Origin of the sequence: Polaromonas glacialis (assembly GCF_000709345.1) — a bacterium.
Lineage (GTDB): Bacteria > Pseudomonadota > Gammaproteobacteria > Burkholderiales > Burkholderiaceae_C > Polaromonas > Polaromonas glacialis.
In genome coordinates this window covers 1,733,830-1,789,608 of sequence record NZ_KL448323.1, presented here as the reverse complement: position 1 = coordinate 1,789,608, position 55,779 = coordinate 1,733,830, and the positions used below count along the sequence as shown (strand labels likewise).

The window sequence follows — 55,779 nt, the reverse complement described above, 5'->3', positions numbered from 1 at the left end:
GGCTTGCTGGAGTTCTTGCTGTTCTTGGACGCCTGCCCTTTGAGCTCCTTGATACGCAAACGCAGTCTTTCAACTTCGTTTGTCAGAACCTCAACTTGCCCTTGCAGTGCTTTGGCTTTCTCGTCCATGGCCTGGAACGTCAGGTCGGCGGTGGCGTTGGGGTTTTGCACGGGTTCGAGTTTGACATAACCCCTCATGTCCTGAAATTCAGGAGATCTGAAAAGTCACAAAAAAAAGTTTCTCGAAAGCTATTTTTCTTATAGCTAAGAAACCTTGCTCTATAAGCGCAAGCCTGATTTTTTATCAATATTTCAAAGCTGTCTGCGATGTCAGCCTTCGGGGTCTTGCCGCAGCATAAATATCCGCTGGCAGCATGCCGTGCGGTTCATTCCCGAGGCCGTGCAGCCGTGCCGGTTTGGGCTTGCCCGGTTGTCATCCGAAAGCTTACAGGGACAGGGCTTGGCGGCCTATAAACCGCTGGGCTGGCGTGCTGGAAGATCAAGGCAGTGAATAAATCAACCCCGGAATGAAGGCAGGCCAACCATGAACAAGTCGCTTTCAGCTGTTTCAGTTCCAGTCGGCCAGCCCGCAAGCCTGGCGGCCGAACGCAAAAAACCCTTTCAAGGCGGTCAGACAGCCAAGCGCGAGGAGCAGAGGATTCCCGGCTTCCGCGTACGTCAGTCCGGAAAACTGCACTCCAGATTTGCCGGCTACATGGCTTTTGGCGCGGCTGTATTCGTCTCGATGATTGCTGCGGCGACCGTTGCCAGCCATGACGTTCCCCTGATGCTTGGAGGTTTTTAAAATGAATGTTTCCGCAGACGCCCGTGACCCCAAGGCAATACAAGCCGACGCTTCGCCTGCCAATCCGAACATGGCCGGCCACGCCGCCACGGTGCTTGACCAACAAGCCAGTTCCGGCGCTGAACCATTGGCCCCACGCCACAAGCCGGGCGGCGAGGAGCCTGGTATGGCACTGGAACCCGACCTGCCTTCAGACGGCCGCGACGCAGTTGGCGAGGCCATGATCCGCGACTTGCCGCAACGTCCCGAGTTGAGCGAGCCGCCCAGTCAACCCCATCCGTCCAACCAGGCAAGCTGAAAGCAATATATGGCCACCAACCCTAACGTCCCTCCGCCCGAACCGGTCCAGCCCTTGTCCACGCCGCCGGAACCCGGCGAAGTCCAGCCAACGCCGATGCCGATGATTCTCCCGGCGGGCATGGGCTGCCACTGAGCGCAAAACCGGACCTTCGCGACCTCCAGAAATTCTGTAGTGAAAAGGTCCCATGCGTCTTGAGCGCCGTGGCTGAAGGTGTGGCGTTTTAAGAATTTTCCTAGGTCAATAGCAAGAACTTCCTACAAGGCAGATCAGTGGCGTTGCTTAGAGTCAATCCAAGACATGGAACGCTGTTGCTGGCTGTTTTTCACGGTCAGAGAGTTGCCCGCCATGCAAGGACGCCATCATGAAAGACTACAAGCCCGGCAGCGAGCGTGAGGCAAAACCCTCCAGAAGCCATCCGGAGCGCCCGGACAACGGCTCCAGGGGCTGGAAAGAACAGGGGCCAAACTCCGGGCCCTGGAAAGACAATCCGCACAAACGGCAAAGCTTGGCACGTCACGCGTGGTTAATCAACTGAGCGGTTCTGCTTGCTCTGGAAAACAGGGCGAATGGTCGCCCGGACAGGTTGATTGGTGTACAAGTTCCAGCGGCCAGAGTCGATGGTTGGAACCTGGAACTTAAAACAAAAAAGGCGCCTGAAACGTCCTTTTTGCTGGGTCAAACTGGCCTTTAGCGCTGCTTGCTGCTCGCCTGGCCACCCTTGCGACCCGCCGCGCGCGCTTCTTCGGACGTGAATTCATGGGCGTTTCCGCTCTGGTGCGCGGCCCTTCCACCTTCCCTGGCAATTTCACGCTGACGTTCAGGGTTCATGGCCGCAAAGCCACGTTCGGATTTTCCACCCTGCTTGCCAGCGGCTTTGCTGTCTTGTTTGCTAGTTGCCATTTCAATATCTCCTTTGGGGGTACGCCTTGAAAACCTGCAATCCATGCAAGCGCTTCATGGATGAAAGTGACTCGCCGCCATAGCTTGTCACATTTTTATTTTTTCTGCTATTTTTGGCAATTTTGTCAGTATTAACTCGACTATTTATGTAGGACAAGAGGAAGTAAAGGCTTCAGTTTTGTCTTCATCCTTGCCCGTGGCTGGTCCCCGGCCAAGGGGGCAACGCGAAAAATCCCTACATTTCATGAGGCATGTGTCTCATGCCCCATTTTGAAGGCCAGCAGCTAAATTGACCTTTGGCTGACAGTCAGCCGCTCTCACCTTTCAAAGGAAAACTGATATGAACGCATCGACACTGAAAACTGGAACCGCTGCGGCGCTTGCGCTGGCCGCTGCGCTGGCACTAGCTGGCTGCAACAAGAAGGCAGACAATGCAACCCCTGCGACGCCGGGATCTTCTTCAACCAGCCCCTCCACCGGTACAGGATCGATGGGCAACGGCTCTGCCATGCCACCAGCCAGCGCCGCCAGCGGCAGCGGCGGTTAAGCCCTTAAAAAACCCGGCGACACGCACTTCGAGAAAAAGCCCCATGCGCAGCAGGCGCTTGGGGCTTTTTTCGATGAAGCCGCTGCCTTGGCGCGTCAGCCCTGCGCCATGGGCCGGTTCGGGTCCTTGCACCAGTCGCTCCAGCTGCCGGCATACAGCGCGGTGCGTCCCAGGCCGGCAAGTTCCATCGCAATCAGGTTGGGCAGTGCGCTGACGCCGCTGCCGCAATGGTGGACCACGGTAGCCGGGTCGCGCTGCCCCAGCAAGGCGGTGAATTCAGCCTTTAGCTGCTCGGCGGGCTTGAATTTTCCGTCGGGCGTCAGGTTCAGTGTGAAAGGGCGATTGAGCGCGCCCGGGATATGGCCGGCGACCGGGTCGAGCGGCTCGACCTCGCCTTTGAAGCGCGGCGTGGATCGCGCATCGATCAGGGTCTGGGCGGGGCGTCCGAGCTGGCTGGCAACGGTTTGAGCGTCCACCAGCCGGGCGTGCTCAGGGCCGGTCAGGAAGTTCGTCTGGAAATGGGCGGGTTCTTCGCCGCTGTTAACCGGGTAGCCTGCTGCCTGCCAGGCCTGCAGCCCGCCATCGAGCACGGCGACGTTTTCATGGCCGGCCCATTTGAGCATCCACCACAGGCGGCCGCAGTAATTGGCGCCATTGCGGTCATAGACGACCGCCTGCATTTCATTGCCCATGCCGACGCTGGACAGCCAGGTGGCGAATTTTTCGCGGTTGGGCAGCGGATGGCGTCCGCCCGAGGCCGGCGCGTCGGCGCCTGAGGCGGTGATCAGCCCATGCGCGCCGGGCACACCGTGGCGGGCAGTGAGGGCGGTTTCCAGATCGGCGTAGATGGCGCCGGGAATATGCGACTTGAGGTAGTTCTGCTCGCCCGCGTGCGGCTGCGTCAAATCAAAACTGCAGTCGAAGGTGCGCAGGGGCTGGCCGCTTTTCATCAGTGACTGCAGTTGCTCGGCCGAGATCAGGGTGGTGTGGTTGGTCATCAGGGTTCCTTGGGTAGCGGACTCAATGTTCTTCGGCCGGCGCATCGGGCGCCGCGCGGGACCGCAGCATCGTGGCGGCGACGGCGCTGACGATGATGAGCGCCATGCCGGCCCAGCCCGTCAGGGGAATATTGTCACCAAAAAGGACCAGGCTGTAGAGCGCGGCGAACACAATTCCCGAATATTGCAGGTTGGCGACCATCAGGGTGCTGCCATGGTTTTTCGACATCGAATAGGCCTTGGTCATGGCCAGTTGCCCGAGCGACGCCAGGATGCCGATGGGCGGCAGCCATAGTGCTTGCTGCCAGCTCCAGGCCGATGTGCCGGTCAGCGCCATGCCCAGTGCGCCCGCGACCGCCGTGCCGACGCCGAAATAAAACACCGTGCGGATTTCGGGCTCGCCCAGCCGCGAGATCGCCATGACCTGCATGTAGGCAAAGGCCGCACCCAGTCCAGACAGCAGCCCGACCAGGCCGGCAAAGCTCTGGTTCTGGTCCATGGCGGGGCGCAGCAGCATGACCACGCCCGCGAAGCTTGCCAGGATCGCCAGCACCAGCGGACCCTGGTTCGGGCCTTTCCTGCCCGGCTTGCCCAGCATCAGCGCGCCGCCCACCAGAAAGGCGGCAATCCATACGCTGCTCATGTAGTTCAGCGTCATGGCGGTGGCCAGCGGCAGGTGGGCAATGGCGTAGAACCAGGCCGACAGCGACATCACGCCGATCACGCTGCGCCAGGCATGCATGGCCGGGTAGGCGGTGCGCAGGGAGGTGCCATGCACCCGCGCATACAGCGACATGAACGCAATGCTGACCACGCCCCGGTAAAACACCAGCTCGGCGCTGTTGAAATGCTCGGCGGCAAACTTGACGCACACGCCCATGGAGGCGATCAGGAATGCGGACAGGACCATCCAGACGGCTTGCATCGCTTGATTTTCGGATTTTATGGGTTAAAAAGGTCTTTTGCGCATGCCCGGCGTGCATAAGCTGCTATGTAATAAATAGCAGTATGGAGGCGGGCGCAACGCCCTCAGATCATCTGGGTGGTTTTGCTGGCGCCCATTTCACGGCGATACCACTCGTGAAAGTGCTGCATGCCGTCTTCCATCGGGCTCTGGTAGGGGCCGAACTCGTTGTCACCGCGCTGCATCAGCGCCTTGCGGCCGGCGTCCATGCGCAGCGCGAGTTCATCGTCCTCGACGCAGGTTTCCATGTAGGCGGCCTGCTGGGCTTCGATGAATTCGCGCTCGAAGGCGCAGATTTCTTCAGGGTAGAAAAATTCCACCACATTCAGCGTCTTGTCCGGCCCCTGCGGGTGCAGCGTGCTGACCACCAGCGTGTGCGGATACCACTCGACCATGATGTGCGGGTAGCAGGTCAGCCAGATCGCGCCGTACTTGGGCGGCTGGCCGTTGCGGTACTGCAGCACCACGTCGTGCCAGAGCTTGTACACATCGGTGCCGGGCTTGCCGAGCTTGTCGGACACGCCCACGGTCTGCACAGAATAGCTTGGCGCCAGCTCCCAGCGCAGGTCGTCGGTGGTGACGAAGCCGCCCAGTCCGGGATGGAAGGGGCCGACATGGTAGTCCTCCAGATAGACCTCGATGAAGGTCTTCCAGTTGTAGTTGCACTCGTGAATATGCACCTTGTCGAGCTGGTAGCCCGAAAAATCAAGGTCGGCCATGTGGCCCAGCCCCGCCATGTCGGCGGCGATGTTGCGGCCGGTGTCCTCGAACACCAGGCCGTTCCAGGTCGTGGTCTTGTAGCGGTTCAGGTTCAGGCAGGGATCGACTTCAAAGTGCGGCGCACCGATCAGCTCGCCCGAGGTGTTGTAGGTCCAGCGGTGCAGCGGGCAGACGATGTTGCTGCCGGTGTTGCCACGGCCCTGCAGCATGGTGGACTGGCGATGCCGGCAGACGTTGGAAATCAGCTCGATACCCGAGGCGTTCCTCACCAGTGCGCGGCCATCGCCCTCGTGCGGCAGGGTGTAGTAGTCGCCCAGGTTGGGCACGGCCAGTTCGTGGCCCAGGTAGCGCGGTCCGCGCGCGAACAGTTTTTGCTGTTCGCGCTGGTAAAGCCCGGCGTCGAAATAGCTGAAAATGGGGAGCTGGCTGGTGGCTTGCAACAGCCGGAGGCTTTTATTGGGCATCGGTTTCTCTCAACAGGCCGCCGCAGCCGGTGGGTAACGGTGTAAAAGCCAGGTGAACAAGCAGGCTGGAAGCAGCCTGCGGAAAAAAAATTAGGGCGAACTCGCCATGAGTATGGCCAGTTTCGGTATCGAGAATGGTTATCAAGTGTACCCGCGCGCCATTCCTACAAGAGCCCTTCTGCAGCCAGCGGGATAATGTGTCGCTGCCCGGCTTTGCGGGCGCCCGCCTCCAGAATCACCGCAAGCCTTTAAAATCCAGTTCCACAATCCTAATCACATGGCCAAAAGCTCCGCTTCATCTACTGCATCACCGCTTGCCCCGGACGCCAGCGCCACGCCGCTGCCGGCATTGCCTGCGACCTACGAGGCCGCATTGCAGGAGCTCGAAGGACTGGTCGCCCGGCTGGAGTCCGGTCAGTTGCCGCTGGACCAGCTGCTCACGGGCTACCAGCGCGGCGCGCAGTTGCTCAAATTTTGCCGTGACCGGCTCGAAGCGGTCGAAAACCAGATCAAGGTCCTCGAAGGCACCGAACTCAAGCCCTGGACCCAGGCGTAAATCCTGTTCAGGCTCAAATGCACCAGCCCATGCTTTGTCCTTGCCCGCAGCGCTGTCGGCCAACGGGCGCCGGGCTGGCTTGAATTGAAAACATCCCCATGTTCCCTGTTATCAACGGCGTCACCGCCCCAGCGCAAAAGACCACTGAATTGAACGCTCCCGAACACCTTTCCCTGTTTGACCTGGGCGCCTGGAGCACCGGGCAACTCGCCGCCATCGAGCACGCACTGTCCCGCTGGGTTGCCAGCCCGGCCAATGCACCGGCGCCGGCCGGGCTTGGCGATGCCATGCGTTATGCGGTGCTCGACGGCGGCAAGCGGCTGCGTCCGCTGCTGGTGATGGCTGCCTGCGATGCCGCCAACGGCAATGCAGCGGTGGCCTTGCGCCCGGCCTGCGCGGTCGAACTGATCCATGCCTATTCGCTGGTGCATGACGACATGCCGTGCATGGACAACGACGTGCTGCGCCGTGGCAAGCCCACGGTGCATGTGCAGTTCGGCGAGGCGCAGGCGCTGCTGGCCGGCGATGCCCTGCAGGCGCTGGCGTTTGAACTGCTGACCCCCGACGACGCATCGGTCGATGCCGGCACGCAGGCGCGCCTGTGCCGCCTGCTGGCCCAGGCCGCCGGCTACCAGGGCATGGCGGGCGGGCAGGCCATTGACCTGGCCAGCGTCGGCATGCCTTTGAGCTCGGCGCAACTGCACGAGATGCACCGCCTCAAGACCGGCGCGCTGCTGCAAGCCAGCGTGATGATGGGCGCCGCCTGCGGCAGCGCCTCCCCGGCGGCACTGGATGCCTTGCGTAATTACGGCGCTGCTGTCGGCCTGGCGTTCCAGGTCGTCGACGACATCCTGGACGTGACGGCCGACGCGGCCACGCTGGGCAAGACCGCCGGCAAGGATGCCGCGCAGGACAAACCGACCTTCGTCTCGCTGATGGGGCTGGAGGCTTCCCGCTGCTATGCGCAGGAATTGCTGGCCAAAGCCCTGGACAGCCTTCAGGCCAGCCAGCTTGTAAATACCCATGCCTTGCGGGCGCTGGCCGACATGCTGGTCAATCGGCAGCATTAGCCCGGCCCCGCCATAAAGGAAATACACCACGATGTACTCATTGCTTGAAACCATCAACAGTCCGGCTGACCTGCGCAGGCTCCCGCGCGCACAGCTCAAGACGCTGGCCGATGAGCTGCGCGCCTATGTGCTCGACAGCGTGTCCAAAACCGGTGGGCATTTAAGCTCCAACCTGGGGACGGTCGAGCTGACCGTGGCGCTGCACTATGTCTTCAATACGCCCGACGACCGGCTGGTCTGGGACGTGGGCCACCAGACCTATCCGCACAAGATCCTGACCGGCCGGCGCGAACGCATGGCCAGCCTGCGCCAGTTCGGCGGCCTGTCGGGCTTTCCGCGCCGCGACGAGAGCGAGTACGACACCTTTGGCACGGCGCATTCATCGACCTCGATCTCGGCGGCGCTCGGCATGGCGCTGGCCTCGCAGTTCAAGGGCGAGGACCGCAATGCCGTGGCCATCATCGGCGATGGCTCGATGAGCGCCGGTATGGCGTTCGAGGCCATGAACAACGCCGGCGTGCACGACGACAGCCGGCTGCTGGTGGTGCTCAACGACAACGACATGAGCATCAGCCCGCCCGTGGGCGCCCTGAACCGCCACCTGGCCCAACTGATGAGCGGGCGCTTTTACGCCTCGGCCCGGCAGGTCGGCAAGAAGGTGCTGCAGGTGGCGCCGCCGCTGCTAGAACTGGCGCGCCGGCTCGAAACCCATGCCAAAGGCATGGTCGTGCCCGGCACGCTGTTCGAGAACTTCGGCTTCAACTACATCGGGCCGATCGACGGCCACGACCTGGAATCGCTGATTCCCACGCTGGAAAACATCAAGCATTTGATGGCCACTGGCGCAGGGCCGCAGTTCCTGCATGTGGTCACCAAGAAAGGCCAGGGCTACAAGCTCGCCGAAGCGGACCCGATTGCCTACCACGGCCCCGGCAAGTTCGATCCAATCATGGGCCTGCAAAAGTCCAGCACGCCCGCCAAGCAGACCTTCACCCAGGTGTTTGGCCGCTGGCTGTGCGACATGGCCGAGCACGACCCGCGTCTGGTCGGCATCACGCCGGCCATGCGCGAAGGCTCGGGCATGGTGGAGTTTCACCGGCGCTTTCCCAAGCGCTACCACGATGTCGGCATTGCCGAGCAGCATGCGGTGACGTTCGCCGCCGGCATGGCCTGCGAGGGCCTCAAGCCCGTGGTGGCGATTTACTCGACCTTCCTGCAGCGCGGCTACGACCAGCTGATCCACGACGTGGCGCTGCAAAACCTGCCGGTGGTGTTCGCGCTGGACCGCGCCGGGCTGGTCGGTGCCGATGGCGCAACCCACGCCGGCGCCTACGACATTGCGTTCCTGCGCTGCATTCCCAACATGAGCCTGGCCTGCCCGGCCGACGAGAACGAATGCCGCAAGCTCTTGAGCACCGCATTCGAGCAGAATTCGCCGGTCGCCGTGCGCTATCCGCGCGGGGCCGGAGCGGGCGTCGAGCCCGAGGCCGGTCTGAAGTCGCTGCCCTTTGGCAAGGGCGAGGTCCGCCGGGAAGGCCAGGGCATTGCAATCCTCGCCTTCGGAACGCTGCTTTATCCGGCGCTGCAGGCGGCCGAAAAACTCGGTGCGACGGTGGTCAACATGCGCTGGGCCAAGCCGCTGGATACCGCGCTGCTGCTGAAGATCGCCGCCAGCCATGAAGCGCTGGTCACGGTCGAAGAGGGCGCCATCATGGGCGGCGCGGGCAGCGCAGTCGGTGAGGCATTGCAGGCGGCAGGCGTCCTCAGGCCGCTGCTGCAGCTAGGCCTTTCGGACGAATTCATCGAGCATGGCGACCATGCCCAGTTGCTCGCCTTGCAGGGCCTGGATGCCGCCGGCATCGAGGCAGTCATCCGCAAGCGTTTCGACAGCATCAAGTTGCACGAACCGCTGGCCAAGGTGGTACTTAAATCAGTGGCCTGACCGAACCGTTTAATCCTTGCGAAGCGTAGGCGGACTGCCCGCATGCGCCAGGTTGCTGTCGCATCCCTCTTTTTGCACCTTTCTACGGGTAACAACGGGGCTCAAGCTGTACAAAAACTGACAAAATAGCAGGCAGGCCATTACCTGCGGCCATCGTGACTGTCAAGGGCATTGCCGCAAGAAATCTTGGGGGCTGACCGGCAGGCAACTACGAAACAAGCAATCGTTAACCTTTCAAAAAGAGAGTATTCATGGATCGTCGATCACTCATCAAAAATGCTGGCATTGCCGGTGTGCTGGCTGCGGGCGTTGCGCCTGCGGTTCATGCCCAGGCAGCCGTTCGCTGGCGCCTGGCATCGAGCTTTCCCAAATCGCTTGACACGATTTTTGGCAGCGCGGAAATGCTTTCCAAGACCGTCAAGGCGCTGTCGGGCGGCAAGTTCGAAATCTCGGTTCATCCTGCCGGCGAACTGATGCCCGCCTTTGGCGTGGTGGATGCGCTGCAGGGCGATACCATCGAAATGGCGCAAAGTGCAGCTTACTATTTCACTGGGAAAAACCCGATCTTTGCCTTCAGCTGCGCTGTCCCATTTGGTCTGACCGCACGCCAGAACGATTCCTGGAAGCAGTATGGCAATGGCCGCAAGCTGTTGGATGCCTTTTTTGCCCAATACAACTTCCGCACCGCCAGCGCTGGCAACACCGGCACGCAGATGGGTGGTTGGTACCGCAAGGAAATTAAGACTGTGGCCGACCTGAAGGGCCTGAAGATGCGTCTGGGAGGTGGACTGTTCGGCGAGGCCATGGCCAAGCTGGGCGTGGTGGCGCAGAACATGCCAGGTGGTGAGATATATCAGGCTCTTGAAAAAGGCACGCTGGACGCTTCCGAGTTCGTCGGTCCCTACGACGACGCCAAGCTGGGCTTCAACAAGGTAGCTCCGTTCTACTACTATCCTGGTTGGTGGGAAGGCGGCGCCGACCTCGAGTTCTTTATCAACAACAAGGCTTACGCCAAGCTGTCGGACGAGAACAAGGCCATCCTCGACGCAGCGACCACCGTGGCGGCGCGCGACATGACAGCCAAGTACGACGCCTATAACCCCATTGCCCTGAAGAAGCTCGTCGCCGAGAAAACCCAGCTCAAGGCTTTTCCGAAGGCCGTCATGGATGCTGGCTTCAAGGCTTCGATGGAAGTGTTTGAAGAGCACAGCGGCAAGTCGCCAGAGTTCAAGAAAATCCACGATGACATGCGCGCCTTCCAGCGCGACCAGATACTCTGGAACCGCTTTTCCGAGTACCCCTTCAACCAGTACATGAGCTCTGTCAAGATCTGAGTTTGCCCACTCCTGCCGTTTTACAGGCAGGAATAAAAAAAGCCGCCCCAGGGCGGCTTTTTTTTATGGGGCCGGACAGGCATCGCAAAGGCCGATGCTGCCTGGCCTGGGAAATCCGCTATTTCTTGCCTTCCGCCTTGAGGGCGTCTTGCATGGCCTTCATCGGGTCGTCTTCCGGCGCAGGCGCCGCTTGAAGGCTGGCTGGACCTGTCGCGGGCACTGAATTCTCGCTGGTGCCTGGCTGGCTTGGGGCGGAAGGTGCTTCCTCGCTGCCGTATTCGGCCCCTTCTCCCTGGGGTGGCAGGCTGTCGCGCATCTGCTCGCCGATGCTTTCCATGTTGACCTCCTGTTTCTTGTCCAAACTGCCGGTCACCAGTTGGGGGAAGGCGATCAGCAGGCCGACCATGGTCAACTGGATCAGCACGAAGGGAATGGCGCCCTTGTAGATCTGCATCGTGGTCACCGGCTCCATGATCTTGCGGGTCACCCTGTCCACATAAGGCTTTTCCGGGGCGACCGAGCGCAGGAAAAACAGCGCGAAGCCGAACGGCGGATGCATGAAGGAGGTCTGCATGTTCACCGCCAGCAGCACGCCGAACCAGATCAGGTCGATGCCCAGCTTGTCGGCCACCGGCGCCAGCAGCGGCACCACGATGAAGGACAGTTCGAAGTAATCGAGGAAAAACGCCAGGAAGAAGATCATGACGTTGACCAGGATCAGGAAGCCGATCTGGCCGCCGGGCAGGTCAGTCAGCAGGTGCTCCACCCATTTCGGTCCATCGGCGGCCTGGAACACCAGGCTGAACACGGTGGCGCCGATCAGGATGAACATCACGAAGCTGGCCAGCCGGGTGGTCGACGCCAGGGACTGCTTGAGCAGCTTCATGTCCAGCCGGCCGCGCGCCCACCCCATGACCAGCGCACCCATGGCGCCCATGGCGCCACCTTCGGTCGGCGTCGCCACGCCCAGGAAGATGGTGCCCAGCACCAGGAAGATCAGCAGCAGCGGCGGGATCAGGACAAAGGTTACGCGCTCGGCCAAGCGCGACAGCAGGCCGAGCCGGGTAGCGCGGTTCACCAGCGCGATGACCAGCGCCAGGAATACGCCGCCGCACATGGCGACCACCACTTTTTCGTCGGTGGGCACGGAGGTCACCTGCGTGCCTTGCCACCAGCTATGCACCGCCTCCATGTTGCGTGCGAGCACGACGGCGACCGCGGCTGACAGTGCCGTCAGCACGGCCAGCGAGGCGTAGCCGCCGCTGCCATTGGGTTCGCGGTAGGTGCGCGCCTCCGGCGGCAATGCCGGGACGAGCGCCGGTTTGAAGATAGCCAAAGCCATCACATAGACGACATACAGGCCCATCAGCATGAAGCCGGGCAGGAAAGCGCCCTTGTACATGTCGCCGACGCTGCGGCCGAGCTGGTCGGCCATGATGATCAGCACCAGCGAAGGCGGGATGATCTGCGCCAGGGTGCCGGAGGCGGCAATCACCCCCGCTGTCAGGGGCCTGTGGTAGCCATAGCGCAGCATGATGGGCAGGGAGATCAGGCCCATGGAGATGACCGACGCTGCCACCACACCGGTCGTGGCCGCCAGCAGCGCGCCGACGAAGATCACCGCCAGCGCCAAGCCGCCGCGCATTGGCCCGAAGACCTGGCCGATGGTGTCGAGCAGGTCCTCCGCCATGCCGCTGCGCTCCAGGATCAGCCCCATGAAGGTGAAGAAGGGCACGGCCAGCAGCGTGTCATTGGACATGATGCCAATCAGGCGCTGGGGCAGCCAAGCGATCACGGACGAGGGGAACACGCCGACTTCGATGCCGACGAAACCGAAGAACAGGCCGCAGGCGCCCAGGCTGAAGGCGACCGGAAAGCCCAGCAGCAGGAATATGAACAGCCCGGCGAACATGATCGGGGCGAAATTGGTGGTGAAGAATTCCATGGTGAGTCGTTCCGGGCGCTTAGCGTTGGGGGGCAGCGTCGCCGCCGGCTTCAAGGGTTACGGCTGCCGTCCGGGCGCGCAGCGCCTCGGCCAGTTCTTCCTCGGCCGACTTGTCGGCAAGGCGACCCATCGGGTCGGGTCCCTCGCCGCGCAGGAAGGCGATGCGCTTGATGAGTTCCGACCAGCCTTGCAGCATCAGCAGCGTGAAGCCAACAGGCAGTGCCGCCCAGACCGGCCAGCGGATCAGGCCGCCCGAGTTGCCGGACATCTCGCCGGTCTGGTACATCTGGATGGCCAGCGGCGTGCCGAGGTACAGCACCACAAGGCAAAGCGGCGTCAGGAAGAAGGCGAAGCCGATGATGTCGATCCAGACCTGCGCACGCTTGGACAGGCGGCTGTTCAGCACGTCGATGCGCACATGCTCGCGGTGCAGCAGCGTGTAGCCGGCCGCCGCCAGGAAGGACCAGGCAAACAGGTACCACTGCGCTTCGAGGAAGGCGTTGGAGCTGGTGTCGAATACCTTGCGCACGATGGCATTGACGGCACTGATGGCCGTGGCGGCAAAGATGAGCCAGATCACGTACTTGCCGACCTGGGCATTGAGCCAGTCCACGGCATTGGAAAACTTCAACAGGGCGCGCATTTTTTTGTCTCCAGGGTAAAGGAAACCACGCATAAAAATTCATCCGGAAGACATGGGTGCGTCGTTCCGGATGAAGCTTGCGTGGGTGAGGGATTTTAGAAGGAATTACAGAACCGCCAGACCGTTCCTGGCGGCGTGATTTTCCTGGAGCGTTTCACAGAACTTCCACGCCCTGGCCTTCCAGCATGCGACCGACGATTCGGGCACCGGGAAAGCCCTGCGCGTAAAAACAGGCCAGCACTGCGTCGGCCGCCTCGGGCGCGCAGGCCACCAGCAGGCCGCCGCTGGTCTGCGGGTCGCTCAGCAGGGCCTGGTGTGCCGGACTGATGGCGGCGGTCAGGACCACCTCCGCGCCATAGCTTTCCCAATTGCGCCCCGACGCGCCGGTGACCATGCCCTGTTTGGCGAGTTCGAGCACGCCGGGCAGCAGCGGAACCTGGTCGAGCTGAAGCTGCATCTTGAGCTGTGCGCCGCGCGCCAGCTCTAACCCGTGGCCGAGCAGGCCAAAACCGGTCACGTCGGTCAGCGCATGCACCGCGTCCATGGCCGAGAGTTCGATGCCCGGCTTGTTCAGCTGCGTGGTGACGGCAATCATCTGCGCATAGCCTTCGGCGCTCAGCGCTTCCTTTTTCAGCGCTGCCGACAAAATGCCGACGCCCAGCGGCTTGCCCAGGATGAGCACATCGCCTGCCTGGGCGCCGGAGTTTTTCTTGACGCGCGAAGGGTGGATCAGCCCCATCACCACCAGGCCGTAGATCGGCTCGACCGAGTCGATGGTGTGGCCGCCGGCAATCGGGATGCCGGCGTCGCGGCACACGTCCTGGCCGCCGCGCAAAATGGCGCCGATGGTTTCCAGCGGCAGCACGTTGATCGGCATGCCGACGATGCCCAGCGCCATGATGGGCGTGCCGCCCATGGCGTACACGTCGCTGATGGCGTTGGTCGCGGCGATGCGGCCAAAGTCGTACGGGTCATCGACGATGGGCATGAAAAAGTCGGTGGTGGCAATCAAGGCTTGATCGTCGTTGAGCTGGTACACGGCGGCATCGTCGGCGGTTTCAATGCCGACCAGCAGTTGCGGCGGCAGATTAATGCCTGGCAGGTTGCTCGAATTCTTCAGGATCTCGGTTAGCACGCCCGGCGCAATCTTGCAGCCGCAGCCGCCGCCGTGCGACAGGCTGGTCAGGCGCGGTGCGGCCGGGGTTTTTGGAGCGTCGGAAGGGGTCATCAGGAAACTTTCAAGGACAGGGCAGGCTGGATAGGCTGGCAGGCAGGGCAAGGTGATCGTGCGGGAGGCCGCCAGGACTGCCCGCCGCGCAAGCCAGCAAGTTTATGACAAGCCGCTTTTCGGTTTGCGGCCCAAAAAGCGGGGCGCGTTCGGCGCATTGGCCTTGCAGCAGGTCCAGGAAAGCAGGCTCGGCCGCGCAGCGCCGCACCAGCGCTGCCAGCCCGGCGTCGTCCCCCGGCGCAAAGTAGCCCGCATAGCCAGTGCCCAGCATGCCGATGTTGCCGCTGATGCGCGACGCGAGCACCGGCGTACACGACTGCACGGCTTCCATGATGACCTGCGCGCCGCCTTCCATCAGCGAGCAGTTCACCAGCAGGTGCGCGCGCTTGATGCGCTGGCGCGTTTGCGCGCGGGGCAGTCCGCCCAGCCAGCGGTAATGCGGCAGGCGCTGCGCCGTGGCGCGGGCCTGCACGGCGAAGCGCGGCGCCAGTGCTTCGCCGATCTGGTCGAAATGGATGCCGGCGGCAAAGCCGTGCGCGGCGGCGCGCATGAAGGTCAGCGGGTCTTTTTCGTCCCGCAGATGGCCGACCATCAGCACGCCGAAGCGGTGGACCGGCTTGCAGGCGGGCTTGAGGGCCGGGGCAGACTGGTAAATCACCCGCGCCTTGGCGCGCCAGGCGTCGGGCAGCGCCGCCAGCCCGGCGTCCTGCAGCACCACCAGGCGGGACGCCAGCGCCAGCGATTGCCGGGCATCGGCATCGAAATGGATGTCGCGGTACAGGTCGGTGCCGGTCAGCACCACGATCAGCGGCTTTCCGGGCCAGGCTTTGGCCCAGGCCTGGATCGATTCGGCCGAGCGGCGGGCATGCAGCGCCACCATGGCTTGCGGCTCGACTCTTGTCACCTGTGGCGATGGCCACTGCGGCAGCAGCGCAATGTCACAATAACCAGACAAAAATTGTGCCCAGCGGTGCGCTGTATGCCAGTTGCCATTGTTTGATTCGGCCATCGCCGGGCTTACCAGGACCACTGTTTTGGCTTCAGATTTCATACCCAATGCATCACCCGGTTTGATCGATTCGCCCCTCATGCGCAAGGCGGGCAGGGACTTGCTGTCGCTGGCGCTGATGGATGCGCGCAATCATACGTTGCACCTTTTTGGCCAGTACCAAAATGCCCTGGAGTGCGTGAACTTCGCCGTGCCCCTGGCGGCCACGCTCAATCCCCCGTTGTGGGAAATGGGCCATGTGGCCTGGTTTCAGGAGCGCTGGATCGGCCGCAACCTGCAGCGCGCGCTGGGCACGCGCTGCGATCCGGCGCAGGCCCGGCTGGCGTCGATGGAGCCGAACGCCGACCGCTGGTGGGACTCGGACCAGGTGCCGCATGACACGCGCTGGACGCTGGACCTGCCGGACATGGCGGGCTGCCGCGCCTACCTGCTCGACACCCTGGAAAGCACGCTCGATCTGCTTGAAAAAGCCGGGGATGACGACGCCGCCCTGTACTTTTACCGCCTGTGCCTGTTTCACGAAGACATGCATGGCGAAGCCTTCACTTACATGGCGCAAGCCCTGGGCCTGCCCCTGGACAAGCCCTTGCAAAAAGCCTTCATGCCTGCGCCTATGGTGGTGCGCGAGCCGATGCTGGTTCCTGCGACGACCTGGAACATGGGCAGCGCGTCGGGCGCTGGTTCGGGCTTTGCGTTTGACAATGAAAAAGCGGTCCATGCCGTCAGCATCCCCGAGTTTGAAATCGATGCCCAGGCCGTCACCTGGGCGCAGTACGTTGAGTTTGTCGCCGATGGCGGCTATGACCGGCAGGCTTTCTGGCATCCCGAAGGCTGGCAGTGGCTGCAGGCGCAGGCGGCGGGCGAGGGCCGGCGCGGCCCGCGTTACGTGGAGCAGATCGGCATCGGCAGCGGCGCCGTCATCCAGACGCGTTTTGGACAGCCCATGCGCATGCAGGGCAACCAGCCGGCGATGCACCTGAGCTGGTGGGAAGCCGATGCCTGGTGCCGCTGGGCCGGCCGCCGCCTGCCGGCCGAGGTGGAATGGGAAGTGGCGGCGCACACGGCGGCGCGGCGGGGTTTTCGCTGGGGCGATGTGTGGGAATGGATGGGCACCACCTTTCGGCCGTATCCAGGCTTTGTGGCTGACCCTTACCAGGCCTATTCACAGCCGTGGTTCGGTAGCCACAAGGTGCTGCGCGGCGCGTCGTTTGCCACCCGCGCGCGCATGAAGCATCCGAACTTTCGCAACTTCTACCCGCCGGAGCGCGATGACATGTTTTGTGGTTTTCGCTCTTGCGCGTTATGAACGTAGTCGCTGCTTTTGCTTGACTGGCTGCTGGGTTGGCTCTTCTACGTTTTGCTGGCCGGGGGTCGCCCGGCGGCGACTCACTTTTGTTTGCTTCGCCAAAGAAAAGTAAGCAAAAGAAAGGCGACCCGGCTGTCTGGGTCCCTGCGCTGCGCTGCGGGCGACCTGCGCTGCCTGAGAAAAATGGGGGTCCGCGCAAACTCGCTTCACTGCGTTGCGCTCAAACAGCGCGCGGCCCTGATCCCATTTTTCTCAGGCAGCGCAGGCCCAGACAGAACGGGGCAGGCGGGTAATGAAAATCCATAAATCCATAAATCCATAAATCCATAAATCCATAAATCCATAAATCCAAAAATCCAAACAGCCAAACAGCCAAACAGCCAAACAGCCACCGCGCCGAGTTCTAAATAGCAAACGCTACTAATTAAATAGCTGCTTACGAAGGCGTAGCAAGCGCAAGATGCACTTTTGATGCATAAGTCACCGAATCTGTCCCCGAATCCGTTCCCGCAAGTCCCGTTCTGGCTGGGCCTGTGATGGCTGGCAAAAGTGGGATCAGGGCGGCGCGCTGTTTGAGCGCAACGCAGTGAAGCGAGTTTGCGCCGACCCCCGCTTTTGCCAGCCAGCACAGGTTGCCCGAAGCGAAGCGAAGGGACCCAGACAGTCGGGTCGCCTTTTCTTTGGTGGGCGGATTCAAAGACCAAGTGCAACAGTAGGGATAAGGCCGGCTTTTGCCATGCTGGCATCGTCGTAGAACACCTCTGCAGCGCTGCGCCAGCCGAGGCTCTTTCGGGGGCGCGTATTGAGCTCCCAGGCCATCTCATCGAGCTCTCGCTGGGAGTACACGCCCAGGTCCGTGCCCTTGGGCAGGTACTGGCGCAGCAACCCGTTGGTGTTCTCGTTGAGGCCCCGTTGCCAGGGGCTGTGGGGGTCGCAAAAGTAGATTGTCATCCCGGTGTTGTCGGCCAGGCTTTTGTGCAGCGCCATCTCCTTGCCCTGGTCGTACGTCAGCGTCTGGCGCAACTCCTGCGGCAGCGCACAGAACGCCCTGGTGAAGCCGTCGAGCACGTCTGCAGCCTTGCTGCTGCCCAGTTTGACCATCATGGTGAACAGCGACTTCCTGCACACCAGCGTGCCGACAGACGACGCGTTGGCCTTGCCCACGATCAGGTCGCCCTCCCAGTGGCCGGGCAGCAAACGCTCGTTGGCCTGGGCCGGGCGCGCATGAATGCTCAACGTGCCCTGCAGCGAGCCGCGCCTGTCAGTGCCCCGGCTGCGGCGCCTGCGTGCACAGCGGCCCTGGCGCAGCAGCCCGACCAGCTCACGGCGCAGCTCTCCCCCGGGCATGGCGTAGATGGCGGCGTGGATCGCGGTGTAGATGGTTTCATGACAGGCCTGCAACTGACGTTGCCCGGGATGGCGCTGCCTGAGTTTGGCAGCGATCTGCTCGGGCGAGCACTTCAGTTCCAGCAGCGCCCTGACCTCGGCCCACAGGAGACCAGTGTGGTGGAGTTTGCGCGACGGCCAGGCTTCGCGGCGCACCCGTCTGGCCCGCTTGCCGGCGCGCTTTGCGTCATAGCCGCCAGCGATGCGGGGGCGACCCATGACGCATTGCCCGGCTTCGCTTTGCCACTCATTGCGGCGCAGCTCGCGCGAGATCGTGCTCGGCGCTCTGCCCAGTGCACTGGCAATCGAGCGCATGCTGCAGAACTGCAGCTTCATGGCCATCACCACGCCGCGCTCTTCAGCATTCAATTGTTGATAGGTTCTTGTCATGCAACTCCTCCGGATTCGTAGTGTTGCACTTGCGATTTGAATCCGCCGTGACTTTTTTTTGGCGAAGCAAAAGAAAGTTACTTGCCGCCGGGCAACCCCCGGCCAGCAAAACCCAGAGAAGTTAACCCAGCCAAGCATCAGCCCGCAGCCAGCGTCAAGCCGTCAATCTTTAGCTTTGCGGTAACTCCACCACGGCAGCGCCGCCCGCAATGACAGCACCTTGCCGCTCTGCGCCAGCGCGCCGCCATACCCCGGCAGCGCGTCCAGCGTGGCCTGCCATGCGCCGCCTTGCAGTTCCCTGAGAAGCGCCTGTACCGGCGGTGTGGGCAACTCGGACTTCAGGCAGACCAAGTGGTAGCGCTCCCGCGCCAGCGGCACAAACCCCAGGCCCTTTTCCCGCGCAGCCGCCTCGATGCCCAGGCCCGCATCAGCCGCGCCGCTGGCAACGGCCTGCGCCACGGCGGTGTGCGACGGCTCGACCGTACCGTAGCCCTGAATGTCGCAGGCCGCCATGCCGGCTTCGGCCAGCAGCTCGTCCAGCAGCACCCGCGTCCCGCTGCCCTGGAGCCGGTTCACATAGCGGATGCCCGGCTGCTTCAGGTCGGCCAGGCTGTCGATGCGCAGCGGGTTGTTGCGCGCCACCATCAGGCCCTGCTGGCGGTGCGCAAAGCCGATCAGCTTGTGCAGGCCGGGCTTGAGCAGGCTGCGGTAGGTCTGTGCCGCCACCGAATGTCGGGCGGGCTGGTCGCGCGCATGAAAGCCGGCCATCATGCAGCGCCCGGCGTTGAGCGCCGCGATGGCATCGACGCTGCCCATGAAGCGGAGGTCCAGGTGCAGGCCCTGCGCGCTGGCCTGGTCGCGCAGCGCCAACAGCGCCGCGTCGTGGCTGGCATACAGCGTGAGGACGTGCGCGCTGTCGTCGAACGCCGTTGAAAAAGCGCGTTCGATGTCGCCGCGCAGCGCCTCGATCTGCGGTGCCAGCCGGGCCTGCGCCTGGCGTTCGGCCCACAGCAGCTTGTCGCCGAACTCGGTCAGGCGCGCGCGCTGGCCCTTGTCCCAGACGATCAGGCTGCGGCCCAGCGTTTGTTCCCAGTCCTTGAGCGAGCCCCAGACGTGGCGGTAGGACAGGCCAAGCGCCCTGGCGGCCTTTGAAATCGAGCCTTGCTCGCTGACCGCGTGCAGCATGTCCATCATCGGGTTGCGGATCAGCGCGTCCTTGCCGCGCTGCGGGCTCAGGAGGTAGGAAAGTTCGATCTTGTGCATGGTGTGTACACGGATTATCGGTGCGGCCCATGGCGCCGGACGGCCGGTTTTTCCTATGCAAAGCGCTTCATAACGACAACGCCCCAAGCGCCGCACAGTCGGAAAAGCTGCGCTACAGTCGCGCCACAACCCACCCCATGAACACCTTTTCCGACAGCGCCTTCACCGCCTTTTCGCTCATCACTTCGCTCGACCCGCTGTTTGCCGGCATCGTCGGCCGGTCGCTGGCTGTCAGCGCGCTGGCCTGCCTCATCGCCTGCAGCGCCGGGCTGCTGCTGGGCGCCTGGATGGGCGTGGCGCGTTTCAAGGGGCGGGCCGTGGTGCTGGCGCTGCTCAACACCGCGCTGGCGCTGCCATCGGTGGTGGTCGGGCTGGTGGTGTATTTGCTGCTGTCGCGCAGCGGTCCGCTGGGTTTCTTGGGCTGGCTATTTTCCTTCAAGGCCATGGTGCTGGCGCAAACCATCCTGGTGCTGCCGGTGGTGACGGCGCTGGTGCGCCAGACCATCGATGACGCCGAGCGCAGCCACGGCGAGCAGTTCGCCTCGCTGGGCGCGCGCCGCTTCATGCGCAGCCTGATCCTGCTGTGGGACGAGCGCTATGCCCTGCTGACGGTGCTGATGGCCGCCTTTGGCCGCGCCATTTCTGAGGTCGGCGCGGTGATGGTCGTGGGCGGCAACATCGAGGGCTTTACCCGCGTGATGACGACCTCGATCGCGCTGGAAACCAGCAAGGGCGACCTGCCGCTGGCGCTGGCGCTCGGCCTGGTGCTGCTCGGCGTGGTGCTGCTGCTCAACCTGCTGATCGCGCTGGTGCGGCGCTGGCGCGAGCGGGTCGATGACCCGCTGCCCGATCTTGACGCCGCGCTGGCGGCAGCGCCGGTGGCGCGGGGCGCCTCGTCATGACGCTGCTCTTTGACCTGCAGGCCGTTGGCGTGCAGTTCGGCCGCGTGCAGGCGCTGCGCGGCTGCACCTTGTGTATCCAGGCCGGCGAAAGGCTGGCGCTGGTCGGCTCCAACGGCAGCGGCAAAAGCACCCTGCTGCGCACCCTGCACGGGCTGGTCAAGCCAGACCAAGGACATTTCCAGGCGGACGCGCGCGCGCGCCAGGCGATGCTGTTCCAGCGGCCCTACATGCTGCGCGCCAGCGTGCTGCACAACGTCGCGCTGGGCTTGTGGCTCAGCAGCGTGCCGTGGACGCTGGCCAAGGCGCAGGCGCTGCAGGCGCTCGAACGGGTGGGGCTGGCCGACCTGGCCGGGCGCCATGCCAAGGCGCTTTCCGGCGGGCAGCAGCAGCGCGTGGCGCTGGCGCGCGCCTGGGCACTGAAAGCCCAAGTGCTGCTGCTCGACGAGCCGACGTCCAGTCTGGACCCGGCGGCCAAGCGCGAGGTCGAGCGGCTGATGGCCGAATTCGCCGACGACGGCATGACGCTGATTTTCAGCAGCCACAACCTCGGCCAGGTCAAGCGCCTGGCCAGCCGCGTGGTGTACCTGGAGCAGGGCCGGCTGATCGCCGACTTGCCGACGGCTGCGTTTTTCAACGGACCGTTGCCGGTGGCGGCGGACAATTTTCTAAAAGGGGAACTCGGATGAACGGTTTTAGCAGATTTCTCATGCCTTTCAGGGCTCTTGCGCTTATTCCACTTGCGCTGGCAGCTACGCTTTCGATAGCGCAGACGCCGAGCATCGTGATGGCCTCCACGACTTCGACCGAGCAGTCCGGGCTGTTCGGCCATTTGCTGCCGGAATTCAAAAAGGCCTCCGGCATCGACGTGAAGGTCGTGGCGGTCGGCACCGGCCAGGCCATCGACATGGGCCGCCGGGGCGACGCCGACGTGCTGTTTGTCCACGACCAGGTGGCCGAGGAAAAGGTCGTCGCCGAAGGCTTTGCCCTCAAGCGCTACCCGGTGATGTACAACGACTTCGTGCTGGTCGGCCCGGCCGCCGACCCGGCCCAGGTCAAGGGTAATGACATCGTTGACGCCTTGAAAAAAATCAACGCCGCCAATACCAGCGCCATCGGCTTCATCTCGCGCGGCGACAAGAGCGGCACCCATGCGGCTGAATTGCGTTACTGGAAAACCGCCGGCGCCCCAGCCCCGGCATTTTCCGGCTACAAGGCCTGCGGCTGCGGCATGGGGCCGGCGCTGAACATGGCCGCCAGCCTGGGCGCCTATGTGCTGGCCGACCGGGGCACCTGGCTGTCGTTCAAGAACCAGGCCGGCCTGGCCGTGCTGGTCGAGGGCGACAAGCGCCTTTTCAACCAGTATGGCGTGATGGTCGTCAACCCGGCCAAACACCCGCAGATCAAGGTGCTTGAGGCGCAAAAGTTTGTTGACTGGGTGATTTCGCCGGCCGGGCAGGGCGTGATTGCCGCTTACAAGATCAACGGCCAGCCGCTGTTTTTCCCCAACGCCGCGCCGTAAGGGAGGCGGAGATTTCCAATGTACCCATGTCATGCCGGGCTTGACCCGGCATCCATGAATTCGGGGCCATGGATTGCGGGGCAAGCCCGCAATGACAGCCATTTAAAACCGGTACTTTTAAAATTTCCTTATCCCTAAGCCGGCCCGCGTTTGCTGACCTTGCCGCGTCAGGCCGGCGTTCTAACTCTTTACAATCGCGCCGTGCCTCACCATCCATTCGCCCGCCCGCCCTTGTCCGTGTGGGCGCGCGTGGCCGTTTTCTTCAGCTTCCTGGCCGTACTGTCGGCGCTGGTGGCGCCGGCCAGCATGCTGGCCGAAGAGGTGCGCACCGGCCAGCTCGGCGGCATCTGCAGTGCGAACGCCGTCTGGGGCAGCAGCGCGGACGACGGCTCCGGCGATGCACCGCAGGCCGGCGCGCACTGCGACCTGTGCGGTGCGCTGGGCTGGGCCTTGCCGCCGCAGCCTGTCACGGCCATTCCCTGCTTTGCCGGCGTACAGGTGGCCGCCGCCGATTTTCCGTCCGATGTAGCCGCCACCAACCCCGGGCTGCCTTTCAGCCGTGGGCCGCCCGCACTCCTGAACTGAACCGCCTCCACCGGGGCTTGGGCTTGCGTGCTGACCAAGGGGCCCGCACGCGCTTTATCGTTGCGTTCCACAGTGTGCGTTCGATGAATTCACCAGGACATTTCCCTTCAATTTTTCCCATTCAGCCGGCGGGTTCCGCCGGATTTTGAAAAACTCACCGTTGGATAATTTCATGAAACTCAAAGTATTGACCGCCACCTTGCTGCTGGCCTGCGGCGCCCTTCATGCCCAGACCGTTGACGTCAGCGGCGCCTGGGTCCGCGCCACCGTGCAGGGCCAGAAGGGCACGGGCGCCTTCATGAACCTCACCGCCAGGGACGGCGCCAGACTGGTCGGCGTGTCCACGCCCGTGGCCGGCGTGGCCGAAGTGCATGAAATGAAAGTGGACGGCGACATCATGAAGATGCGCGCGCTGCCCGCGCTGGACCTTCCGGCCGGCCAGGCCGTGCAGCTCAAGCCCGGCGGCTACCACCTCATGCTCATGGACCTGAAGCAGCCCCTCCCCAAGGGCAGCACGGTGCCGCTGACGCTGCGCCTTCAGGATGCCCAGGGCGTTGAAACCCGTCAGGAAGTCATCGTGCCTGTCAGAACGGCGGCCCCTGCTGCCATGACTGGAAACGCCGCAGACCACGGCGCCCACAAGCACTGAGTGTGCGGGCGGTGCCGCACAGGTAACACCGTGTTTGCGCAGGCCTTGAAGCTGACGAAAACTTGACCTGTGTCATGGCATGCGGGCTAGCTGCAAGGCATGCTGTGCGCTAGTCAAAAAATTTCAGGAGACCGCCATCAAACACACCAGCCTGCAAATCATCCGCGACGAGCATTCGTCGCTGGCCGCCATGCTCAAGTCCATGACCCTGATGGTCGAGCGCGGCCCCGGAGACAACCCGGAACAGTTCTTCGATGTGCTGCGCGCCATGCTGTTCTACATCGACGAATTTCCCGAGCGCCTGCACCACCCCAAGGAGTCCGACCTGCTGTTCCCGCGCGTGGTGCGGGCAGCGCCGTCGGTCATGGCGGCGGTGCAAAAACTCGAAAGCGACCACATGAACGGCGAAAAAGCCGTGCGTGAGCTTCAACACCTGCTGCTGGCCTGGGAACTGCTGGGCGAGCCGCGCAAGCCCACTTTCGTGGCCCAGTGCACCAGCTACGTGAAGTTTTACCTGGAGCACATGCGGCTCGAAGAAACCGTGATCCTGCCCGAAGCCGAAAAGGTGCTGAGCGATGCCGACTGGAAGGAACTGGACGCCGCGTTCGAGAAGAACTGCGACCCGCTGACCGGAAAATATCCGCCCGACCCGGCCTATGACCGCCTGTTCACGCGCATCGTGATGCGGGCGCCGGCGCCCATCGGGCTGGGCGACAGCTGACTCGTCAGGGCCATGGAAAGCGGCTAAATTTATAACAAAAAATGGCTTTTGCGCAGTCCTAGCCTGCGCGAGTAGCTATGAAAAACGCAGCAGACTTGATCCCCGCCACGGTCATCAAAAGCGAACCCATCACGTGCAGCAGGGCCGTGAAGGCTGCCAGGCCGTAGCGCGCCTCAAGCAGGTACGCCACGACCTCGGCCGAGAAAGTGGAAAACGTCGTCAGCCCGCCCAGAAAGCCCGTGACCAGCAGCAGCCGCCAGACCGGGTCGATCTGCGGCATGGACTGCAAGACCGCTACCGCCACGCCGACCAGGTAGCCGCCCAGCAGGTTGGCTGCCAGCGTGCCCCAGGGAATCAGGCCGCCGGGCGACAGCCACAGACCCAGGCCCCAGCGCGACAGCGCGCCCGCCGAGGCGCCGATGCAGATGGCCAGCACCGTTCCCATGTCCTAGTTCGCCATTTTTTGCGGCAGCCAGGTGACGATGCCAGGGAACACATAGATCAGCGCCACCGCCGCGCACATCAGGAAAAACATCGGCATCGTGACTTTGGCAATCCAGGTGAGCTGGCGGCCGGTCATGCCCTGCAGCACGAAGAGGTTGAAACCGACCGGCGGCGTGATCTGCGCCATCTCGACCACCAGCACCACGAAAATGCCGAACCAGATCGGGTCGATGCCGGCGGCCTGCACCGTCGGCATGAGCACGCCCATGGTCAGCACGACCATCGAGATACCGTCCAGAAAGCAGCCCAGGATGATGAAGAACACCGACAGCGCTACGATGAGCTGCGCCTTGCTCAACCCCAGCGTGCCGATCCATTCGGCCAGGTGGCGCGGCAAGCCGATGTAGCCCATGGCCAGCGTCAAAAAGGCCGCGCCCGCCAAAATGAGGCCGATCATGCAGTACAGCCGGGTCGCGCCCATGAGCGCATCGCGAAAGGTTGCCCAGTTCATCGAACCCTGCAGGGTAGACAAGATCAGCGAGCCGACCACGCCGACGGCGGCGGCCTCGGTAGCCGTGGCCACACCGGAATAGATTGAGCCCAGCACGGCGGCAATCAGCAGCACCACCGGAATCAGGCTGCGCGAGCTGGCGATCTTTTGCATGAAGCTGGTCCTGGCGTCGGCGGGGGGCACCTGTTCCGGATGGCGCAAGGCCCAGAAGATGATGTAGCCCGAGAACAGCGCCGCCAGCAGCAAGCCGGGAAACACCCCGGCAATGAACAGCTTGGAGATCGACACCTCTGCGGCCACGCCATAGACGATCATGATGATCGACGGCGGAATCAAGAGGCCCAGCGTGCTGGCGCCGGCCAGTGTGCCGATGACCATGTGCTCGGGGTAGCCGCGCCGGGTCAGTTCGGGCAGCGTCATCTTGCCGATGGTGGCGCAGGTGGCGGCGCTGGAGCCCGACACGGCGGCAAAGATGGTGCAGCCGATCACGTTGGTGTGCAGCAGCCGCCCCGGCAGGGCCTGCACCCAGGGCGCCAGGCCCTTGAACATGTCCTGGCTCAGGCGCGTGCGAAACAAAATTTCACCCATCCAGACAAACAGGGGCAGGGCGGTCAACGTCCAGCTGGACGACGAGCCCCAGACCGTCACGGCCATGGCGTCGCCGGCGGGGCGCGACGAAAACAGCGTCACCGCCATCCAGGCCACGCCGGTCAGGCTCAGGCCGACCCAGACGCCGCTGCCCAAAATCAAGAGCAGGGCCACCAGCAGGGCGGCGGTGATTGCAAGGTCGTTCATGAAGGGCCGCTTGAGGTGGGGAGGTAGGAAATGAATCGGTTTATTCGTTGCGCAGCGCTTCGTCGCTGCTGTGGGCCATGCGCTGGCCGCTGATTTCCAGCACCAGCTCATCGACAAAGGCAATCGCCAGGATCACCGTGCCGACCGCCATGCCGAGCTGCGGAATCCACAGCGCCGTGGCGTCGCTCGATGTGGAAATGTCGTGAAAGGTGCGCGACTGCCAGGCCAGGCGGCAGCAGTAATACGCGAACATGGCGCTCAGCGCGCTGGCAAAGCCAAGGGCCCACAGCTCCAGCCCCTTTTTCCAGCGGCCGGTCAGCGCCCCCAGGATCAGCGTCACGCGGATGTGCTCGCCGCGCTTGAGGGTGTGGGCCAGCGCCAGGAAGCCGCTGGCCGCCATCAGGTAGCCGGCGTAGGCGTCGGTGCCCGGCACATGGAAATTGAGCTGCCGGCTGACGATGGACAGCACCACCATGACTAGGAGGCCGACCAGGAACAGCGCGGCCAGGGCGGCGGCGCCGTTGTACAGGGCATCGAGCGCTTTTCGCATTCAAGCCTGCTTCAGGACTTGTTGAAGGCGTCGATCAGCGCCTTGCCCTCGGGGCCGGCTTTTTCCAGCCATTCCTTGAGCATCACGTCGCCGACCTTCTTCATGTCGGCCTTGAGCTGCGGCGACGGCGGCAGGACGTTCATGCCATTGGCCTTGAGCTTGTCCAGCGAGTCGGCGTTGGTCTTTTTCGACGCGGTCAGGCCGCGCACTTCGGCATCAAGCGCAGCCTTGAGCACCGCCTGCTTCGTCGGCGCATCGAGCGCATCGAATGCGGCCTTGTTGACGATGACCGCGTTTTTCGGCAGCCAGGCCTGGGTGTCGTAGAAATACTTCAGGCTTTCATAGGTCTTGGTGTCCATGCCGGTGGAGCCGGAGGACATGTAGGACTCGATCACGCCGGTCGCCATGGCCTGCGACAGCTCGGCGGCCTGCACGGTGACCGGCTGGGCGCCCACCAGTTCGGCGATGCGCGCGGTGGACGGGCTGTAGGCGCGCCATTTCACGCCCTTCAGGTCGCTGCCGGCATTGAGCGGCTTCTTGGCAAAGATGCCCTGCGTGGGCCACGGCACCGCGTACAGCAGCGCTATGCCTTGCTCGGCCAGCTTTTTCTCCAGGAAAGGCTTTTGCGCCTTGTAGAGTTTTTGCGACTGGTCGTAGCTGTCGGCCAGGAAGGGCAGGCCATCGGCGCCGAAAAGCGGCCACTCGTTCTGGAAATTGGCCAGCAGGATTTCGCCGGCCTGCGCCTGTCCGCCCTGCACGGCGCGCTTGATTTCCGGCGCCTTGAACAGCGAACCGTTGGCATGCACGGTGATTTTCAGCTTGCCGGCGCTGGCCTTGTCCACGTCGGCGGCAAACTGCGTCAGGTTTTCGGTGTGAAAGTTGGTCGCCGGGTAGGCGGCTGGCAGGTCCCATTTGGTTTGGGCAAAGGCCGGTGCGCCGGCCAGGGCCAGCGTCAAGGCGGCGGCGGTGGCGCTCAGTGCAAACAGACGACGATTCATGAAAGCTCCAGGGTTAATTCGCAGGGTCGGTGAATAAATGTAAAGCGCATTTTGGCGGGCTGACCGGGTGTTTTCCCTAAACGTCAACAAATCGTTGATGAATTGTGATTTAACTGCCTACAATTTATCCATGCAACAAAGATGCCAGCCTGGAGCGTGCGCGTGATGAAAAAAACCGGCACCCCGGCGCCCCGAGGCGCGCCCCCATCGCCCCCATCGTCCACACCGTCCATTGTCTCGTCGGCGCACTTGGTGTCGCCGCGCAGCGCGGAGATGAGCGAGTTCGAGTTCGGCCTGATCGTGGCGGGCAACGCCTTTCACCGCTGGGTCGTGCACTGCATGAGTGCGGCCGGCCTGCCCGACCTGACGCCGCTCGACGTATTGGTGCTGCACCATGTCACGCACCGCGCCCGCAACAAGCGCCTGGCCGACATCTGTTTCATCATGAATGTCGAGGACACGCACCTGATCAACTACTCGCTCAAGAAACTGCAGAACCTGGGCGTGGTGGTGTCCAGCAAAAGCGGCAAGGACGTGACCTACGCCTGCACCGACATGGGGATGGACCATGTGAACCGCTACCGCGAAATCCGCGAATCGTGCCTGATCAATGCGCTCAATGCCGACGATGGGCTGAACCGCGACATCGGCGAACTGGCGCGCCTGCTGCGCCTGCTGTCGGGCATCTACGACCAGGCGGCGCGCTCGGCGGCCAGCCTTTAACCCCTTTTACCTTCTGGGCACATCATGGAAAAAAATGGCACGCGACGCTGGCAGTTCTGGATCGACCGGGGCGGCACCTTCACTGACGTGGTAGGCCGGCGGCCCGATGGAACGCTGGTCACGCACAAGCTGCTGAGCGAAAACCCCGAGCAGTACCGCGACGCGGCCGTGGCCGGCATTCGCCACCTGCTCGGCCTCAAGACCGGCGAGCCGGTCAGCGCCGACGTGGTCGAGTGCGTGAAGATGGGCACCACCGTGGCCACCAACGCGCTGCTCGAACGCAAGGGCGAGCCGACGCTGCTGGTCACCACGCGCGGCTTTCGGGATGCGCTGCGCATCGCCTACCAGAACCGCCCGCGACTGTTTGACCGCCACATCGTGCTGCCCGAACTGCTCTACAGCGCCGTGGTCGAAGCCGACGAACGCGTCGGCGCGCAGGGCGAAGTGCTGCAGCCGCTGGACGAGGCGCTATTGAAGCGCGAGCTGCTGGCGCACTGCCAGCAAGGGCTGCGCAGCGTGGCGATTGTCTTCATGCACGGCTACCGCTTCACCGCCCACGAAAAAGCCGCCAAACGCATCGCGCAGGAAGTGGGCTTCACGCAGATCAGCACCTCGCATGAAACCAGCCCGATGATGAAGTTCGTCAGCCGGGGCGACACCACCGTGGTCGATGCTTACCTGTCGCCCATCCTGCGCCGCTATGTCGAGCAGGTGGCCGCAGAGATGCCGGGCGTGAAACTGTTCTTCATGCAGTCGTCGGGCGGGCTGACCGACGCCCATGTGTTCCAGGGCAAGGACGCGATCCTGAGCGGCCCCGCCGGCGGCATCGTCGGCATGGCGCGCACGGCGGCGATTGCGGGTATCGAGAAGGTGATTGGTTTCGACATGGGCGGCACTTCGACCGACGTGTCGCATTACGCGGGCGAGTTCGAGCGCGTGTTCGAAACCCAGGTGGCCGGCGTGCGCATGCGCGCGCCGATGATGAGCATCCATACGGTGGCGGCCGGTGGCGGTTCGGTGCTGGCGTTTGACGGTGCGCGCTTTCGCGTCGGCCCCGAGAGCGCCGGGGCCAACCCCGGCCCGGCCAGCTACCGGCGCGGCGGCCCGCTGGCTGTGACCGACGCGAATGTGATGGTCGGCAAGGTGCAGCCGCGCTACTTTCCCAAGGTGTTTGGACCGCAGGCCAATGAATCGTTGAGCCTGGAAGCAGTGCAAGCCAAGTTCGGCGAACTGGCCGTGCAGACCGGCCGCAGCGCCGAGGAAGTGGCCGAGGGTTTCATCGACATCGCCGTGCAGCAGATGGCCAACGCCATCAAGAAAATATCGGTCGCGCGCGGCTACGACGTGACGCGCTACACGCTGCAGTGCTTTGGCGGCGCCGGCGGCCAGCATGCCTGCCTGGTGGCCGATGCGCTGGGCATGAGCAAGGTCTTTGTGCATCCGCTGGCCGGCGTGCTGAGCGCCTACGGCATGGGGCTGGCCGACCAGAACGTGATTCGCGAGCAAGCCGTTGAACTCAAGCTGACAGACGCCGCCTTGCCCGAAATTGCCGATGCGCTCGATGCATTGGCCACGACCGCGCAAGCCGAACTGCAGCGCCAGCAAGTCAGCACGGGCGCCATCACCACGCTGCGGCGCGTGCATGTGCGCTACGAGGGAAGCGACTCCGCGCTCATCGTGCCGTTTGGCACGTTTGAGCAGATTCAATCCGGTTTTGAAGCCGCCTACCGCCAGCGTTTCGCCTTCCTGATGCAGGGCAAGGGCCTGGTCGTGGAAGCCGTGTCGGTCGAGGCCGTGGTGGCGGGCGACGCGCCGGCCGAACCGCGCCACGCGCTGCACGCACCGCGCCAAGTGCCGCGCCGCGAAACCGTGCGCATGTACTCTGGCGGCCAGTGGATTGATGCCGCGCTGGTCGTGCGCGAAGACCTGCAGCCGGGCGACATTATTCCCGGCCCGGCCATCATCGCCGAGAAGAACGCGACCACCGTGGTCGAGCCCGGCTGGGAAGCGAGCCTCACGGCGTTCGACCACCTGATGCTGGACCGGCGGGTGCCGCGCGCCATCAGGTTTGCAGCGGGCACGACGGTGGACCCGGTGCTGCTGGAAGTGTTCAACAACCTGTTCATGAACATTGCCGAGCAGATGGGGCTGCAGCTGCAGAACACCGCCTACTCGGTCAACATCAAGGAGCGGCTGGACTTCAGCTGCGCGCTGTTCGACACCGAAGGCAACCTGATTGCCAACGCACCGCACATGCCGGTGCACCTGGGCTCGATGGGCGAAAGCATCAAGACCGTGATCCGCGAGAACGCCGGCAAGATGCAGCCGGGCGATGTGTATGTGCTGAACGACCCCTACCACGGCGGCACGCACCTGCCTGACATCACCGTGATCACGCCGGTCTACCTGGGCGCTTCGCCGCACCACGACACGCCCACGTTTTACGTCGGCTCGCGCGGCCACCATGCCGACATCGGCGGCATCACGCCGGGCTCGATGCCGCCGTTTTCCACGCGCATCGAGGAAGAAGGCGTGCAGATCAACAACGTCAAGCTGGTCGACCGTGGCGTGCTGCGCGAAGCAGAAATGGTGGCGCTGCTGCAAAGCGGCGAATACCCGAGCCGCAACCCGGCCCAGAACATGGCCGACCTGAAGGCGCAGATTGCCGCCAATGAAAAAGGCGTGCAGGAACTGCGCAAGATGGTCGAGCAGTTCAGCCTGGAGGTGGTGCTAGCCTACATGAACCATGTGCAGGACAACGCCGAGGAGTCGGTACGCCGCGTCATCACGCGGCTGAAAGATGGGCAGTTCACGCTGCTGCTCGACAACGGCGCGCAGATCCAGTTGGCTATCCGGGTCGATACGCAAAACCGCAGCGCCGAGATCGACTTCACCGGCACCTCAGAACAGCAGACCAACAACTTCAACGCGCCGACGGCGGTGTGCATGGCGGCCGTGCTGTATGTGTTCCGCACGCTGGTCGATGACGACATTCCGCTCAATGCCGGTTGCCTCAAGCCGCTCAAGGTCATCATTCCGGCCGGCTCGATGCTGAACCCGAATCCGCCGGCCTCGGTGGTCGCGGGCAATGTGGAAACGTCCAGCTGCATCACCAACGCGCTGTACGGCGCGCTCGGCGTGATGGCGGCCAGCCAGTGCACGATGAACAATTTCACATTCGGCAACGAGCGCTACCAGTATTACGAAACCATCTCGGGCGGCAGCGGCGCGGGCGAGGGCTTTGACGGATGCAGCGTGGTTCAGACCCACATGACCAATTCGCGCCTGACCGATCCCGAGGTGCTGGAGTTCCGCTTTCCGGTGCGGCTGGAAAGCTACGAGATTCGCGCTGGCTCGGGCGGCGCGGGCAAATGGATGGGTGGCAATGGCGGCGTGCGGCGGGTGAAGTTCCTGGAGCTGATGACGGCGAGCATCCTGTCCAACGGCCGCCTGCACGGCGCTTTCGGCATGGCCGGCGGCGAGCCGGGCGAGGTCGGTAAAAACATCGTGGTGCGGGCCGATGGCGCGATTGAAGCGCTGGCGCACATTGGCCAGGCCGAGATGCAGCCGGGCGACGTGTTCGAGATTCACACGCCGGGCGGCGGCGGTTTCGGCGTGGCTTGAAGCGCGGCGTTCCCGTGGAGTCCGGGATTTTGTAACTACTACCGCTTTCGATTTGACCGCTGCGGTTTCTGTTTCTGTTTCTGTTTCTGTTTCTGTTTCTGTTTCTGTTCTTGTTCTTGTTCTTGTTCTTGTTCTTGTTCTTGTTCTTGTTCTTGTTCTTGTTCTTGTTCTTTGGCGTTGGCGTTGGCGTTGGCGTTGGCGTTGGCGTTGGCGTTGGCGTTTGGCGGCTTCTTCTGTGGATTGAGGGGTGAGCGCCTTCCCGGCGGGGGGTAACTTTCTTTTCTGGCAAAAAAGAAAGCCCACCAAAGAAAGTGGCTATGTCACTGTTAAATGTGGAAATTTTCCCAAGGCCATCGCCAAGACAGCTTGCCCAGAGTCGCCATGGTGGCTGTCCAGGGCGCGAAACCAGCCCAGGTAGTTGTCCAGATAGCCCGTGGCAACGCCGTGAAAGCGGTGCAGCCACTGTTTGAGACGGCCGTGATAGGCGTTGACATTCTGGACATGGATGGCGCCGTTGACGCGCACGCCTGCGTTCAGATTGACCGCCTCGTGCGCCAGGTGCGCGTCGTGCGCAAAGCCGCAGTAGGTCCGGTTGCCATCGCTCACCAGCAGCGCATCCTTGGCCAGCACGGGCTGCAGTGCGCCGGCCAGTGCGGCTTTTGTCATCTGCCCGCGTCCCATCACCCAGTCCAGCGTCTGTCCGGCACGGTCCCGAGCCACCAAAACGCAGACCAGTTCACCGGACAGGCCCGCTTTTCTCGCCTTGCTGCCGCGACGGCGAGGCGGGCGGTCCAGCTTGCGACAGCCCTTGCGCGACTCCAGGATATAGGTCTCGTCGGCCTCGGTAATACCTTGCAGCGTTGTCGCGCGGTCTGCCTTGAGGCCGCTGAGAAAGCGATGGCGCCAGCGCAGCGCCGTGTTTCGGTGAACCTGCAGGGCAGTAGCGGCCCGGCGAAGGGTGAGGGACGCGGCCAGGGCTTGACTAAAACCGAACCACTTGCCCTTCTTGCGCAGCCGCGCCAGCGCGGTGCCCGTCAGGGCATTGAACGTGCGGTGGCATGTCCGGCAGCGGTAGCGCTGCAACCCACTGACGTGGCCATGCCGGTAAAGCTCGCTGCCTTGGCAGTGTGGGCAGCAGCGCGGCTCAGTCGCGCTGGACGACTCAATGACGGCCAGCCCTTTTTGCTGCTCATCGAGTTCATCCAGACGCTTTTTGAGCAGTTCACGCTGGCGCAGCGTGAGCCGGGGCACCTGTTGGTTCATCAACGCATTGAAAGTCTCGGCGTTCATGGCTAACCTCCTTCACGGTTCGCTATGAACTCTACGCCTCTGGAAAAAAAATTCCACATCTAACAGTGACAGAGCCAAGAAAGTTGCCTGGGGGTCGGGAGCGGGTTGGAGCTGAGCGCTCCGACGGGCCATCGCTGCGCTGGGCCCTGGGCACCTGGATATGAGGGCTGGTGGCGTTGTCAAAGACTGGCTGGTGCTACCGCTCGTTCGCCAACAGCTTCACGCTCTGCTTGATCGTTTCTTTTGTGCTTCAGACACTGCTGGCAGGTTTTTGCCCTTTTTCCTTAGTCAAGGCATGCAGCTAGCCAGGGAGACTAAAGGCGATTGGTAAAAGAGACGGTTGTTGATCTACAACCACTGGAGGCCAACCCCCTGCGCGCCTCCAGTGGGAGGATGATAAAAAGCGACGCGTGCAGCGCAAGCCAAGCCAAGCAGATGAGGCAGATCGACCAGATCAAGCAGAGTGTGAAGCTGTTGGCGAACGAGCGGTAGCACCAGCCAGTCTTTGACAACGCCACCAGCCCTCATATCCAGGTGCCCAGGGCCCAGCGAAGCGATGGCCCGAAAGAGCGCCCAGCTCATCCCCGTATTCAGGCAACTTTCTTTGGTGGGCTTTCTTTTTTGCCAGAAAAGAAAGTTACCCCCCGCCGGGAAGGCGCTCACCCCTCAAACCACAGAAGAAGCCACCAAAGCCAAAGAACAAGAACAGAAACAGAAACAGAAACCGCAGCGGTCAAATAGAAAGCGCAAATAGCTAAGTTTTTTTACGTGAAATAAGCCTTTTGCGCATAGGGCGCGTGCGTTAGCAGCTATTAATTCAGTAGTAGTCAACGTCCTGCATCCACCGCGTGGATTGATGCTATTGAATCTGTAGCTATAAACGCATAGCCATCAAGCGCAAATCATTGTTTTCGCCTGAAATCAAGGCCCGAGAAAGCCCGCAGGCAGTTGCGCCAGGTCGGCCGGCTCGTCGATGTCGTGCAGCAGCGGTCCGCGCCACACCTTCAGACCCAGCGCCGCCATGCGGGACAGCGTTTCGGCGGCGACGGTGGCGGTGCTCCATGGCATTCGGTCAAACAGCGTGGGGCAGGGCGACTTCAGCCCGATCAGCACATAGCCGCCGTCGGCCACCGGCACCAGCAGCGCATCATGCGTGGGCAACTGGCGGGCGGCTTCGCGGATCACGGCGGCCGTCAGCGCCGGGCAGTCGCTGCCCATGAGCAGCACCGGCCGGCCGTCATCGGCCGTCACGCGCCTCACCGCGCGGGCCATGCGTTCGCCCAGGTCGCCTTCGCCCTGGCCGGTGCGCAGCACCGCAGCGGGAATGGCGATTTTTTCCCAGGCCGGGTCGCCGGGCGGCGGGCTCATGCACAGTTCGACCGGGCCGATGCCTGCTTGCAGCGCCTGCGTCAAGGCGTGATCCAGCATGCGCCTGGCCAGCGCGGCCGCGCCCCTGGCGCCCAGGGCCGGAATCAGCCGTGTCTTGGCGGCGCCGGGATGCGGCGCCTTGGCGAAAACCACCAGCCGGGGCTGGCTCCGTGCCATGGCCGTCACCGGTATAGCGCGGCCAGCCGTTCGGGCGCCGCGCCGCGCCAGTAAGCCAGGCGCAGCCGCCACATCAGCAACACCGTGCGCCACACGCCGCGCGTTTCCCAGCGCCGGCCCGAGGTGACGACGCGCGCGCGCAGGCAGGCCGGGCGCGACAGCTTGAGCAGGCGCTTGGACATCTCGATGTCTTCCATCAGCGGCTGGGCCGGGAAGCCGCCCACGGCGTCGAATGCCACGCGGGTCATGAACAGCGCCTGGTCGCCGGTGGCGATGCCGGTCCAGCGCGAGCGGCGGTTCATGAACGCGGCGATCACGCGCAGCATCCATGACCTGCCTTCAATGTGAACGTCAAAACGGCCCCAGACCTGCGGGCCGTCGGCGAGTGCCTGGGCAATCAGCCGGTCGGCATCCAGAGGCAACCGCGTGTCGGCATGCAGGAACAGCAGCAGGTCGCCGCTGGCTTGATGCGCGCCGGCATTCATCTGCAGCGCGCGTCCGCGCGGGGCGTGGACCACCTGCGCGCCGCCGGCCTGCGCCAGCGCTGCGGTGTCATCCCGGCTGCCGCCATCGGCCACCAGCACTTGCGCGCCGCGCGCCGCCAGCGGCGCCAGTGCCTGCAGCGCAGTCGCCATGCCCGCCGCCTCGTTCAGCGCCGGCATGACCACGGACAGGCGGGCGGGCGTCATGGTGCGTTCAGTGGTCCAGCGCGCCGCCGCAGCTGCTGCCCTGGCCGGCGGTGCAGCCGTAGCAGTGGCCTGCCACGCGGATGGCCTGGTCGTCCAGGCGGGTTTTGATCAGGTCGCGCAGATGGCGCTTGAGCCCTGACGTGCCCAGCGGCAAGCCAAGCTGCTGGTTGAAGTCGCAGTCCGACAGCCAGCCCTGCCAGTCCACGCTGACGGTGCTGCGGCACATGACCCCGGCCAGGTTTTGCGGTTGGTAGCTGTTCCTGAGCAGGTCCATGTAGGCGTCAAACGAGCCCTTGGACACCAGCGTGGAGCCAAAGCGCTGGATCGGCATGTTGGTCAGCGCGAACAATTCGTTGAAGACGATGCCGAAGTGCGCCAGCAGCTCGCGCTTGTAGTCGGCCTGCAGCGCTTGTTGGTCAGGCGGCAGCGACGCGCCCTGCGGGTTGTAGACCAGGTTGAGCACCAGGCCGGAGCCTGGCAGCCCGTAGCCCAGCGCGTTGAGCTGCTTGAGCGCGGCAATGCTCAGGTCAAACACACCGTCGCCGCGCTGCTTGTCCACATTGGCGGCCGAGTAGCAGGGCATGGACGCGACCACCTCGACCCGCTGCTCGGCCAGGAATGCCGCCAGTCCGTCCTGGCCGGGTTCAAACAGGACCGTCAGGTTGCAGCGGTCAATCACGCGCACGCCTTGCGCCCTGGCAGATCGCACCAGGTCGCGAAAGCCTTGGTGCAGCTCGGGCGCGCCGCCGGTCAGGTCCAGCGTAGACAGGCTGCGCGCCGCCAGCACCTGCGGAATCAGGGCCAGGGTGGCCGCGTCCATCATCTCGGTGCGGTGGGGCCCGGCGTTGACGTGGCAGTGCAGGCAGCTCTGGTTGCACTTGTAGCCCAGGTTGACTTGCAGGGTATCCAGGCGCGCGCGGTCAATCGCCGGAAAGCGGATTTTTTTCAGCAGGGGAAGCGTGTCATGCATACATCAATAGGTCGCTGCGCGGCCAAAAAGTTCAGCCGAGCAGCGCGGCCAGGCGCGCACGAACCTCGGGTGCCATGGCATCGGGTTGGGTCACCAGCGCGTTTTTGAGCGCCGTGTGCGCGTCGCTCACGGGCTGGCTGGCGCCCAGCAGGCGAATCGCCTCGGCGGCCACCTGCTGCGCCCGGCCGGCATTCTTAAACAGGTTGGCCAGCGCCATGTCGGCGCTCACATGCGCCTCGCGCGGGTGCCAGCAGTCAAAGTCGGTCACCAGCGCCAGCGTGGTGTAGGCGATTTGCGCCTCTCTGGCCAGCTTGGCCTCGGGCATGTTGGTCATGCCGATCACGCCGCCGCCCATGCTGCGGTACCAATGGGATTCGGCACCGCTGGAAAACTGCGGGCCTTCGATGCAGACATAGGTGCCGCCTTCGTGCAGCGTCACGCCGTGGCCGGAGGGTTCTGCCGCCAGCACGTTGCGCACCGCGCGCGCCAGCACGCCAGCGGTTGCCGCGCAGACCGGCTGCGCCATCGACACATGGGCGACCGCGCCCGCGCCGAAAAAAGTGCTCTCGCGGCGTTTCGTCAGGTCGATGAACTGGTCGGGCAGCACCATGTCGAGCGGCTTGACATCTTCCTTCAAGGAACCGACGGCCGACACCGACAGCAGGTAGCGCACGCCGAGCTGCTTCATCGCGTGGATGTTGGCGCGGTAGGGCACCTCGAACGGCAGCAGCCGGTGGCCGCGCGCGTGCCGGGCCAGAAAAACCACCGGAACGCCATGCACGCGGCCGGTGACCAGCACGTCGGACGGCGCGCCAAACGGCGTGTCCATCACCTGCTCCTGCGCGTCTTCCAGCGCGTCCATCTGGTAAAGGCCGCTGCCTCCGATGATGCCGACCAATGCCTGGTTCATGCTGATGGGTTCTTTCTTGAAGTTAGACTGATTGACGGCTTCGGCCATGCCACTGGCCGTGAACGCTAGATTCTGGATGAATTCTGTAGAAAGCGGCGTTGCCCCTGGCTGAAGCCCTTTTGAAAATCATCTAGCCGGCATCCTGCCCCTGAGGCAGGTGGTGGAACTAAAGTGAGCTTGCAAACTTGCTTTAACCAACCAGGAGGCTGAGATGAAATACTGCGGAATTGACCTTCATTCGAACAATAGCGTGGTGTCGGTGCTCGACGAGCAAGATCACGTTGTGGCCGAGAAACGCTTACCCAATGATCTTGCAAAGATCATTGGGCTGATTAAACCTTGGCGGACAGAGTTGGCAGGGATCGTTGTCGAGTCCACCTTCAATTGGTACTGGCTGGTGGACGGGCTCAAAGAGGCGGGCTTCACGGTGTATCTAGCCCATACAACAGCGATCAGGAAATACGAAGGTCTCAAGCACAGCGGCGATGAAGCCGATGCACGCTACCTTGCGCATTTGCTGCGCCTGGGAATATTGCCGACAGGAACCATACTGGAACCCGAACACCGCGCGATACGCGATCTGGCCAGGAAACGCATGCAGTTGGTGCGCAGCCGTACCACGCACATCCTGGCAGTCGAAAACATCACGGCCCGTCAAAATGGTTCGCGCATTACAAGCAATCAGGTCAAGCAGCTGACAGCGCAGAAGGTTGATGCAATGCCGTTGGCTGCGGATGTGGCACTGGCAATCAAAACCAACGTGGCGGTGATCACGACTCTTTCCGAGCAGATTGACCTCCTAGAGAAGCGACTCCTGGCAGACATGAAGGCGCGTCCAGACTACACACTGCTCACCAGCGTGCCGGGTATTGGCAAAGTGCTGGCAACCACCATCCTGCTGGAGACAGGCCCGATTGATCGCTTCAAAGCTGCTGGCAACTTTGCGTCTTACGCGCGCTGCGTTGATAGCGTGCACACCAGCAACGGCAAGAAGAAGGGCCAAGGCAATACAAAGAATGGTAACAAGTACCTGGCCTGGGCGTTTGTGGAGGCTGCCGTCTATGCGATGCGTCTCAATGCTGAGGCGAAACGGTCCTACGAGAGAAAGAAGGCAAAGACCAACAATGTAGTTGCGATCAAGGCCCTTGCCCACAAATTGGCAAGGGCGTGCTATCACATGCTGAAGGAAGGCAGACCATTCGATGTGACGCGCTGCTTCGCATGATATTTGACGGTGGCCGTCAAGCCCGGGAATGCGACTGGAGTCACAGCCGATGGGTCTGAATGGGATGGCGTGCCACCGTCACCCGTTTGCAGTAAAGCGGATCGCCCGCAACGTGAGCCATCAATGGATTGGAGCCGATATGTCGGTAGCCACGGATCTGTGATCAACCATTGGACACGTTTCGGCACCAACGTTCTTCTGGGGCGGCCAAGCCGCCAGGGCGACAGGCAGTGTTACTGCCGCTCGCTTGATCCCGATGGGTGTCTGGTGCGATTCGTCGCAGCCATGAATTGAAGAAACGGACGCGGTTGGCAACTGTAAACAGCTTGAAAAAAAGGATGGATTGAAGACAGGCGGCTGGCGCCGCCATGAATTTTTATGTTCGCTTGACACCGACCGGCTAATGGGTGTCGTATTGGTCGGGGGACGGCGGTCTTTCTTACAGGGCGCTCGGCTTTTTTTTTGTAAGAATTACGGCGCCGGTCCAACTCAACCAGAAGAACAAACCCAAGGACCCCCGTGAATCCACGCAAACTTCTGATCGCCGCGCTGTTGCTGGCCGGCATCGCCGCTTTTTTTGTGCTGGACCTGGGCCGCTATTTCAGCCTGGCCTTCATCAAGGACAGCCAGGCCTCGTTCACGGTGCTGTTCAATGAACGGCCAGTGATGGTGACGCTGGTGTTTTTTGCAGTTTACGTGGCCGTCACGGCGCTGTCCCTGCCGGGTGCCGCCATTTTGACGCTGGCCGGCGGCGCCAGTTTTGGGCTGGTCTGGGGCACGGTGGTGGTGTCGCTGGCCTCGACCATCGGGGCCACGCTGGCCATGCTGGCGGCGCGCTATTTGCTGCGGGACGCGATTCAGGCGCGCTTTGGCCGGCGCCTGGACGAGGTCAACAAGGGCATTGAACGTGAAGGCGCGTTCTATCTTTTCTCGCTGCGGCTGATCCCGGTCGTGCCGTTTTTTGCGCTCAACCTGCTGATGGGCTTGACGCGCATCAGGACCTGGACTTACTTCTGGGTCAGCCAGCTGGGCATGTTCGCCGGCACCGTGGCCTATGTGAATGCGGGCACCCAGATCGCCAAAATCGACTCGCTGCAGTCGATTTTGTCCCCTGGGCTGATCGGCTCCTTCGTGCTGCTGGGCTTGCTGCCGCTGGCGGTCAGCAAGGTGCTGGGGTTTTTCAAGCGCCGCAAGGTCTATGCGCGCTGGAAGTCCGTGCGCCCGTCAAGTTTCGACCGCAACCTCATCGTGATTGGCGCCGGTGCGGGCGGGCTGGTGTCGGCCTACATCGCCGCCGTGGTCAAGGCCAGGGTGACGCTGGTTGAGGTACACAAGATGGGCGGCGACTGCCTGAACTACGGCTGCGTGCCGTCCAAGGCGCTGATCCGCAGCGCCAGGCTGGCGCACCAGATGCGGCACGGCGCCCAGTACGGTTTGAGCGACATCACACCGTCTTTCAGTTTCAAGGCCGTGATGCAGCGGGTGCATGACGTGATCAGCGCCATCGCGCCGCACGACAGCGTGGAGCGCTACAGCGGCCTGGGCGTCGAGGTGCTGCAGGGCCACGCCCGCATCGTCAACCCGTGGACGGTGGAGATTGCGCTGAACGGCGGCGGCACGCAGCGCTTGAGCACGCGCAGCATCGTGATTGCCGCCGGCGCCCGGCCTTTCGTGCCGCCGCTGCCGGGGCTGGACGATGTGGGCTATGTCACCAGCGACACGCTGTGGGACGCCTTTGCCCAGTTTGAGAGCGTGCCGCGCCGCCTGGTGGTGCTGGGCGGCGGGCCGATTGGCTGCGAACTGGCGCAGGCCTTTGCGCGGCTGGGCGCGCAGGTCACGCAGGTGGAAATGGCGCCGCGCCTGCTGGGGCGTGAGGACGAGGAAGTGTCTGAACTCGCCAGAGAGGCGCTGGCTGCCGACGGCGTGCAGGTGCTGACCAGCCACCAGGCGCTGCGCTGCGACAACGCGGGCGGCGTCAAAACCCTGGTCGTCGCGCACCAGGGCCTGGAAACGCGCATCGAGTTCGACCAGCTGATCTGCGCCGTCGGCCGCTCGGCGCGGCTGAGCGGCTACGGCCTGGAGGAACTCGGAATTTCCACCGAGCGCACGGTGCCGACCAACGACTATCTGCAGACGATCTACCCCAATATCTACGCGGCCGGCGATGTTGCCGGGCCTTACCAGCTGACGCATGTGGCGGCGCATCAGGCGTGGTACGCGGCGGTCAATGCGCTGTTTGGCGAGTTCAAGCTGTTCAAGGCCGATTATTCGGTGATTCCGTGGACCACCTTCATCGACCCGGAAGTCGCCCACGTCGGGCTGAACGAGCAGGAGGCAAAGGAAAAAGGCGTGGCCTTTGAGGTCACGAAATACAGCATCGACGACCTGGACCGCGCCATTGCCGACAGCGAGGCGCGCGGTTTCGTCAAGGTGCTGACCATGCCGGGCAAGGACAAAATCCTGGGTGTCACCATCGTCGGCACCCACGCCGGCGACCTGCTGGCCGAGTATGTTCTGGCCATGCGGCACGGGCTGGGGCTGAACAAGATACTCTCGACCCTGCACACTTACCCGACGCTGTCGGAAGCCAACAAGTATGCGGCCGGCGAATGGAAGCGGGCGCACCAGCCCCGGCGCTTGCTCGAATGGGTGCGCAAATACCACGACTGGAAACGAACCTGACCATGCGACTTCATCGCGCCACAAGGCGCTTGCCCTCTTTTCGTTGCACTATGCTTTTTATAGCTGCCAGCGCCCTGTGGCTGTGCGCAAACCCGGTATTTGCTGAAGATTCGGCAGTGGCGGCGACAGCGACAGCAGCGAATCTTCACCCTTTTTCGTCCGCCAGCGCTGCCGTGCCGCCGCCCCCCTGGCGCGTGGTCGGCCTGCCCAAGTCCACCAAGCCGCTGACCCGCTTCGAGATGGTGCCCCTCGACGGCCACCCGGTGCTGCGGGTGCAGACCGACCATTCCTATGCAAACCTGGTGCATGACCTGCACGACTTTGCGCTGGCACCTGGCGTGAAACTGCGCTGGCGCTGGCGCCTGGACCAGCCGCTGTACGGCACCGACCTGCGGCAGCGGGCTGGCGACGACACCCCGCTCAAGGTCTGCGCCCTGTTCGACATGCCGCTGGAGCAGCTCGGTTTCGTCGAGCGCAACCTGTTGCGCGCCGCCCGTTCGATGAGCGGCGAAAACCTGCCGGCCGCCACCCTGTGCTATGTCTGGGACGCCAGATTGCCGCCCGGAACCCTGCTTGACAACGCCTTCACGCACCGCATGCGCATGATCGTGGTGGACAGCGGCGAGCAGCATCTCGGCCAGTGGGTGGCGCACACGCAGGACCTGGCGGCCGACTTCCACCGCGCCTTCGGCAAGGAAGCGGCGACCCTGCCGCCCCTGCAGGGCTTGCTGGTGGGCGCCGACTCGGACAACACCGCCGGCCAGAGCCTGGGCTATGTCGGCGATGTCACGCTGTCGCCATGAGCCTGAAGCATCTGGCCCTGCTGGGCGCTGGCCATGCCCACGTGCATGTGCTGAACGGCCTGGCGCAGAGCCGGCCGGCCGACCTGAATATCACGGTCATCGCGCCTTATCCGCGCCAGCTTTATTCCGGCATGGTGCCGGGCTTTGTGGCGGGCCACTACGCGCTCGATGAGTGCGTGATTCCGCTCGAAGGGCTGCTGGCCCGCTGCGGCGCGCGCTACATCCCGAGCCGTGGCGTGGTCATGGATGCCGACGCAAAAACCGTCACCCTCGCCAATGGTGAAACCGTGGGCTACGACTGGCTGAGCCTGAACACCGGCCCGGTCATGGACCGCGAGAAGATCGAGGCGCAGATGCCGGGCGCCCGGGAGCATGCGCTGTTTGTGCGGCCCATCGAAGCCTTCGGCCAGCTCTGGCCCCGGGTGGCGGCGATGGCGCAGCAGCAAAAAATGCACCTGGCAGTGGTCGGCGCGGGCGCTGCGGGGCTGGAACTGGCCATGGCCGCTGCCCATGCGCTGGCAGGCCCGTCGTCCGCGCCGGGCAGCCGGGTGACGCTGCTGAGCGGCGCACAGGCGCCGGGCGCCAGTTACCCGGCCGGCGTGCAGCGGCGAATTGCCCGGGCCTTGCAGCGCCTGCGGATCGAAGTGCTGCCAGAAGCCTGCGTCGGCCTGGACGCGGGCGGCATCAAGCTGGGTAACGGCCGGCATCTAGCATGTGATTTGCCGCTGCTGGCCCTGGGCGCCCAGGCGCCGGCCTGGCTGGCCGGCAGCGGCCTGGCGCTGGACGAGGCCGGCTTTGTGGCGGTCAACGCCTTTCAGCAAAGCACCAGCCATCCGCCGGTGTTTGCCGCCGGCGACGTGGCCAGCCGCGTCGATGCGCCGCATGCGCGAAGCGGCGTGTACGCGGTGCGCGCCGGCCCGCCGCTGCTGGCCAACCTGCGCGCCGCCTGGCAGGGCCAGCCCCTTAAATCCTATCCGCCGCAACAGCGCACGCTCAACCTGCTGTCGTGCGGCAGTCGCCATGCGATTGCCGTGTGGGGCGGGCTCAGCGTCGAAGGCGCCTGGGTCTGGCGCTGGAAAGACCGCATCGACCGCCGGTTCGTGGCGGCCTACGCTGGGAGCCAATGAAAAAGAGCCAGCAAGCCCCCGGAAATGCGTGAATGCGCTAGCCCCAGCGAGGAAAGGCGTTCTTCAGGCCCGGATGCATGTGTCGATCCGGGTAATGACGAAAAAAGAGAAATTCTGCCGACCGGGCGACTGACACGCATTGTTACCCGCCCTTGTTAGGGCCGGCCTAATTTTTTTACAGTCTGGCGCCGCCAAATCCTCAAGGCTCTCCAGCTTGCCGCAGGTAGTTAGTTTGGACTTCGTAAGTCCTGTAACGCGCACTATTCGCTGTCCCCTGATGAGCCTGTCAGTCTGAAAATTTGCCTCAGACCTTGCGTTTGATGAGAAATTTTCAAAAAAATGGAGGGGGCCGTGCTTGCGACAGAACAAAAAGAAGGCGAACAAAATGTGGACCTACAGGCAGCCAACCCGTCTGTGCCGGTGGCGAAAACCACGGCATCCCTGGCCGCTACGGCACTCCTGGCCGCATGTGGCGGTGGCGGTGGCGCCGACAGTGGTCCCGTCAGCAGCGGGGAAACCAGCGCAGACGTGGCCAAGCCTGCGACAGCGGCCGAAATTGATGCCGCTCGCTTCCTGCAGCAGGCGCAGTTTTCATCGACCCAGGCAGAGATCACTGATGTCCTTCAAACCACGCAGGCCCGCTGGCTGAAGCGGCAGATGGATGCGCCGCAGGGGCAGACTGGCTGGGAATGGCTCGAAATGCGCGGCTACGGTTTGATGGATACCAACCGCTACTTCTCCACCACCTACCAGGCCGATTTCATGCTCTGGAACCAGCTGATGAGCGGCCCGGAGGCGATGCGCAAGCGGATGGCGCTGGCGCTGTCCGAACTGTTCGTGGTATCGCTCGATACCGCAGAATACAGCTGGCGCAGCCATGCCTTCGCCCACTACTGGGACACGCTGGTGAAAAATGCATTCGGCAACTTCCGACAGTTGCTCGAAGACGTGACGCTTCATCCGGCCATGGGCTACTACCTGAATACCAAGGGGAATCAGAAGGAAAACACAAGCAGCGGCCGGACACCCGACGAGAACTATGCGCGTGAGGTGATGCAGCTGTTCACCATCGGCCTGCACCAGCTCAACCCGGACGGCACCGAAAAGAGGGATGCTGGCGGCAACCCGATCGAGACCTATGCGCCGCCGGACGTGGCCGGCCTGGCGCGGGTGTTCACCGGCTATGACTTTGATCGCTCCGATGGGGTGCGCATCACCATCACCGGCCAGACCGCCACGGTCGAATCCAGGGACTTCGCCCGCAAGCCCATGTCCTTCGATGCCGGCAAGCATTCAAGCCTTGCGGCGACTTTTCTGGGTGTCACCGTCGAGGCCGGCACGTCAGGCCCGGAGGCGCTGAAAACCGCACTCGACACCTTGTTCAACCATCCCAACGCCGGGCCGTTTTTTGCCCGACAGATGATTCAGCGCCTGGTCACCAGCAATCCGAGCGCCGCTTATGTCGGCCGGGTTGCAGCCAGATTCAACCGCAACGACGCCGGAGTGCGCGGCGACCTGCGGACGGTGTGGACGGCCATACTGCTTGACCCCGAGGCACGCGGCGTCCCGGGCGTGGCGAATCCCGGTTTTGGCAAGCTGCGCGAGCCGATGCTGCGGCTGATCCAGTGGGCGCGCAGCTTCGGCGTGACTTCGGCTGCCGGCAGCTGGAAGATTTTCAACACCAGCAACCCGGCCACCCAGCTGGGCCAGAGCCCGCTGCGTGCGCCTTCGGTGTTCAACTTTTTCCGGCCTGGGTTCGTTCCGCCCAATACCATCATGGCGGCCGCCCAGGCGCCTGCGCCCGAGTTCCAGTTGGTCAACGAAACCACGGTGAGCGCCTACCTTAACTACATGCAGACGGTGATTCGCGGCGGCATCTCTTGCCCCAAGCCTGACGTGCCTGAGGCCGCCCTCGGCTCCGGCATTTACCAGCTGGATGTGAAGCCGGACTATGCCGGGGAGTTGGCGCTGGCTTCCAATGCCGCACTGGTGTCGCACCTTGGCCTGGTGCTATGTGCCGGTTCGCTGTTGCCGGCCACGCAAAACCTGATTGTTTCGGTGCTTAACGCCAGGCCCGTCACCTCGGACGGTAGCGATGCGCTAAAGCTTGATCGGGTTGCTGTCGCCGTGCTGATGGTGATGGCGTCGGCCGATTACCTGATCCAGAAATAAGGGAGGCGCCATGCATGTGATCCAGCCTGAAGACCACAGCCGCCGCGCCTTTTTGCGCCGCGCCGGTCAGCTTGCCCTGACCGGCGCGGCACTGCCGCTGGCGCTCAATCTTGCCGCCATGGGAGAGGCAGCTGCATTCGATGCCGCCGATTACAAAGCCCTGGTGTGCGTTTTCCTCTATGGCGGCAACGACTATGCCAACACAGTAGTGGCCTATGACGACCCGAGCTACGACGCCTACAGCGCCATCCGGGGCGGCGGCGCGGGCCAGACGGCCGGCGGCATCGCCCTGGGCAAGGCCAGCCTGGCGGCGACCCTGCTCAATCCGGTGACGCCCCTGGCGGGCGGGCGACAGTATGCGCTGCATCCGGAGATGGCCGGGCTGGCCGGCTTGTTCAACGACGGACGGGCGGCGGTGCAGCTCAACGTCGGGCCCCTGGTCACGCCCCTGACCCGTGCGCAGTACGGTAGCGCCAACCGCAAAGCCTATCCGTTGCCGCCCAAGCTGTTCTCGCATAACGACCAGCAGTCGGTCTGGCAGTCGTCCTCGCCCGAAGGCTCCCGGACGGGCTGGGGCGGCCACATCGGCGACCTGGCGCTTGCTTCCAATACCGGAAATTCCCTTCTGACCTGTATCACCGTGACCGGCAATGCCGTGTTCTTGTCGGGCGACACCGCCCTGGCTTACCGGGTGAGTACGCAAGGCGTGGTCAGGATTAACAGCCTGAGTGCTAGCGTTTACGGCTCCGGCGCGGCCCATCCTGCCATGCTCCATCTGGTGCAGCAAGCCCGCAGCCATGTGCTTGAAAATGAATACAACCGTGTGATGGCGCGCGCCATTGGCACACAAGACATCGTCACCAACGCACTGGCCGGTTTTCCAGCCGGCAATGCGCCGTTCAGCGGTTTTCCCGCGTCCAACGCCTTGTCCGACCAGCTCAAGATGGTGGCCCGCCTGATTGCGGCGCGCGGCAGCCTGGGACTGAAGCGGCAGGTGTTTTTTGTCTCGCTGGGCGGGTTTGACCTGCATGACCAGCTGGTTGCCCGGCAGTCCACCAACTTGGGCTTGGTCAGCGATGCGATGACGGCCTTCTATCATGCGACGCTGGCTCTGGGTATGGCCAGCCAGGTGACGGCTTTCACCGCCTCGGACTTCGGCCGCACGCTGACCTCCAATGGCGACGGCTCTGACCACGGCTGGGGCAGCCACCATTGGATGGTCGGCGGCGCCGTCAGGGGCAAGGCTTTTTACGGCACGCCGCCGCCGGTGAGCGTGGGCAACACCAGTGCTGCGCAGGACCAGTGGCATGTTGGCCAGGGCCGCCTGCTGCCCAGCACGTCGGTGGACCAATATGCCGCTACGCTGGCCAGATGGTTCGGCGTAGCCGATGCCGAACTAGAGGGCATCTTGCCCAATCTGAGAAATTTCGGCGCGGCGGCAGGCAGGCCGGATTACCCGGCCAATCTTGGGTTCATGGCTTAATGCAGGCCTGTGAAATAGGCTCGGCCTGCCTGGATGCAAGGTGGCCTTCTCAGTTTCCGGCGTCCCGGGCGTCAGGCGACACGATGCGGCTGACGCTCGGTGGTACCTCCTTGCCCATCTGCCGGGCGCGGAACAGGCTGGCGCGCATCAGGAAAATCGTCGGAATCGGCACGGTGATGGCGATGAACACCGCCGTCAGAAGCGGAAAAATGGCCAGTTCACCTTGCTGGACCGAGAAAAAAAGCACCGTGCCCCACATCACGCACCAGCAGCCCAGCGTGGCGATGATGGCCGGCACGTGGACGCGCTCGAAAAAAGTCGGCAGGCGCAGCAAGCTGAAAGAGCCCAGCAGCGCCACCGCAGCGCCCGCCAGCACCAGCGCGGCAACGACGATTTCCGCCCACAGCGGCAGGTCAGCGCTGGTGCCGCTCATTCAATCACCTCGCCGCGAAGCAAAAACTTGGCCATTGCCGTGGTGCTGACAAAGCCCAGTAGCGCAATCAGCAGCGCCGCCTCGAAATAATGCCGGTTGCCGTAGATCAGGCCCAGCACCAGCATCGCCAGCATGCCGTTTATGACCATGCAGTCCAGCGCCAGCACCCGGTCCTGCGCGGCTGGCCCCTGGACCAGCCGGACCATCGTGCAAAGCATGGCCAGCACCAGCATGAACAGGGCCAGCGGCAGGGCCCAGGAAAGAATTGGGTTCATGACTCAAAAATCTCCATCAATGGGCGCTCATAGCGCGTTTTGATCTGCGCGGCCATCGCGCAGGCATCATCGACTTCCAGCGCATGCAGCAGCAAGGTGGCGCGGTCCAGCGACAGCTCGGCCCACGCCGTGCCGGGCGTCAGGCAGACAATCATGGCCAGCATCGCCAGCCCGTTCGGGTCGCGCATGTCCAGCGGCACATGCACAAAGCCCGGCGGATGGCGACGGCTGCCCGGCCTGAGCAGCAAACGGATCACCGCGATGTTCGAGCGCACCGAGTCGCCAGCCACCGTGAGCAGCAGGCGCAGCGCCACGCCCGGCCTGCGGATGCGCACCGGCACCGGCCGCAGCCCGGCGGTCAGCAAGGGAATCGCCAGCGCCAGGATGAGCGCCAGCAGCAGGTGGCCCACGCCCAGCGTGCGGTTCAGCAGCAGCCACAGCACGAACAGCGCGGCCGACAGCAGCGGCGCGGGCAGGATTTTTTTCATGGCATCTCCTGGGCAGGTTCGATCCGTGGCGCCTGCGGCCCCGGTATCGGACGGGCGGACATGACCGCCCGCACATAAAGTGCTGGCGTGTGCAGCGCATCGGCGGTGGCCTGCATGTAGCGCATGACCGGTCCGGCCTGCAGCGTCAGCAGCACGCAGGCGCCCAGCAAAAAAGCGATGGGCAGGCCTTCAAGCACGCGCAACTGCAGCGAAGCCCGGTCGTAGGTGGCCCAGAAATGCAGGATTCCGGCGCGCGTCAGCGCAATCAAGGCCAGCAGGCCGGTGCCAATCAGGAGCGCCAGCAGCAACCAGCCGGCCGCGCCTGGCGGCTGGCCGCTTGAGAGGCCCAGCCCGGAAGGATTGAGCAAGGCCGTCAGCATCGCAAACTTTCCGACAAAGCCCGACAGCGGCGGCAGGCCGGCAATCACCAGCGTGCAGGCCATGAAGGCCAGGCCCAGCAGGGCCACGGCGGCGGGAATCACCCGGCCGGTGAGCACTTCCTCGTCGTCGTCCAGGTTCAGCCCCTTAACGGGCATCAGCTCGGCGGTCAGGAAGGGCGCATCGGCGTGGTCATAGGGCGCCAGGCTGGCGCCGTCGTTGCGCCAGCGGTCCATCAGGTCGGCGAGCAGGAACAGCGCGCTGATGGCCAGCGTGGAACTGGGCAGGTAATACAGCAGTCCGGCCGTCAGCAGGGGCTGGCCAAATCCGGCCGCTGCCAGCAAGGTGCCTGACGAGACAATCGCGCCGAACCCGGCCAGGTAGCCCAGCCGCTGCGAACCCAGCATGCCGATGGCGCCAAACACCATCGTCAGCAGGCCGCCGCCGATCAGCCACAGGCTGCCGAACTGCGCCGAAGTGCCGGCGTCAAGGCCGAACAGCAGCAGCCACAGCCGCAGGATCACATAGATGCCGACCTTGGTCATGAGGGCGAACAGCGCTCCGACCGGCGCCGTCGCCGCGCTGTAGGCCGGCACCAGCCAGAAGTTCAGCGGCCAGACCGCCGCCTTGATCAGGAAGGCCGTGGCGAGAATGCCGGCCGCCGCATGCAGCAGGCCCCGGTCGGCCTCTGCCACCCGTGGAGTGCCTTGCGCCAGGTCGGCCATGTTCAGCGTACCGGTGATGCCGTACAGCATCGACGCGCCGATCAGGAACAGCGACGACGCGGCCAGGTTGATGGCGATGAAGTGCAGCCCCGTCTGCACCCGCGCGCGCCCCGAGCCATGCAGCAGCAGGCCGTAGGAGGCGGCCAGCATGATCTCGAAAAACACGAACAGGTTGAACAGGTCGGCCGTCAGGAAGGCGCCGCACAGGCCCATGAGCTGGAGCTGGAACAGCGGGTGAAAGTGAACGCCCGCGCGGTGCCAGCGGGCGGCGGCAAACACGCTTGACGCCAGCGCGATGGTGCCGGTCAGCACCAACATCATGGCCGAAAGGCGGTCCAGCGCCAGCACGATGCCGTATGGCGCCGGCCAGTTGCCCGCCAGGTAGACGTCCATGGTCGAGGCCGGGCCCTGCTGGTCGGCCCAGCCCAGCAGCGCCACTGCTACGCCCAGCCCCAGCAGGGTCGAGGCCATGTTCAGCGTCAGCTTGGCGCGCTGCTTGTCTTCGCCCATCAGCAGCATGAGCGCGGCCGTGAGCAGCGGCAGCAAGATGGGCGCCAGCATCAGGTGCGGCATCAGCGGCGCGATGACTTCGTTCAGCGCACTTATCGCACGCATTGCACTCATTGCAGTTCCTGGGCGTCGTCGGCCTTGCTGCCGTCCACATGGTCGGTGCCCGACATGCCGCGCGAGGCCAGCAGCACCACGAGGAACAGCGCCGTCATGGCAAAGCCGATGACAATCGCCGTCAGCGTCAAGGCCTGCGGCATCGGGTCGGCATAGTGCAGCAGTTCCTGCGGCACGCCCGGCGTGAGCAGTGGCGCCTTGCCCAGCGCCAGGCCCAGCCGGCCCATGCTGAAGATGAACAGGTTGACCGCGTACGACAGCAGCGCCAGGCCCATGATCACCTGGAAGGTGCGCGGGCGCAGCAGCAGCCACACGCCCGAGCCGGTCAGCACGCCAATGGCAAGGGCCAGAACGATTTCCATCAGTGGGTTTCCAATGCAGCAGGCAAGGCCGCGGCCTCGCGGGTTTCCTCGGCCATCCGGGCGTGGTGGCGATGGCCGCGCACCGACTGGTGGGCAATCGACGTCAGGATCATCAGCGTCGAGCCCACCACCAGGGCAAACACGCCGAGGTCGAAAAATATCGCGCTGGCCACATGAATTTCACCGATCAGCGGCAGGTCCCAGTGGGCCGTGTGGCTGGTCAAAAACGGATAGCCCCAGGCCAGCGAAGCCAGTCCGGTGGCCAGCACGGTCAGCAGTCCCAGGGCCATCCAGCGGCGCAGCCGCAGCGGCATGTGGGCCTCGACCCAGTGGGTGCCCGAGATGATGTACTGCAGCAGCAGCGCCACCGACAGCACCAGCCCGGCCACGAAGCCGCCGCCCGGCTCGTTGTGCCCGCGCATGAAGAAAAAGATCGACACCATGACGGCCACCGGCAGCAGCAGCCGGGCCAGCACCGCCGGCACCATCAGGTAGCCGATGGCCGTATCAAGCGCCTGGCGCGGGTTGAGCAGGTCGGTGGCCAGGTCGGCGGGCAGGGCGCGCTGCTGTTCGGGCAGGTCCATGGTTTCGAGGGCCGGGCGAAAGCGCCTCAGCAGCGCGTAGACCGTGAGCGCGACGATGCTAAGGACGACGATTTCGCCGAAGGTGTCAAAGCCGCGAAAGTCCACCAGCATGACGTTGACCACGTTGCTGCCACCGCCTTCGGTCAGCGCGCGCTCCAGGAAGAAGGTCGAGGTGCTTTCGGGAAAAGGCCGGCTCATCATCGCCCAGGCCAGCAGCGCCATGCCGGTGCCCGCGCCCACGGACAGCAGCAGGTCGCTCAGCCGGCGCCAGCGCGTGCCGCGCCGCTCGGCCCGGCTCGGCAGCCGCAGGCTTTCATGGCGCTTGGGCAGCCAGCGCAGCCCCAGCAGGATCAGCACGGTGGTGACGATTTCCACCACCAGCTGCGTCAGCGCCAGGTCGGGAGCGGAAAACCATAAAAAGGTGATGCAGGCGCAGAGCCCGGCCGCGCCCATCAGCGCGAGCGCGGCCATGCGGTGGTATTTGGCCTGCCAGGCGGCGCCGACCGCGCAGACCGCGCCGACGGCCCAAAGCAGGGCGAAGGCCGGCGACAGGGCCAGCGACGCCCGCTCGCCGACATACAGCCCACGCGTCCACAAGGGCAGGACGCCCGCCACCAGCGTGGCGCTGACCAGCCACAGCATCTGCCACTGCAGGCGATGGGTCCCCAGCATCCGCCGACCCTTGCGGCCCGCCAGCGTCAGCAGGGCCAGCGCGGCGTCAAACAGGCGCTTGCCGTTGAGCCGGTGCATCAGGACGGGCGCGTCCACCTGGCCGAGCGAACGGTAGTGGCGCAGCAGCAGGTACATCGCGATGCCGCCCAGCATGGCCACGATGCTCATCAGCAAGGGCGTGTTGACGCCATGCCAGACGGCCAGGCTGTAGAGGGGCAACTCGCCGCCCACCACCGGTCGCGCCGCCGCCTGCAGGAAGCGCCCCACCGTCCATTCGGGGAACACACCCACGACCAGGCAGGCCAGCACCAGCAGCTCGACCGGCACGCGCATCCAGTGCGGCGGTTCGTGGGGCTGGCGCGGCAGGTCGGTGGCCGGCGGGCCAAAAAAAACATCGACCGTGAAGCGCAGCGAATACGCCACGCTGAACATGCCGGCCAGCGTGGCGGCTACCGGTAGCAGCAGTGAGATGACGGGCGAAGCCTCGATGAACACCGTTTCGGCAAAGAACATTTCCTTGGACAAAAAGCCGTTGAGCAGCGGCACGCCGGCCATCGCCGCGCTGGCCACCATCGCCAGCGTGGCGGTCACCGGCATGAGGGTGCGCAGGCCAGAGAGCCGCCGGATGTCGCGCGTTCCGGTTTCATGGTCCAGGATGCCGGCGGCCATGAACAGCGACGCCTTGAACGTCGCATGGTTCATGATGTGGAACACCGCCGCGACCGCCGCCAGCGGGCTGTTCAGGCCCAGCAGCAGGGTGATCAGGCCCAGGTGCGAAATCGTCGAATAGGCGAGCAGGCCCTTCAGGTCGTGCTGGAACATCGCCGCGTAGCCGCCGATCAGCAGCGTGATCAGGCCGGCGCCGCCGACCAGCCAGAACCACGGCTCGGTCCCGCCCAGCACCGGCCACATGCGGGCCAGGAGGAACACGCCGGCCTTGACCATGGTGGCCGAATGCAGATAGGCCGACACGGGCGTCGGCGCGGCCATGGCGTGCGGCAGCCAGAAGTGGAACGGGAACTGCGCGCTCTTGGTCAGCGCGCCCAGCAGCACCAGCACCAAGCAGGTCAGGTACAGCGGATGCGCCTGAATCTGCGGCCCGGTGGCCAGCACCGCATCCAGGTCGTAGCTGCCGACGATGTGGCCGATCACCAGCATGCCGGCCAGCATGCACAGCCCGCCGGTGCCGGTCACGGTCAAGGCCATGCGGGCGCCGCGTCGCGCGTCCTTGCGGTGGTGCCAGTAGCCGATCAGCAGAAAGGAAAAAAGGCTGGTCAGTTCCCAGAAAAAGGCCAGCTGGATCAGGTTGCCCGACAGCACGATGCCGACCATCGAGCCCATGAAGGCCAGGAAAAAGGCAAAAAAGCGCGGCACCGGGTCGCTCGGCGACATGTAGTAGCGCGCGTACAGCACCACCAGCGAGCCGATGCCCAGCACCAGCATGCAGAACATCCACGCAAAGCCGTCCAGACGGATCACCAGGTCCAGGCCCAGGTCCGGCAGCCATGCAATCTCCTGCCGTAACACGCCGCCATTGGCGATCTGCGGAAAGTACAGCGCTGCCTGCACGGTGCAGAACAGGGCGATCAGGCCCGCAAGCGTCGATTCGGTATTGCGCGCATTGGCCGGCAAGACCGCCGCCAGCAGGCTGCCGATGAACGGAAGAAGGATAAGGGTGACGAGGGGCATGCCCGGATGATTCTACGGGCGGGGTTTTGGTGCCGGTCCGAAGTGGGTATATGCTATTAAACTAATAGCTAGTTGCGCAAGCTGAATGTGCGCAAAAGGCTGTTTTGGCTTAAAACCGTAGCTACTACCGCTTTCGATTTGACCGCTGCGGTTTCTGTTTCTGTTTTTTGGTTTTTGTTGCTTCTTCTGTGGATTGAGGGGTGAGCGCCTTCCCGGCGGGGGGTAACTTTCTTTTCTGGCAAAAAAGAAAGCCCACCAAAGAAAGTGGCTCTGTCACTGTTAGATGTGGAATTTTTTTTCCAGAGGCGTAGAGTTCATAGCGAACCGTGAAGGAGGTTAGCCATGAACGCCGAGACTTTCAATGCGTTGATGAACCAACAGGTGCCCCGGCTCACGCTGCGCCAGCGTGAACTGCTCAAAAAGCGTCTGGATGAACTCGATGAGCAGCAAAAAGGGCTGGCCGTCATTGAGTCGTCCAGCGCGACTGAGCCGCGCTGCTGCCCACACTGCCAAGGCAGCGAGCTTTACCGGCATGGCCACGTCAGTGGGTTGCAGCGCTACCGCTGCCGGACATGCCACCGCACGTTCAATGCCCTGACGGGCACCGCGCTGGCGCGGCTGCGCAAGAAGGGCAAGTGGTTCGGTTTTAGTCAAGCCCTGGCCGCCTCCCTCACCCTTCGCCGGGCCGCTACTGCCCTGCAGGTTCACCGAAACACGGCGCTGCGCTGGCGCCATCGCTTTCTCAGCGGCCTCAAGGCAGACCGCGCGACAACGCTGCAAGGTATTACCGAGGCCGACGAGACCTATATCCTGGAGTCGCGCAAGGGCTGTCGCAAGCTGGACCGCCCGCCTCGCCGTCGCGGCAGCAAGGCGAGAAAAGCGGGCCTGTCCGGTGAACTGGTCTGCGTTTTGGTGGCTCGGGACCGTGCCGGACAGACGCTGGACTGGGTGATGGGACGCGGGCAGATGACAAAAGCCGCACTGGCCGGCGCACTGCAGCCCGTGCTGGCCAAGGATGCGCTGCTGGTGAGCGATGGCAACCGGACCTACTGCGGCTTTGCGCACGACGCGCACCTGGCGCACGAGGCGGTCAATCTGAACGCAGGCGTGCGCGTCAACGGCGCCATCCATGTCCAGAATGTCAACGCCTATCACGGCCGTCTCAAACAGTGGCTGCACCGCTTTCACGGCGTTGCCACGGGCTATCTGGACAACTACCTGGGCTGGTTTCGCGCCCTGGACAGCCACCATGGCGACTCTGGGCAAGCTGTCTTGGCGATGGCCTTGGGAAAATTTCCACATTTAACAGTGACATAGCCAAGAAAGTTGCCTTGGGAAGCGGGAGCGGGTTGGAGCTGAACGCTCCGACGGGCCATCGCTTCGCTGGGCCCTGGGTTCTTTGATCAGCAGCCGGTGGCGATGGCTGTCACTGGCTGGTTCTACCGCTCGTTCGCCAACAGCTTCACGCTCTGCTTGATCGGTTCTTTTGGGCTTCAAGCACTGCTGGAAGTTTCTTGGCTTTTTACTTGGTCAAGGCAGGCAAGACTGACAGCAAACAGTGAAAAGAACAGTGGTTATTCCAAAGCCACCGGCTCACCAGCCCGCACCCGGCAGGTGAAAGAGCAAAAAAAAGGCGCAGCCACAATCGAAAGCAACGCGCGCAGCGCCAGCCAGGTAGAACAAGTAGATCAAGCAGAGCGTGAAGCTGTTGGCGAACGAACGGTAGAACCAGCCAGCCATAGGCATTGGCGACTGGCTGCCGATCAAAGAACCCAGGGCCCAGCGAAGCGATGGCCCGTCGGAGCGTTCAGCTCCAACCCGCTCCCGCTTCCCAAGGCAACTTTCTTGGCTATGTCACTGTTAAATGTGGAAATTTTCCCAAGGCCATCGCCAAGACAGCTTGCCCAGAGTCGCCATGGTGGCTGTCCAGGGCGCGAAACCAGCCCAGGTAGTTGTCCAGATAGCCCGTGGCAACGCCGTGAAAGCGGTGCAGCCACTGTTTGAGACGGCCGTGATAGGCGTTGACATTCTGGACATGGATGGCGCCGTTGACGCGCACGCCTGCGTTCAGATTGACCGCCTCGTGCGCCAGGTGCGCGTCGTGCGCAAAGCCGCAGTAGGTCCGGTTGCCATCGCTCACCAGCAGCGCATCCTTGGCCAGCACGGGCTGCAGTGCGCCGGCCAGTGCGGCTTTTGTCATCTGCCCGCGTCCCATCACCCAGTCCAGCGTCTGTCCGGCACGGTCCCGAGCCACCAAAACGCAGACCAGTTCACCGGACAGGCCCGCTTTTCTCGCCTTGCTGCCGCGACGGCGAGGCGGGCGGTCCAGCTTGCGACAGCCCTTGCGCGACTCCAGGATATAGGTCTCGTCGGCCTCGGTAATACCTTGCAGCGTTGTCGCGCGGTCTGCCTTGAGGCCGCTGAGAAAGCGATGGCGCCAGCGCAGCGCCGTGTTTCGGTGAACCTGCAGGGCAGTAGCGGCCCGGCGAAGGGTGAGGGAGGCGGCCAGGGCTTGACTAAAACCGAACCACTTGCCCTTCTTGCGCAGCCGCGCCAGCGCGGTGCCCGTCAGGGCATTGAACGTGCGGTGGCATGTCCGGCAGCGGTAGCGCTGCAACCCACTGACGTGGCCATGCCGGTAAAGCTCGCTGCCTTGGCAGTGTGGGCAGCAGCGCGGCTCAGTCGCGCTGGACGACTCAATGACGGCCAGCCCTTTTTGCTGCTCATCGAGTTCATCCAGACGCTTTTTGAGCAGTTCACGCTGGCGCAGCGTGAGCCGGGGCACCTGTTGGTTCATCAACGCATTGAAAGTCTCGGCGTTCATGGCTAACCTCCTTCACGGTTCGCTATGAACTCTACGCC

General features: G+C 63.7%; 51 protein-coding genes and 2 pseudogenes (1 of these 53 only partly in view). 26 read left to right on the top strand and 27 right to left on the bottom strand.

Translation table 11 applies throughout. The features are described 5' to 3' along the window. Nucleotides 1–128, bottom strand: a pseudogene (locus EC86_RS30540) (DUF6444 domain-containing protein) (its annotated part extends 28 nt beyond the left edge of the window); the annotation flags it as partial. A 415-nt stretch (nt 129–543) separates the two neighbouring features. Between EC86_RS30540 and EC86_RS0108860 the strand changes: the two are divergent. The 4 genes from EC86_RS0108860 (at nt 544) to EC86_RS28700 (ending at nt 1,640) form a co-directional block, all read left to right on the top strand. Continuing rightward, complete coding sequence (locus EC86_RS0108860) at nt 544–804, top strand: hypothetical protein (RefSeq protein WP_029525302.1); 261 nt, start codon at nt 544–546, stop codon at nt 802–804. A 1-nt stretch (nt 805) separates the two neighbouring features. Further along, nucleotides 806–1,102, top strand: coding sequence for a hypothetical protein (locus EC86_RS0108855; protein WP_029525301.1), 297 nt, complete (start codon nt 806–808; stop codon nt 1,100–1,102). Nucleotides 1,103–1,111: 9 nt separating this feature from the next. Further along, entirely contained in the window at nt 1,112–1,237 is a 126-nt protein-coding gene (locus tag EC86_RS30360) for a hypothetical protein (protein ID WP_269635696.1), read from the top strand. A 229-nt stretch (nt 1,238–1,466) separates the two neighbouring features. Further along, on the top strand, nt 1,467–1,640 hold the full coding sequence (locus EC86_RS28700; protein ID WP_156955266.1) for a hypothetical protein: 174 nt from the start codon (nt 1,467–1,469) through the stop codon (nt 1,638–1,640). A gap of 155 nt (nt 1,641–1,795) precedes the next feature. Here EC86_RS28700 and EC86_RS0108850 read toward each other — a convergent pair. Continuing rightward, a pseudogene (locus EC86_RS0108850) lies at nt 1,796–2,005 on the bottom strand (KGG domain-containing protein); the annotation flags it as partial. Nucleotides 2,006–2,345: 340 nt separating this feature from the next. Between EC86_RS0108850 and EC86_RS28695 the strand changes: the two are divergent. After that, entirely contained in the window at nt 2,346–2,552 is a 207-nt protein-coding gene (locus EC86_RS28695; RefSeq protein ID WP_156955265.1) for a hypothetical protein, read from the top strand. Nucleotides 2,553–2,647: 95 nt separating this feature from the next. Here the strand turns inward: EC86_RS28695 and EC86_RS0108845 are convergent, their stop codons facing one another. From EC86_RS0108845 to EC86_RS0108835, 3 genes are all read right to left on the bottom strand, one after another. Further along, nucleotides 2,648–3,550 carry a sulfurtransferase gene (locus tag EC86_RS0108845; RefSeq protein ID WP_029525299.1) on the bottom strand — a complete coding sequence of 301 codons (903 nt, stop codon included), beginning with the start codon at nt 3,548–3,550 and terminating at the stop codon, nt 2,648–2,650. A 22-nt stretch (nt 3,551–3,572) separates the two neighbouring features. Further along, nucleotides 3,573–4,475, bottom strand: coding sequence for a DMT family transporter (locus EC86_RS0108840; protein ID WP_029525298.1), 903 nt, complete (start codon nt 4,473–4,475; stop codon nt 3,573–3,575). A gap of 104 nt (nt 4,476–4,579) precedes the next feature. Further along, nucleotides 4,580–5,698 (bottom strand): aromatic ring-hydroxylating oxygenase subunit alpha, encoded by a 1,119-nt coding sequence (locus EC86_RS0108835; protein WP_029525297.1) that lies wholly within the window; start codon nt 5,696–5,698, stop codon nt 4,580–4,582. 277 nt (nt 5,699–5,975) lie between these two features. Here EC86_RS0108835 and xseB point away from each other — a divergent pair, with 277 nt between their 5' ends. The 4 genes from xseB to EC86_RS0108815 all read left to right on the top strand — a co-directional run bounded on the left by xseB (nt 5,976) and on the right by EC86_RS0108815 (nt 10,600). Further along, complete coding sequence (gene xseB, locus EC86_RS26025) at nt 5,976–6,254, top strand: exodeoxyribonuclease VII small subunit (protein ID WP_029525296.1); 279 nt, start codon at nt 5,976–5,978, stop codon at nt 6,252–6,254. A gap of 98 nt (nt 6,255–6,352) precedes the next feature. Then, the gene (locus EC86_RS0108825) at nt 6,353–7,324 is read left to right on the top strand and encodes a polyprenyl synthetase family protein (RefSeq protein WP_198026767.1); all 972 of its coding nucleotides are present in this window, start codon (nt 6,353–6,355) and stop codon (nt 7,322–7,324) included. A gap of 31 nt (nt 7,325–7,355) precedes the next feature. Beyond that, a complete protein-coding gene (gene dxs, locus EC86_RS0108820) occupies nt 7,356–9,266 on the top strand; it encodes a 1-deoxy-D-xylulose-5-phosphate synthase (RefSeq protein WP_029525294.1) in 1,911 nt (636 codons plus the stop codon). A 251-nt stretch (nt 9,267–9,517) separates the two neighbouring features. Next, nucleotides 9,518–10,600 carry a TRAP transporter substrate-binding protein gene (locus EC86_RS0108815; RefSeq protein WP_029525293.1) on the top strand — a complete coding sequence of 361 codons (1,083 nt, stop codon included), beginning with the start codon at nt 9,518–9,520 and terminating at the stop codon, nt 10,598–10,600. A 118-nt stretch (nt 10,601–10,718) separates the two neighbouring features. On the opposite strand, the gene EC86_RS0108810 is transcribed toward EC86_RS0108815, so the two are convergent. The 4 genes from EC86_RS0108810 to senB form a co-directional block, all read right to left on the bottom strand. After that, complete coding sequence (locus tag EC86_RS0108810) at nt 10,719–12,545, bottom strand: TRAP transporter large permease (protein ID WP_029525292.1); 1,827 nt, start codon at nt 12,543–12,545, stop codon at nt 10,719–10,721. Nucleotides 12,546–12,564: 19 nt separating this feature from the next. Beyond that, nucleotides 12,565–13,188: a TRAP transporter small permease subunit gene (locus EC86_RS0108805; RefSeq protein WP_029525291.1), complete on the bottom strand. Its 624-nt coding sequence runs from the start codon at nt 13,186–13,188 to the stop codon at nt 12,565–12,567. A gap of 154 nt (nt 13,189–13,342) precedes the next feature. Further along, nucleotides 13,343–14,416: a selenide, water dikinase SelD gene (gene selD / locus EC86_RS0108800; protein ID WP_029525290.1), complete on the bottom strand. Its 1,074-nt coding sequence runs from the start codon at nt 14,414–14,416 to the stop codon at nt 13,343–13,345. Nucleotides 14,417–14,426: 10 nt separating this feature from the next. Next, on the bottom strand, nt 14,427–15,467 hold the full coding sequence (gene senB, locus EC86_RS0108795) for a selenoneine biosynthesis selenosugar synthase SenB (protein ID WP_051676136.1): 1,041 nt from the start codon (nt 15,465–15,467) through the stop codon (nt 14,427–14,429). Nucleotides 15,468–15,504: 37 nt separating this feature from the next. On the opposite strand from senB, the gene senA reads away from it, so the two are divergent. Beyond that, nucleotides 15,505–16,731 carry a selenoneine synthase SenA gene (gene senA / locus EC86_RS0108790; protein WP_051675795.1) on the top strand — a complete coding sequence of 409 codons (1,227 nt, stop codon included), beginning with the start codon at nt 15,505–15,507 and terminating at the stop codon, nt 16,729–16,731. Nucleotides 16,732–17,424: 693 nt separating this feature from the next. Here the strand turns inward: senA and EC86_RS0108785 are convergent. After that, nucleotides 17,425–18,507: an IS30 family transposase gene (locus EC86_RS0108785; RefSeq protein WP_029524521.1), complete on the bottom strand. Its 1,083-nt coding sequence runs from the start codon at nt 18,505–18,507 to the stop codon at nt 17,425–17,427. 162 nt (nt 18,508–18,669) lie between these two features. Further along, a complete protein-coding gene (locus EC86_RS0108780) occupies nt 18,670–19,770 on the bottom strand; it encodes a substrate-binding domain-containing protein (RefSeq protein WP_029525287.1) in 1,101 nt (366 codons plus the stop codon). 137 nt (nt 19,771–19,907) lie between these two features. Here EC86_RS0108780 and EC86_RS0108775 point away from each other — a divergent pair, with 137 nt between their 5' ends. The 6 genes from EC86_RS0108775 (at nt 19,908) to EC86_RS0108750 (ending at nt 24,146) form a co-directional block, all read left to right on the top strand. Continuing rightward, nucleotides 19,908–20,672 (top strand): ABC transporter permease, encoded by a 765-nt coding sequence (locus EC86_RS0108775; RefSeq protein ID WP_029525286.1) that lies wholly within the window; start codon nt 19,908–19,910, stop codon nt 20,670–20,672. Next, nucleotides 20,669–21,358 (top strand): ABC transporter ATP-binding protein, encoded by a 690-nt coding sequence (locus tag EC86_RS0108770; protein WP_029525285.1) that lies wholly within the window; start codon nt 20,669–20,671, stop codon nt 21,356–21,358. The genes EC86_RS0108775 and EC86_RS0108770 overlap by 4 nt, the downstream gene beginning before the upstream one ends. Then, complete coding sequence (locus tag EC86_RS0108765; RefSeq protein ID WP_029525284.1) at nt 21,355–22,191, top strand: ABC transporter substrate-binding protein; 837 nt, start codon at nt 21,355–21,357, stop codon at nt 22,189–22,191. The genes EC86_RS0108770 and EC86_RS0108765 overlap by 4 nt, the downstream gene beginning before the upstream one ends. A 201-nt stretch (nt 22,192–22,392) precedes the next feature. After that, nucleotides 22,393–22,776, top strand: coding sequence for a DUF2946 family protein (locus EC86_RS26020; protein WP_156955264.1), 384 nt, complete (start codon nt 22,393–22,395; stop codon nt 22,774–22,776). Nucleotides 22,777–22,948: 172 nt separating this feature from the next. Continuing rightward, nucleotides 22,949–23,425: a copper chaperone PCu(A)C gene (locus tag EC86_RS0108755; protein WP_029525282.1), complete on the top strand. Its 477-nt coding sequence runs from the start codon at nt 22,949–22,951 to the stop codon at nt 23,423–23,425. 79 nt (nt 23,426–23,504) lie between these two features. Further along, nucleotides 23,505–24,146, top strand: a complete 642-nt coding sequence (locus EC86_RS0108750) for a hemerythrin domain-containing protein (RefSeq protein WP_408633877.1) — start codon at nt 23,505–23,507, stop codon at nt 24,144–24,146. Nucleotides 24,147–24,204: 58 nt separating this feature from the next. Here EC86_RS0108750 and crcB read toward each other — a convergent pair whose 3' ends face one another. Genes crcB through EC86_RS0108730 form a run of 4 tightly spaced genes read right to left on the bottom strand, consistent with a single transcriptional unit; the run spans nt 24,205 to nt 27,444 of the window. After that, nucleotides 24,205–24,591, bottom strand: coding sequence for a fluoride efflux transporter CrcB (gene crcB / locus EC86_RS0108745; protein WP_029525280.1), 387 nt, complete (start codon nt 24,589–24,591; stop codon nt 24,205–24,207). Between the two features lie 3 nt (nt 24,592–24,594). Continuing rightward, nucleotides 24,595–25,896 carry a TRAP transporter large permease gene (locus EC86_RS0108740; protein ID WP_029525279.1) on the bottom strand — a complete coding sequence of 434 codons (1,302 nt, stop codon included), beginning with the start codon at nt 25,894–25,896 and terminating at the stop codon, nt 24,595–24,597. Between the two features lie 40 nt (nt 25,897–25,936). Further along, nucleotides 25,937–26,446: a TRAP transporter small permease gene (locus EC86_RS0108735; protein WP_029525278.1), complete on the bottom strand. Its 510-nt coding sequence runs from the start codon at nt 26,444–26,446 to the stop codon at nt 25,937–25,939. Nucleotides 26,447–26,457: 11 nt separating this feature from the next. After that, nucleotides 26,458–27,444, bottom strand: a complete 987-nt coding sequence (locus tag EC86_RS0108730; RefSeq protein WP_029525277.1) for a TRAP transporter substrate-binding protein — start codon at nt 27,442–27,444, stop codon at nt 26,458–26,460. A 165-nt stretch (nt 27,445–27,609) separates the two neighbouring features. On the opposite strand from EC86_RS0108730, the gene EC86_RS0108725 reads away from it, so the two are divergent. Genes EC86_RS0108725 through EC86_RS28690 form a run of 3 tightly spaced genes read left to right on the top strand, consistent with a single transcriptional unit; the run spans nt 27,610 to nt 32,035 of the window. Further along, entirely contained in the window at nt 27,610–28,167 is a 558-nt protein-coding gene (locus EC86_RS0108725; protein ID WP_029525276.1) for a winged helix DNA-binding protein, read from the top strand. 24 nt (nt 28,168–28,191) lie between these two features. Beyond that, nucleotides 28,192–31,791 carry a hydantoinase B/oxoprolinase family protein gene (locus EC86_RS0108720; protein WP_029525275.1) on the top strand — a complete coding sequence of 1,200 codons (3,600 nt, stop codon included), beginning with the start codon at nt 28,192–28,194 and terminating at the stop codon, nt 31,789–31,791. A 52-nt stretch (nt 31,792–31,843) separates the two neighbouring features. Then, nucleotides 31,844–32,035: a hypothetical protein gene (locus tag EC86_RS28690; RefSeq protein ID WP_156955263.1), complete on the top strand. Its 192-nt coding sequence runs from the start codon at nt 31,844–31,846 to the stop codon at nt 32,033–32,035. 71 nt (nt 32,036–32,106) lie between these two features. On the opposite strand, the gene EC86_RS0108710 is transcribed toward EC86_RS28690, so the two are convergent. From EC86_RS0108710 to mtnP, 5 genes are all read right to left on the bottom strand, one after another. Beyond that, a complete protein-coding gene (locus EC86_RS0108710) occupies nt 32,107–33,081 on the bottom strand; it encodes an IS1595 family transposase (protein ID WP_029524292.1) in 975 nt (324 codons plus the stop codon). A gap of 921 nt (nt 33,082–34,002) precedes the next feature. Further along, entirely contained in the window at nt 34,003–34,626 is a 624-nt protein-coding gene (locus tag EC86_RS0108700) for a TIGR04282 family arsenosugar biosynthesis glycosyltransferase (RefSeq protein ID WP_029525274.1), read from the bottom strand. Between the two features lie 5 nt (nt 34,627–34,631). Continuing rightward, on the bottom strand, nt 34,632–35,315 hold the full coding sequence (locus EC86_RS0108695) for a TIGR04283 family arsenosugar biosynthesis glycosyltransferase (RefSeq protein ID WP_029525273.1): 684 nt from the start codon (nt 35,313–35,315) through the stop codon (nt 34,632–34,634). 7 nt (nt 35,316–35,322) lie between these two features. Next, entirely contained in the window at nt 35,323–36,285 is a 963-nt protein-coding gene (gene arsS / locus EC86_RS0108690) for an arsenosugar biosynthesis radical SAM (seleno)protein ArsS (RefSeq protein WP_029525272.1), read from the bottom strand. Nucleotides 36,286–36,316: 31 nt separating this feature from the next. Further along, nucleotides 36,317–37,195, bottom strand: a complete 879-nt coding sequence (mtnP, locus tag EC86_RS0108685; protein ID WP_029525271.1) for an S-methyl-5'-thioadenosine phosphorylase — start codon at nt 37,193–37,195, stop codon at nt 36,317–36,319. Between the two features lie 211 nt (nt 37,196–37,406). Here mtnP and EC86_RS0108680 point away from each other — a divergent pair, with 211 nt between their 5' ends. The 6 genes from EC86_RS0108680 (at nt 37,407) to EC86_RS0108655 (ending at nt 46,687) form a co-directional block, all read left to right on the top strand. Continuing rightward, the gene (locus EC86_RS0108680) at nt 37,407–38,420 is read left to right on the top strand and encodes an IS110 family RNA-guided transposase (RefSeq protein ID WP_029525270.1); all 1,014 of its coding nucleotides are present in this window, start codon (nt 37,407–37,409) and stop codon (nt 38,418–38,420) included. A gap of 519 nt (nt 38,421–38,939) precedes the next feature. Next, nucleotides 38,940–41,102 (top strand): FAD-dependent oxidoreductase, encoded by a 2,163-nt coding sequence (locus EC86_RS0108675; RefSeq protein WP_029525269.1) that lies wholly within the window; start codon nt 38,940–38,942, stop codon nt 41,100–41,102. 173 nt (nt 41,103–41,275) lie between these two features. Then, nucleotides 41,276–41,905, top strand: a complete 630-nt coding sequence (locus EC86_RS26015) for a DUF3047 domain-containing protein (RefSeq protein WP_232229843.1) — start codon at nt 41,276–41,278, stop codon at nt 41,903–41,905. Beyond that, nucleotides 41,902–43,032, top strand: a complete 1,131-nt coding sequence (locus EC86_RS0108665; RefSeq protein ID WP_051675793.1) for an FAD-dependent oxidoreductase — start codon at nt 41,902–41,904, stop codon at nt 43,030–43,032. Before EC86_RS26015 ends, EC86_RS0108665 begins: the two co-directional genes overlap by 4 nt. Before the next feature lie 351 nt (nt 43,033–43,383). Further along, entirely contained in the window at nt 43,384–45,204 is a 1,821-nt protein-coding gene (locus EC86_RS0108660) for a DUF1800 domain-containing protein (protein WP_029525266.1), read from the top strand. A gap of 10 nt (nt 45,205–45,214) precedes the next feature. Beyond that, nucleotides 45,215–46,687: a DUF1501 domain-containing protein gene (locus tag EC86_RS0108655; RefSeq protein ID WP_029525265.1), complete on the top strand. Its 1,473-nt coding sequence runs from the start codon at nt 45,215–45,217 to the stop codon at nt 46,685–46,687. Nucleotides 46,688–46,736: 49 nt separating this feature from the next. Here EC86_RS0108655 and EC86_RS0108650 read toward each other — a convergent pair whose 3' ends face one another. Genes EC86_RS0108650 through EC86_RS0108625 form a run of 6 tightly spaced genes read right to left on the bottom strand, consistent with a single transcriptional unit; the run spans nt 46,737 to nt 52,917 of the window. Beyond that, nucleotides 46,737–47,120: a monovalent cation/H(+) antiporter subunit G gene (locus EC86_RS0108650; RefSeq protein ID WP_029525264.1), complete on the bottom strand. Its 384-nt coding sequence runs from the start codon at nt 47,118–47,120 to the stop codon at nt 46,737–46,739. Continuing rightward, a complete protein-coding gene (locus tag EC86_RS0108645; protein WP_029525263.1) occupies nt 47,117–47,395 on the bottom strand; it encodes a K+/H+ antiporter subunit F in 279 nt (92 codons plus the stop codon). The genes EC86_RS0108650 and EC86_RS0108645 overlap by 4 nt, the downstream gene beginning before the upstream one ends. Next, nucleotides 47,392–47,883 (bottom strand): Na+/H+ antiporter subunit E, encoded by a 492-nt coding sequence (locus EC86_RS0108640; RefSeq protein ID WP_029525262.1) that lies wholly within the window; start codon nt 47,881–47,883, stop codon nt 47,392–47,394. Before EC86_RS0108640 ends, EC86_RS0108645 begins: the two co-directional genes overlap by 4 nt. Beyond that, complete coding sequence (locus EC86_RS0108635) at nt 47,880–49,601, bottom strand: monovalent cation/H+ antiporter subunit D (RefSeq protein ID WP_198026840.1); 1,722 nt, start codon at nt 49,599–49,601, stop codon at nt 47,880–47,882. Before EC86_RS0108635 ends, EC86_RS0108640 begins: the two co-directional genes overlap by 4 nt. A 5-nt stretch (nt 49,602–49,606) precedes the next feature. Beyond that, nucleotides 49,607–49,972 (bottom strand): Na+/H+ antiporter subunit C, encoded by a 366-nt coding sequence (locus EC86_RS0108630; protein ID WP_029525260.1) that lies wholly within the window; start codon nt 49,970–49,972, stop codon nt 49,607–49,609. Further along, nucleotides 49,972–52,917, bottom strand: a complete 2,946-nt coding sequence (locus EC86_RS0108625) for a monovalent cation/H+ antiporter subunit A (protein WP_029525259.1) — start codon at nt 52,915–52,917, stop codon at nt 49,972–49,974. The genes EC86_RS0108630 and EC86_RS0108625 overlap by 1 nt, the downstream gene beginning before the upstream one ends. Before the next feature lie 342 nt (nt 52,918–53,259). On the opposite strand from EC86_RS0108625, the gene EC86_RS0108620 reads away from it, so the two are divergent. Further along, nucleotides 53,260–54,234 carry an IS1595 family transposase gene (locus tag EC86_RS0108620; protein WP_029524292.1) on the top strand — a complete coding sequence of 325 codons (975 nt, stop codon included), beginning with the start codon at nt 53,260–53,262 and terminating at the stop codon, nt 54,232–54,234. 532 nt (nt 54,235–54,766) lie between these two features. Here EC86_RS0108620 and EC86_RS0108610 read toward each other — a convergent pair. Beyond that, nucleotides 54,767–55,741 (bottom strand): IS1595 family transposase, encoded by a 975-nt coding sequence (locus tag EC86_RS0108610; RefSeq protein ID WP_029524292.1) that lies wholly within the window; start codon nt 55,739–55,741, stop codon nt 54,767–54,769. Between the last annotated feature and the right edge of the window lie 38 nt (nt 55,742–55,779).

Coding starts and splice junctions, on each gene's coding strand:
- EC86_RS0108860 (WP_029525302.1), top strand. CDS start 544: ATGAACAAGTCGCTTTCAGCTGTTTCAGTTCCAGTCGGCCAGCCCGCA.
- EC86_RS0108855 (WP_029525301.1), top strand. CDS start 806: ATGAATGTTTCCGCAGACGCCCGTGACCCCAAGGCAATACAAGCCGAC.
- EC86_RS30360 (WP_269635696.1), top strand. CDS start 1,112: ATGGCCACCAACCCTAACGTCCCTCCGCCCGAACCGGTCCAGCCCTTG.
- EC86_RS28700 (WP_156955266.1), top strand. CDS start 1,467: ATGAAAGACTACAAGCCCGGCAGCGAGCGTGAGGCAAAACCCTCCAGA.
- EC86_RS28695 (WP_156955265.1), top strand. CDS start 2,346: ATGAACGCATCGACACTGAAAACTGGAACCGCTGCGGCGCTTGCGCTG.
- EC86_RS0108845 (WP_029525299.1), bottom strand. CDS start 3,550: ATGACCAACCACACCACCCTGATCTCGGCCGAGCAACTGCAGTCACTG.
- EC86_RS0108840 (WP_029525298.1), bottom strand. CDS start 4,475: ATGCAAGCCGTCTGGATGGTCCTGTCCGCATTCCTGATCGCCTCCATG.
- EC86_RS0108835 (WP_029525297.1), bottom strand. CDS start 5,698: ATGCCCAATAAAAGCCTCCGGCTGTTGCAAGCCACCAGCCAGCTCCCC.
- xseB (WP_029525296.1), top strand. CDS start 5,976: ATGGCCAAAAGCTCCGCTTCATCTACTGCATCACCGCTTGCCCCGGAC.
- EC86_RS0108825 (WP_198026767.1), top strand. CDS start 6,353: ATGTTCCCTGTTATCAACGGCGTCACCGCCCCAGCGCAAAAGACCACT.
- dxs (WP_029525294.1), top strand. CDS start 7,356: ATGTACTCATTGCTTGAAACCATCAACAGTCCGGCTGACCTGCGCAGG.
- EC86_RS0108815 (WP_029525293.1), top strand. CDS start 9,518: ATGGATCGTCGATCACTCATCAAAAATGCTGGCATTGCCGGTGTGCTG.
- EC86_RS0108810 (WP_029525292.1), bottom strand. CDS start 12,545: ATGGAATTCTTCACCACCAATTTCGCCCCGATCATGTTCGCCGGGCTG.
- EC86_RS0108805 (WP_029525291.1), bottom strand. CDS start 13,188: ATGCGCGCCCTGTTGAAGTTTTCCAATGCCGTGGACTGGCTCAATGCC.
- selD (WP_029525290.1), bottom strand. CDS start 14,416: ATGACCCCTTCCGACGCTCCAAAAACCCCGGCCGCACCGCGCCTGACC.
- senB (WP_051676136.1), bottom strand. CDS start 15,467: ATGAAATCTGAAGCCAAAACAGTGGTCCTGGTAAGCCCGGCGATGGCC.
- senA (WP_051675795.1), top strand. CDS start 15,505: ATGCGCAAGGCGGGCAGGGACTTGCTGTCGCTGGCGCTGATGGATGCG.
- EC86_RS0108785 (WP_029524521.1), bottom strand. CDS start 18,507: ATGACAAGAACCTATCAACAATTGAATGCTGAAGAGCGCGGCGTGGTG.
- EC86_RS0108780 (WP_029525287.1), bottom strand. CDS start 19,770: ATGCACAAGATCGAACTTTCCTACCTCCTGAGCCCGCAGCGCGGCAAG.
- EC86_RS0108775 (WP_029525286.1), top strand. CDS start 19,908: ATGAACACCTTTTCCGACAGCGCCTTCACCGCCTTTTCGCTCATCACT.
- EC86_RS0108770 (WP_029525285.1), top strand. CDS start 20,669: ATGACGCTGCTCTTTGACCTGCAGGCCGTTGGCGTGCAGTTCGGCCGC.
- EC86_RS0108765 (WP_029525284.1), top strand. CDS start 21,355: ATGAACGGTTTTAGCAGATTTCTCATGCCTTTCAGGGCTCTTGCGCTT.
- EC86_RS0108755 (WP_029525282.1), top strand. CDS start 22,949: ATGAAACTCAAAGTATTGACCGCCACCTTGCTGCTGGCCTGCGGCGCC.
- EC86_RS0108750 (WP_408633877.1), top strand. CDS start 23,505: ATGCGGGCTAGCTGCAAGGCATGCTGTGCGCTAGTCAAAAAATTTCAG.
- crcB (WP_029525280.1), bottom strand. CDS start 24,591: ATGGGAACGGTGCTGGCCATCTGCATCGGCGCCTCGGCGGGCGCGCTG.
- EC86_RS0108740 (WP_029525279.1), bottom strand. CDS start 25,896: ATGAACGACCTTGCAATCACCGCCGCCCTGCTGGTGGCCCTGCTCTTG.
- EC86_RS0108735 (WP_029525278.1), bottom strand. CDS start 26,446: ATGCGAAAAGCGCTCGATGCCCTGTACAACGGCGCCGCCGCCCTGGCC.
- EC86_RS0108730 (WP_029525277.1), bottom strand. CDS start 27,444: ATGAATCGTCGTCTGTTTGCACTGAGCGCCACCGCCGCCGCCTTGACG.
- EC86_RS0108725 (WP_029525276.1), top strand. CDS start 27,610: ATGAAAAAAACCGGCACCCCGGCGCCCCGAGGCGCGCCCCCATCGCCC.
- EC86_RS0108720 (WP_029525275.1), top strand. CDS start 28,192: ATGGAAAAAAATGGCACGCGACGCTGGCAGTTCTGGATCGACCGGGGC.
- EC86_RS0108710 (WP_029524292.1), bottom strand. CDS start 33,081: ATGAACGCCGAGACTTTCAATGCGTTGATGAACCAACAGGTGCCCCGG.
- EC86_RS0108700 (WP_029525274.1), bottom strand. CDS start 34,626: ATGGCACGGAGCCAGCCCCGGCTGGTGGTTTTCGCCAAGGCGCCGCAT.
- EC86_RS0108695 (WP_029525273.1), bottom strand. CDS start 35,315: ATGACGCCCGCCCGCCTGTCCGTGGTCATGCCGGCGCTGAACGAGGCG.
- arsS (WP_029525272.1), bottom strand. CDS start 36,285: ATGCATGACACGCTTCCCCTGCTGAAAAAAATCCGCTTTCCGGCGATT.
- mtnP (WP_029525271.1), bottom strand. CDS start 37,195: ATGAACCAGGCATTGGTCGGCATCATCGGAGGCAGCGGCCTTTACCAG.
- EC86_RS0108680 (WP_029525270.1), top strand. CDS start 37,407: ATGAAATACTGCGGAATTGACCTTCATTCGAACAATAGCGTGGTGTCG.
- EC86_RS0108665 (WP_051675793.1), top strand. CDS start 41,902: ATGAGCCTGAAGCATCTGGCCCTGCTGGGCGCTGGCCATGCCCACGTG.
- EC86_RS0108655 (WP_029525265.1), top strand. CDS start 45,215: ATGCATGTGATCCAGCCTGAAGACCACAGCCGCCGCGCCTTTTTGCGC.
- EC86_RS0108650 (WP_029525264.1), bottom strand. CDS start 47,120: ATGAGCGGCACCAGCGCTGACCTGCCGCTGTGGGCGGAAATCGTCGTT.
- EC86_RS0108645 (WP_029525263.1), bottom strand. CDS start 47,395: ATGAACCCAATTCTTTCCTGGGCCCTGCCGCTGGCCCTGTTCATGCTG.
- EC86_RS0108640 (WP_029525262.1), bottom strand. CDS start 47,883: ATGAAAAAAATCCTGCCCGCGCCGCTGCTGTCGGCCGCGCTGTTCGTG.
- EC86_RS0108635 (WP_198026840.1), bottom strand. CDS start 49,601: ATGCGTGCGATAAGTGCGCTGAACGAAGTCATCGCGCCGCTGATGCCG.
- EC86_RS0108630 (WP_029525260.1), bottom strand. CDS start 49,972: ATGGAAATCGTTCTGGCCCTTGCCATTGGCGTGCTGACCGGCTCGGGC.
- EC86_RS0108625 (WP_029525259.1), bottom strand. CDS start 52,917: ATGCCCCTCGTCACCCTTATCCTTCTTCCGTTCATCGGCAGCCTGCTG.
- EC86_RS0108620 (WP_029524292.1), top strand. CDS start 53,260: ATGAACGCCGAGACTTTCAATGCGTTGATGAACCAACAGGTGCCCCGG.
- EC86_RS0108610 (WP_029524292.1), bottom strand. CDS start 55,741: ATGAACGCCGAGACTTTCAATGCGTTGATGAACCAACAGGTGCCCCGG.